Raw genomic sequence first — 56,756 nt, 5'->3', positions numbered from 1 at the left:
CGCGCGCTTGGCCCTGTGGGGGTGCGAGGCAGTGCTCCGGCTGCGCGACTTCGGAGGCTCCCGCCCTGCGCCGCGCCTCGATTCTCCGTAGGCTGGCATTCAGGTCATGAATGGACCTATATGGCTCCTAACGTGGTCTCTGTCGACGGAAGAAGACAACGAAAGAGGGAGATCATGGCGGTCAACAAGCTGTTCAGCAACGACGCGGCCGAGGCGGCGGTCACGGGCGAGCGCGCCGATCTGCTGGCGATGCTGGCGCAGCAGCGGCACTTCCTGCGCCTCACCACCAAGGATCTCTCCGATGAACAGGCTCGACGGCGTCCCACGGCCAGCGAGCTCTGTCTGGGCGGTCTGATCAAGCACGTCACATCGGTGGAGCGGCACTGGACCGGCTTCATCCTGGAAGGCCCCTCGGCCATGGGTGACGTCACGGACATGACCGAGGAAGACCTGGCCAAGCGGGCCGACGAGTTCCGGCTGCTCCCCGACGAGACGTTGGCGGGTGTCCTGGCCGACTACGCCGAGGTGGCCCGCCGCACCGACGAACTGGTGGCCACCGTGCCCGACCTGAACGCGAGCCAGCCGCTGCCGGAGGCGCCGTGGTTCGAGCCCGGCGCGCGGTGGTCGGTCCGCCGGGTGGTGATGCACATCTGCACGGAGACCGCGCAGCACGCCGGCCACGCCGACATCATCCGCGAGACCATGGACGGGGCCAAGAGCATGGGCTGAGCGGTGGCATGGAGGGCGGGGTGCTGCCATGCGCCCCGCCCTTCGGGCCGTCGCTGAGGGTATGCGGTTGGGAGATGCGGCTCGGATGAATTTTCGTCCCGGCCCTGCACCGTCCTCCAACGGTGCCGCTGAGGACTGTGGGCTCACCTCGTGCGCTTGGCGCGTTCCTGCTCTGTGTTGCTGATGACGCTCTCTGCGCTCTTGATGTGGTGTAGAAGCCTGTTGAGTACGTCAGCACGTGCGGACTCGATGAGGTGGACCGTGGTGGGAGTACGGCCTGAGTGAGTTCCGGCGGGGACCCAGAAGGTCTTGTGGCTGTGGTCGCGAATGATCACCTGACAGGTGCGGATCACCCAGTTCATCGCCACCGTGATCTCATGGCGATGGAGTTGGTCCCACTCCGCAGCATCGTTCCGGTCAGGTTGGCGTGCCATCGATCAGTCCCCAGTCCGGGGAGAGTTCAGATGATCTGGGAAGTGCTTCGTCACGCACAGGCCCGGAAGTTGTGGGAGTCGCCATTCCTGGGAGCTTCCACCGGGTTTGGTGCGGCTCACAGCGCCTGACGGTGAGGAGGGCAGAGTGGTGAGCGCACCTCTGGGAACAGCGAATTCGGCCCAGCACCGCTTCCCGGTCGAGGTCGGCTCCACGGCGTATTGAGTGGCCATCGCCATGACGATGAGCAGTCCACGGCCGTTCTCATCGGCGGCCGTCGGGCATCTCCGCTTGGGGAGATCAGGGCTGGAGTCGCACACGTCGATCCGCACCGTGTCTCCCTGAAGCCGGACAGCGACTGAGACCGGCTCGGAGTGTGAGTGTTTGACGGCGTTGGTGATGAGCTCGCTCGCTGCCAGTTCGATCGTGTGGAGCAAGTCGCTGCCCGGTTCCAGACCCCATTGGCATAAGCCGGCGAGGACCTGTCGCCGAGCGCTTGCGACGGCGCGAGCTGTACTGGGGAGCGTGAAGGTGAGGTGATGCGATTCCATGTGTGCCTCCAAGGCGAAGAGGGGCCACTACACGAAACGGCTTCCGGCTGCTGCGCGGTCGACACTTGCCGAGCCTGGGCATGAGTTATGCAGGATCTGCATCGTGCCGAATCCTGGCTGCCCTACGCTCCGTTGAACAGGCAATATGGGTGGCGGCAGGAGGGCCGTGGCAAGCATGGTGGCAGTGCATGACCAAGGGAGATGGCTCGGTGACCTCATCCGTGGGGCCCGCGTTCTCCAGAAGCGCTCGCAGGCGAATGTTGCCGCAGCTATCGGCTATCACCAGTCCAAGGTGAGCCGGTTGGAGAATGGGCGAGGGACTGAGGACGCCCGGTTGCTGCGCGCTGTAGCAGCGGAACTCGGCATCCCGCTGTGCCGTCTCGGCCTTCTCCCCACGCCTGATCGTGACGCCCACCACAAGGCGGAGGGCATACACCGCCGCACTTTCCTGGCTGGGAGCATCGCTTCTGTCGCTGGACCCTCGGAGCCCGTCGTGGGCCGTCAGGATTTGGTCCGTGCCTTGTTGCCCGGACCGTCACCTGATCCCATGGGCGAGGATCCAAGCGTGCAGGAGTTGAGCAAGCGAGTAGCCGCTGCACGCCGCTTGTTCTGTACCTGTGGCTACGCTGAGCTGGGATACGCGTTGCCTCCGCTCATCGCAGACCTGAGGGCAGCAGCAAGCTCGCGCGACACAGACATGGTCACTGGGTTGCTGGCCACCGTGTACCAGACCTCGGCCAGTCTCCTGCTCAAGCTCGGCGACAGTGGCAGCGCGTGGATGGCTGTGGGTCGGTCCATGGCAGAGGCTGAGCGGTGCGGCGATCCTGTTGTCCTGGCCTCCAGCGTGCGCGTGCAGGCCCACGCTCTCGCCCGGGAGAAGCACACTGGCCAGGCCGTCACGCTCGTCCGGCACACCGCTGACCAGCTCAGTGGCTCTTACGACCGCCGAACCCCTCAGTACCTGGCAGCCGTCGGGCTCATGCTGCTGCGCGGGGTCACGGCCGCGAGCAGTGGAGGGGACCGCGCGGCCACCCACGATTTCCTGGATGAAGCGAAGCATATTGCTCGCTACGTGGCGCTCGACCACTCCGATGTCTGGGCCAACTTCAGTCCTACCAACGTTGCGCTGCACGCGGTCAGTGCCTCCGTCGTCCTGGGGGACGCGGGCCTCGCCTTGGAGACTGCCCGGCCGCTCATGCGGCAGCGGATCCCGGTCCCGGAACGCCGCGCGGCACTATGGATCGAGGCAGCCCGTGCCTACAGTCAGCAGGGCAGGCTGGCTGATGGCTACCGGGCGCTGCGCATGGCTGGGACCTGCGCCGCCCAGGACATCCGACGTCCGGCTGTACGCCAACTGGTCGCGGACATGGCTGCCCGTGACCATCGCCGAACCCTGCCCGAACTCCACCAATTCAGCAGACAACTGGGAGTGCCCGCTTGAGCGAGGGCAAGCGTCCGTTCCTGTACGTCGTCGTCTGCGCCGCGGGGATCGCGGACGACGTCGGCAAGCTGATCACGAGAGCCCAGGTGCAGGGGTGGGAGGTCGGCGTGATCGCCACGCCCCGCGGTCTGAACTTCATCGATGCAGAGGCCATCGAGGCGCAGTCCGGCTATCCGATCCGTTCCGCCTGGCGCTCGCCAGGCGACGCGCGGCCCCTTCCTCCTCCGAGTGCAATCGCCGTGGCGCCCGCGACCTTCAACACGATCAACAAGTGGGCCGCCGGTATCTCGGACACTCTGGCCCTGGGCATCCTGTGCGAGGCGTACGGCTTGGGCATCCCGACAGTCGCCCTGCCCTACCTGAACGCGGCCCAAGCCGCACACCCCGCCTACCCCCGGAGCCTGGAACGGCTGCGCGCCATGGGGGTCCTCGTCGGCAGCTACGAACCGCACCAGCCGAAGGCCGGCGGGGGACGCGAGACGTTCCGGTGGGAACAGGCCGTCGAGCTTCTGGAGCCCCTGGTGGGGTGAGCGGCAGGGGCGAGCACCTTGCCCCGGGCGGTCGTTGACGGGCTTCAGGAGCGGAAGCGGGCCTTGTCGCCTTCGACGTGAGCAGGAACTCGTGGATCGGATCGGAGGGGGGAACCGGGACGAGGGACAGCCGCAGTGCGTCGACCGCTTCCAGCGCCGCGGTGAGCTCGTGATCGTCGCCGTGGCCGTGCTCGACCGCCCTGGTCCACGCCTCCACCGCGGGGCGCACGGGTTCCCAGGCGGGCGTCGGTGAGAAGCGGCAGTGAAACCACGGCTGGTCGAGGCGGTCGAGCACGAGGCTGCCCAGCAGGGTGTCCCCCTGCATCAATCGCCATGATCGACCAGACACGGTTCTCCTGTCGACGGCCCAGGCGCCGTACGCCGGTGTCGGCGACCCCGTCACCGTACCGTGGCGCCGACCGGCTCGTGGGTCCGTCGCACGGCCCCCGGTCGGCCGGTCTCGCCACCCGACTGCCGGACTGTGGGTCGGAGATTCGTGAGCGTCGGCGGTTATGTTCTCTTCGTGAGCAACCAGCAGACAGCGGCCGGTGCGGGCCCGGGAGGTGGTGACCATGAACCGCTTGCTGCGATTCCTGCGGCGGCCGGTGGTCCTCACGGTGCTGGCCGTGCTCGCCGCGGCTGTGGTGTTCGGTCTGTTCTGGTTCCAGCCGTGGAAGCTCTGGGTGGACGAGGAGGTCGACGAGGATCTGCCGTCCGGAGTGGCCTCGCCGACGGCCACGGGGTCGCCGGGGCCGTCGCAGCCGGGGACCCTCGCCACCGGGAAGCTGATCAGCCAGGAGCATCCCACCAGTGGCACGGTGAGGATTCTTCAGGGCGCCGACGGGAAGCGCGTGCTGCGGCTGGAGGACCTCGACACCAGCAACGGCCCCGACCTGCACGTCTGGATCACCGACGCCCCGGTGAAGGACGACGAGTCCGGGTGGCACCTCTTCGACGACGGGTCGCATGTGAGCCTCGGTGAGCTCAAGGGCAACCAGGGCAACCAGAACTATCCGCTGCCGGCCGGCCTCGATCTGGACCGGTACACCAGCGTGTCGATCTGGTGCGACCGCTTCGACGTCTCCTTCGGTGCCGCGCCGCTCACCCGCACCTGAGTGAGCGGGAACGGCCGGTCCGCGACGACCGGTGCACAACGAACCCGCACGTGGGCATCGCACCCGGAGGGCAGGCCGGCGCGGGCCGGGACGGGCGCGGGCAGCCAACAGGTGGGGAGCCGAAGGGCGATGGTGCCGCCTCACTGCCGTACGGGACTGCGCTGAGGGACGGCCCCGGCCCAGTGCGGCCCCGATGCGGGGCCGTACCTGACGAAGCCGCTCCGGGCACGGTATGCGGGGCCGTTCGGGTGATGATCGGCTGCCGCGGCCGGTGGGCGGGTGTCGCCGGGTGCCGCTCGGCCGTTGGCTTTCGTATGACGCCCTCGCCCGTTCGCCTGTGGTTCCTCCCGGCCAGCCTCGCGGCCCTGCTGGTGACACCGCAGACCCAGACGCAGACCGGGGCGGAGGCCCTGACGCCGGGCGGGGTGACGGACGGTGCGCCCTCCTCCCTGGGCGGACCCGGCTCTGCGCGCGACAGGAATCCGGGGGACGCCGCTCCGCAGGACCGGAACCGTCCGGCCGGGAGGCCGGCGGACGGGTGTCAGGGGAGCGTCACCCCGTGGGACAGCTCCCCGGAGAGCAGGGATCCGGAGGCTGCCGAGGACGCCCCTGCGGTCACCGACGAGCGCGAAAATGGCTGATGGGAGCGGTGCCCGGAACTCGCTGTGACGTTCGGCTCACCATATGTGGCGGGCGGTTGGTATCGGTCATAGCTTCGTGGCATGACAAAACACCACGTAATGCACCTCGGGCTGATAACAGCCGTTGTCGCCACCGGATTCGTCGCTGCTCCGTCGGCCCACGCCGATTCCCGGCTCGTCGTGCGCCCAGGGGAGTCCATCCAGGCAGCCGTGGACTCCGCCGAACCGGGCGACACCATCTACATCGCGCCCGGCACGTACCGGGAGAGCGTCCAGATCTCGACCCCGGGTCTGACCCTGCGCGGGGCCGGTGACCGGACCGTCATCAAGCCGGCGGCCACCCCGTCCAGCAAGTCGAGCAAGAGCAAGGCGAGCAAGTCCGCCAAGTCGGCCAAGGCAGGCAAGTCCACCAAGGCCGCCAAGCGTTCCGAGAACGCCTGCGCCAAGGCCGGAAACGGTATCTGCGTCACGGGAACCGAGGGCAACCGGCTGGAGGGCGTGACCATCCGCTCGCTGACCGTCTCCGGATTCAAGAAGAACGGCATCTGGGCGTCGGACACCGACGGGCTGGAGGTCCGCTGGGTGACCGCCCGGAAGAGCGGCACCTGGGGCATCGCCCAGCAGAAGTCCGTTCGTGGGGAGTTCCGTTACAACACGATCTCCGACAGCGGGGACTCGGGGCTCTTCATCGCCAACACCGTCGACCGCGAGGGCGGCTCGCTCGACACCGAGGGTGCCGTGGTCCGCGGGAACTTCCTCACCGGCAACCGGATCGGTGTGACGGTCCGGCGCACCAGGAACCTGGTGATCCGCAGCAACATCCTCACCGGCAACTGCGGAGGGGTGTTCGTGGTCGGGGACGAGTCGAAGCCCCGGGCCGGTGACCTCACCATCCGCGACAACAACATCTCCAGGAACAACAAGTACTGCCCCGGCAACAGCCGTCTCCCCTACATCCAGGGATCCGGCATCGTCCTGACCGGCGCCGAGGACACGGTGATCCGGGGGAACCTGATCCGGGACAACGTCGGCGCGTCCCCGCTGTCCGGTGGCGTCGTGCTGTTCCGCAGCTTCGTGGGGGCCGTCAACAACCGCAACGTCGTCAAGTACAACGTGGCTCTCCACAACGAGCCGGCGGACCTGGTGGACGGCGACAAGGGGGAGGGGAACACGTTCGTCCGCAACCTGTGCGGAGTGTCGAAACCTGCGGGTTCGTGCTGACCGGTGCGGATCCGACCAGTGGGAATGGAGTCGGTATGACCACGGTACGTTCCACCCCCCAACCGGCCATGCAACTGCGCGAACTGGTCTTCGGAGCCGCCTGTGCCGCGGCGCTGCGGGCCGCCGCGCGCCTGGGCGTCGCGGACGCCCTGGGGGAGGAGCCCGCCACGGCTGACGAACTGGCGGCGGCGGTGCGGGCCGAGCCGCTGCCGCTGCGCCGTCTGCTGCGTGCCCTCTCCTGTTACGGCGTCTTCGCCGAGACCGACGACGGGCGGTACGTCCACACCGAGATGTCCCGGCTGCTCAAGGACGACGCCCCCAACAGCCTCAAGTACATCTGCCTCTGGTGCACCGAGCCGTGGACCTGGGACGCCTGGCCGGTGCTCGAGGACGCGGTGCGCAGCGGCCGGACCGTCTTCCGCGACCTGTACGGCAAGGACTTCTTCCAGTACCTGCACGAGGACGCGGCCGAGTCCGCGCAGGTGTTCAACCGGGCCATGACCACCTCCAGCCGGCAGTCGGCCCAGGACGTCGCGGAACTCCTCGACCTCACCGGGATCACCACGGTCGCCGACATCGGCGGCGGGCAGGGCCATGTGCTGGCGGGTCTGCTGGAGAAGCACCCCTCCCTCAAGGGCACGCTGCTCGACCTGCCGGGCGTGGTGTCCAACGCCGACCCCCGGCTGCGGGACGGCGGGGAGCTGGCCGGACGGATGTGCATCATCCCCGGCGACTGCCGCCGCGAAGTGCCGGTCCAGGCCGACCTGTACATCATCAAGAACATCCTCGAATGGGACGACGAGAGCACCCGCAGGACGCTCCGCAATGTCGTCGCAGCCGCCCAGCCGGGTGCGCGGGTCGTGGTCATCGAGAACCTCGTCGACGACAGCCCGTCCATGAAGTTCACCACCGCCATGGACCTGCTGCTGCTCCTCAACGTCGGCGGGGCCAAGCACACCAAGGAAAGCATGATCAGCCGGATGACGGAGGCAGGGCTTCGGGTGGGGGAGATCCGCCCGGTCAACGCCTACCTCCACGCCTTCGACAGCACGGTGCCGGAGTAGGGACGACGAGCAGGAGCGCGCGTGTGCCGGAGTAGCGGCCGGCACCCGAGGGCCGAGCGCGGTCCGGTTGGGACGGCCGGTGAGGGGCCGGACCCGCCGCAACGCGCCGGACGGCGGAGGAGTCCGTCCGGCGCACCGCACGCATCGGTCCGACGGCAGGGCCCCGGGAGTCGGGCTGACTCCCGGGGCCCTGCCGTTCGCGGATCGCGCTCGCGGATCGTAGGAGGAGGGGGGAAGGGCTGGTCGTTGGTGGAGCGCGGTGCCCGGCGTCGAGCCGCGCGCACCCTGCGCGACCGCGTCCCTCACCAGCTAGGTGTCGAGCATCTTCGCCACCAGCCCCGTCGTGTGCTCCGCGGCCCGGAACTCCGGTCTCACCAGGGTCCGCCGCAGGAAGTCGATCGTGGTGCTGACGCCCTCCCCGGACACCCGGAACTCGCCCAGCGCGCGGTCCATCCGGGCCAGTGCCTGATCCCGGTCCGGGGCCCAGACGACCGTCTTGGCCAGCAGCGAGTCGTAGTCCGGGCCCACCTGCCAGCCGGGCAGGGCGTGGGTGTCGACCCGGACGAACGGGCCCGACGGAGGTACGAATTCGGTGAGCCGGCCGGGGGCGGGGGCGAAGTCCCGTGCCGGGTCCTCGGCGTTGACGCGGCACTCCAGCGCCACACCGCGCGGCACCACGTCACCCGGACGCAGGCTCAGCGGCAGCCCGGCGGCGATGAGGATCTGCTCGCGGACGATGTCGACCCCGGTGACCATCTCCGTCACCGGATGCTCCACCTGGAGCCGACAGTTGATCTCCATCAGATAGAACTCGTGCGACTGCGTGAGGACGAACTCGAAGGTGCCCGCCCCGACATAACCGACGGCCCGCGCTCCGCGCACCGCGGCCTCGCAGATCGAGGTGCGCAGCTCCTCGGAGAGCCCGGGGGCCGGGGCCTCCTCGACCAGCTTCTGGTGCCGCCGCTGTACGGAGCAGTCGCGCTCGCCGAGATGGATCGCCGAGCCGTGCCGGTCGCACAGCACCTGGACCTCCACATGCCGGGCGTCGTCGATGTACCGCTCCAGATAGAGCCGGTCGTCACCGAAGACGGCGTAGGCGTGTGCCCGGGTCTCCTGGAACGCGGCGGAGAGGTCGTCCGGGTCCCGCACGATGGCCATGCCGCGTCCGCCGCCCCCGGCCGCGGCCTTGAGGATCACGGGGAACCCGGTCTGCTGCGCGGTCTCCTTGGCCTCCGCCGGTCCGGACAGCGCGGTGGTGCTGCCGGGCAGGACGGGCAGCCCGGCCTCGGCCATCGCGGCGCGCGCCGCCGCCTTGTCGCCGAGCTGCTGCATCACCCGGGCCGAGGGGCCGATGAAGAAGATGCCGTTCGCCTCGCAGACCTCGGCGAAGTCCGGGTCCTCGGACAGGAATCCGTAGCCGGGGTGGATGGCCTGGGCGCCGGAGAGCAGGGCGGCCTCCAGGACCGCCGGGATGTTGAGATAGCTGGCCTTGGAAGGGGCCGGGCCGATGTGGACGGCCTCGTCGGCGAAGCGCACCACGGCGGAGTCGCGGTCCGGGGTGGAGTACACCGCGACCGTCCGCATGCCCAGTTCGCGGCACGCACGGGCGATCCGGAGCGCGATCTCCCCCCGGTTGGCGATGAGAACCGTGCTGAACATGGGGCTCAGCCCTCCCCGTCGGAGAGAGGCTCCAGTGCGATGAGGCGCTGCTGGAACTCCACCGGGTGCGCGTCCGGAGTCAGGAACTCCACCACCCGGCCCGCCGCGTCCGCCTCGACGGTGCTCATCATCTTCATCACTTCGAGGATGCCGACGGGCTGCCCCGGCCGGACCACGTCGCCGACCGAGACGAACGGCGCGGCCCCCGGTTCCGGAGCGTGGTAGAAGGTGCCGACCGTCGGGGCGAGGAGATACCGCAGGGCGTTCTCCGGCGGGGCCGCCGCCGGCGCGGTGGCCGGGTCCGGCGGCAGCGCCGCCGCCGCGGCGGCCAGGGCCGCCGCCTCGCCCGGGAGGGGGCCGGCCGGGTGCCCGGCTTCCCCGGGCCGGGCCGCCGCGCCGGCAGCGAAGTCCGCCCACTCCATCTCGACCGTCATCTGCCCGTGCTGCAGCCGGATGCGCAGCGGCGGACGCGGTGCCGTTCTGGCCAGCTCCAGTGCACTGCGGCAGACCGTGTCCAGGTCCGTGCGGCCGATCGGGGCGAGATCGGGTCCGGTGAAGCCGTTCCCGGTGAAGGCCCGGGTGCGGCCGTTCTCACGGTGGTGGTTCGTGGATATGTCCGGGGTCACGATGTACCTCTTCCGGTTGCGGTGGGAAGGACGGCTCGGTCACTCTCGACGGCCGCGGCGGTCTGCCCGGCCGCGGCGGTCCCGGGGGCTCCGGCCGCCGGAGCGGTCCCGAGGGCCGGTGCGGTCCCGTCGGCATCGGCGGTGCCGTCGGCCGGGGCGGCTCCCTCGGCGGGGGCGGCTCCGTCGCCGAAGCGCTGGAAGCGGCGCCGGCGGTCGCGGAGCAGCCGTCCGGGCGCCCGGCGGACGAGGTCGTCGACCGCCGCGTCCACGGCGTCGCGCAGCAGGGCCGCCGCGCCGGCGTGGTCCCGGTGGGCGCCGCCGGGCGGTTCGGGCACCACCCCGTCGACGACACCCAGCCGGAGGAGTTCGCGCGCGTCCAGCCGCAGGGCCGCCGCTGCGGCGGGGGCCGCCTCCGGCCGCTTCCACAGAATCGCGGCGCAGCCCTCGGGGCTGATGACCGAGTACACGCCGTTCTCGCTCACCAGGACCCGGTCGGCGACGGCCAGGGCCAGCGCGCCGCCGCTGCCGCCCTCGCCGGTCAGGACGGCGACGACCGGCACCCGCAGCCGGGACATCAGGCGGAGGTTCTCCGCGATGGCGACCGCCTGCCCGCTCTCCTCCGACGCGGGGCCCGGGTCCGCCCCGGGGGTGTCGATCAGGGTGATCACCGGCATGCCGGTCTTCTCGGCCAGCCGCATCAGCCGGGCGGCCTTCCGGTAGCCCGCGGGCGTCGACATGCCGAAGTTGCGCCGGCGCCGCTCCGTCAGGCCGGGGCCGCCCTTGTGGTGGCCGATCAGCATCACGGGCAGCCCGTTCAGCCGCCCCGGACCGCCCACGACGGCGGCGCAGTCCGCGCCCAGCCGGTCGCCGTGCAGCTCGTGGAAGTCGTCGAGCAGCAGGTCCGCGTAGTGGAGTGCGCCCGGGCGGTCGGGGTGCCTTGCCAGCCGCACCGCCTCCCAGGCGTCCCGCTCGGGCAGTTCGCCGGGCTCGCACAGCACCCGTCCGCGGCGGGACGGAGCGGGCGCCCGGCGCGCCGCCGGTGAGCCGAGGGACAGCAGCCGGCCGAGCGTGGCCCGCAGCGCGCTCCGCGGGACGACGTTGTCCACCATGCCGTGTTCCAGGAGGAATTCGGCCGTCTGGAAGCCCTCCGGCAGCTGCTGGTGCGTCGTCTGCTCGATCACCCGCGGCCCGGCGAACCCCAGCCGCGCCCCCGGCTCGGCGAGGATCACATCGGTGAGCGTGGCGAAGGAGGCGGCCACCCCGCCGTACGTGGGGTCGGTGATCAGCGACAGGGTGAGGACGCCCGCCTCGTCGAGTTCCGTGAGGGCCTGCGCGGTCTTCGCCATCTGCATGAGGGACAGCACGCCCTCCTGCATCCGGGCGCCGCCCGACGCGGTGACCAGCAGCAACGGGGTGCGCTGCCGCAGGCTCGTCCGGGCGGCCTCCGTGATCAGCGCGCCGACCCCGCAGCCCAGACTGCCGCCGAGGAAGCGGAAGTCCATGACGGCCACCACGACCGGCTGGTCCTGGATGCGCCCGCGCGCGCAGACGACCGCCTCCCCGAGTCCGGTGGCCGCACGGGCGTCGGCCAGCCGCTCCCGGTAGGGCCGGGTGTCGGTGAATGCCAGCGGATCGTGCACCGCCGGGACGGGGTCGAGCTGCCGCGCCGTGCCCGGGTCGAGCAGCTGGTCCAACCGCTGGTGTGCCGTCAGGTGCGCGTGCCGGCCGCACTCGGGGCAGACGCGCAACGAGCGGTCGAACCGTTTGCCGTAGACCAGCGCGGCACAGTTCTCGCAGCGCACCCACGCCGGGGCACGGCCCGCCGGGCGGTCGTCGCACTGGACCATGGTCGGGTTCCTTCCGGATCGAGCGCCGGGGGCGCTCCTCGTGCGAGGACCCCTCAGCCCACCGGGCCGCGGTCCCAGCGGTAGAACTCGTGAGCCATCGCGTCCTTGGGGCTCTTCCAGGTCTTCGGGTCGTACGGGTCGACGTACGCCTGGAGCCGGTCGCTGATGTCCCGGAACGCCGGGTGGTCCGCGTGCCGGGCCACCTGGGGGCCGGGCGGCTGGTCGGACTCGATGAGATGGATGTAGACATCGCCGAACTGGAAGAGGCTGCGGCCGGTGACGCCGATCAGGCCCGGCAGTTCGCCCCGGTCCGAGTCGGCGAAGACACCGGCGATGTCCGGGGCCGAGCCCGGTGCCATCCGGGCGACGATCAGAGCGCGGTGCTGCATGGCAGATCCCTTCGTCGGGCTCCGGGCGGAGCGGTGCCGCCGGCGGGGGCGCGGGAGGCCCCCGTCGGCCGGAGCCGGCCGGACCGGCCGGCGGGAGCCCGGCCGGGCACGGTCCCGGCCGGGCACCGGTGGCCGGCTGGCCACCGGTGTTCGTGCGGCGGACGGCCGGTGCTCGGGCACGCACCGGCCGGTTGTGCACCGGCCGTCAGTCGGGCACCGGCGGTCAGTTGGGCACCGCGGGAGCGGAGTCGCGTCCGCCCTCCCGGGCCCGCTGCTCGATCTTGTCCCGGATGAGTTCCAGCTGGATCCGGGAGTTGCGGTTGATGAGCTCGGTCATCCCGGCGTCGTCGACCGGCGCCTCCGGCTTCATCGCGAAGTCCTGGAACCACTGCATCCGGGTGCCGCCGGGGATCTCCTCGTACTCCCAGCGGATGTTCATGTGCCGGAACGGGCCGGGCTCGATCCGGCGCGCCCGGACGTTCAGCCCGAGCCGGTCGGTCACCCGCTCCGAGACCCAGCTCCAGACCTTGCCGTTCTCGTCCGGGTGCATGGTCAGCCGGAACGTCGTCTTGTTGCCCTCCCGGGAGAGCACGTCGACGGCGGCGTACTCGCTGAACAGCTGCGGCCAGTTCTCCAGGTCGTTGGTCATGTCCCAGACGAGGTCCAGCGGGGCCGCGATGGTGATCTCGTTCTCCGTGTGTGCGGGCATGTCACGCTCCAGCCGTGAGGGAGGTGTTGACGCGGTCGATGAAGTCGTGCGGGGTCTTGCACAGCTCGGAGTCCGGCGGCATCGGCCGGCCGAGCCGGTTCTCCAGCTCTCCCACGATGCCGAGGAGGCCGAGGGAGTCGAGGCCGTAGTCGGCGAAGGTGGTGCCGGGCCGGCTCTCCATCTCCCGGGGGTCCACCGTGATGCCGGCGCCGTTCTTCATCAGCGCGGCCAGCTCGTCGAAGGTCAGTTGAGCGGTCATCTGCGGGTTCTCCTCACTCGCGGGGTCCTCGCCTGAGAGGTGTCAGTCGGTTCCGTCGCCGCCGCGCCGGAGCACCAGCGCCGCGTTCGAGCCCATCAGGCCCCGGCTCAGCACCAGCGCGGTGCGCAGGTCCGCCGGGCGGGCCACACCGGTCACCAGGTCGAGGTCGTGGCAGACGTCGACGACATTGGGGGTGGGCGGCACGACGCCGTGCTCCATCGCCAGCACCGCTGCCGCGGCGTCCAGCACCGGAGCGCCGCAGTACGCCCGGCCGATACCGGTCTTGGGCGCGGTCACGGGCACGTGCCGGGCGCGGTGTCCCAGCGCGTCGCCGAGCGCGAGCGCCTCGGCCCGGTCGGCCGCGGGGACGCCGAGCGCGTCGGCGAACACCACGTCGACCTCCTCCGGGGCGCACCCGGCCTCGGCCAGCGCGCCGCAGATCGCCTGCGCCAGCCCCTCGCGGGACTTCTCCCACTGGGCCGCGCCGGTGAAGGTGGCGGCGTGACCGGCCACTTCGGCCCGGATCCGGGCGCCGCGCGCGAGCGCCTCCCGCTCCGCCTCGACCACCAGCATCGCCCCGCCCTCGGCGGGCACGAAGCCGCAGGCCCGCGCGGTGAAGGGGAGATAGGCGCGGGTCGGGTGGGACGCGCGACTGAGGTCGGCGTAACCGAGCTGGCAGACGATGGAGTACGGAGCCAGCGGGGCCTCCGCCGCTCCGACGACGACCGCGTCGGTGCCCCGCCGGATGTTCCGGGCGGCGTGGGCGAGCGCGTCCAGGCCGCCCGCCTCGTCACTGGCCACCACACCGCAGGGGCCCTTGAAGCCGCCGCGGATGGAGATCTGGCCGGTGCTGGCCGCGTAGAACCAGGCGATGGACTGGTAGGGGCCGACGTAGCGCGACCCCTTGCCCCACAGCCGCTGCAGTTCCCGCTGCCCGAACTCACCGCCGCCGGAGCCGGCCGCCGTGACCACGCCCACCCCGAACGGCGAACCGCCGGGGTCCAGCCGGGCGTCGTCCAGCGCCAGACCGGCCGCGGCCATGGCGAAGTGGGTGAACCGGTCGGTCTGGACGAGGTACCGCTCCTCGATCACGGCGCCCGGGTCGAAGCCGCGGACCTCTCCGGCGACCCGGAGCGGCAGCTCCTCGCACCCCTCACGGGTCACCAGGTCCAGAACGCTGACCCCTTCCTTCGTCGCTTTCCAGAAGGCGTCGGTGCCGGTCGCGTTGGGGGCGACCACGCCGATGCCGGTGACGACCGAACGGCGTTCTTCCTGGGGGCTCATCGTGTCCTCCCGCGTGCTGTGCTCATGACCACCGCGGACTGGAATCCGCCGAACCCGCTGCCGACCGAGAGCACCGTCCGCAGCGGCATGGGGCGGGCGGTCCGGGGCACGTAGTCGAGATCGCACTCCGGGTCCGGTGTCTCGTAGTTCGCCGTCGGCGGCACCACGCCGTGCGCCATGGCGAGGGTGCACGCCACGATCTCGATCGCCCCGATCGCGCCCAGCGAGTGCCCCACCATGGACTTGATCGAGCTCATCGGGATCTCGTACGCGTGGGCGCCCAGCGAGCGCTTCACCGCGGCGGTCTCGTGCCGGTCGTTCTGCTGGGTGCCGGAACCGTGCGCGTTGACGTAGTCGATCTCCGAACTGTCGATCCGGGCGTGGGCGAGGGCGCGGTCGATGGCCTCGGCCATCTCCAGGCCCTCCTTGGTCAGCCCGGTCATGTGGTGGGCGTTGCCGAACGTGGCGTAGCCCCGGATCTCGCAGTAGACGCGGGCGCCGCGGGCCCGGGCGTGCTCCAGCTCCTCCAGGACGAGGACGGCGCCGCCCTCGCCCATGACGAAGCCGTCGCGGTGCGCGTCGAACGGCCGTGAGGCGTGGGCCGGGTCGTCGTTGTTGGGTGAGGTCGCCTTGATGGCGTCGAAGCAGGCGACGGTGATGGGGGAGATCGGCGAGTCCGAGGCGCCCGTGACGCAGACGTCGACCCGGCCCTCCTCGATGGCGTGGAAGGCGTAGCCGATCGCGTCCAGGCCGGAGGTGCACCCGGTGGAGACCGTCTGCACCGGGCCGAACGCGCTGATCTGCTCGGCCACTTCCGAGGCGAGCGCGCTGGGCGAGAACGCCCGGTGCAGATGCGGCCCGGCCGGCCGGTGGTCCACGTCCCAGCGTTCGCCGGAGGCGCTGACCTTCACGTAGTCGTGCTCCAGGCGGGTGGTGCCGCCGACCGCGGTGCCCAGCGACACCCCGATCCGCCACGGGTTCTCCGCCTCCAGCTCCAGACCGGAGTCCCGCACCGCCTCCTCGGCGGCGACCATCGCGAACTGGACGTACCGGTCCGCGCGCGCCACCTCCTCCTCGTCCAGGCCGTGCGCGGCCGGGTCGAAGTCGCACTCGGCGGCGATCCGCGAGCGGAACCCCTCCGGGTTGAAGAGGGTGATGCCCCGGGTCGCCGTGCGGCCGGAGGACAGGAGGTCCCAGAAGGCCGGTACGCCCACCCCGCCGGGGGCGACGATGCCGACTCCGGTGACCGCGACACGCCGGGTCACGAGACGGACCCCGCGCGGTCCGGGGGCTCCGCCTGCGCGGTGGCCTCCGTTCCCTCGGTGTCGACGTGGCCGAGCTCCGGGCGCGGGGCCAGCGGGCCGAGATGGAAGACCATCCGGGCCTCGGTGTTCCCGACATTGCGGAACCGGTGCCGCATGTGCTGCGGGATCATCAGACCCTGGTCGGGCCGGAGCGGATGGGGCTCCCCGTCGAGGTCCACCTCGAGCGTCCCCGCCACCACGTACACGAACTCCTCGGAGTACGGGTGGTAGTGCTCCCCGATGCGCTCGCCGGGCTGCACGATGGCCAGGCCCATGAAGCCGCTCGTGGCGCCTACCGCGGTGGGGGTGAGCATGGCGCGCAGGTCTCCGCCGCGCCGGCGGTTGGGCTGGGTCTCGGAGAGATCCACGATGCGGGGTGCGTGCGTGGTCATGATGCCTACCTCCAGGTGGCGTTGCGACGACGGGGATGTGCCAGGCCGCGCCGGACGGGACCGGCGGTGCGGCTCTCCGGTCAGGAGTCGGTGGCGCGGCGGTCGGTGAGGGGGGACATGTCGGCGTGCGCGAGGAAGCGCAGCAGTCCCCGGTGGTCCGTCAGGGTGTGGCCCTCCGGGAGGTCCAGCAGCCGGGAGAGCACCGCCGCCGTGCGCTTGCCGGTGACCCCCACCACCGGGACCGGCGTACGCTCCACCGGACCGCGCAGGTCGACCATCCGGACGACGATGTCGTCGCGCTGGAAGATGGTGCTGCCCACGACGGGGTTGTCCGGGTCGTTCGCCCCCTGCTCCTCCTGGAGGGCGAGCAGCCGGGCCACCGCCATGCCGCAGCCGGGCTTGACCGGGTAGAGCAGGGCGTGCCGCTCGACGTCGGCCGGCTCGGCGGGGCCGGAGGCCACCCGGTGCACGGCCGGCAGGGCGGCCCGGGTGAAGAAGACCCGCGCGGAATCCGGGTCGGCGAGGTCCCGGTCCTGTTCGAGGTACGGGTTGATCGCCTCCTCCACGGCCCGGACCTCGGGCTGCTGTGCCACGTGCCGCAGCGCCGCGATCAGGTCGCCCTGCACCTCGACGGCCCGGACGACCCGGTTGCCGTGCAGGAACAGCGACGTCCGCCGCAGGCTCGTGGTGTCGTCGACCCGGGCCGCGGGGGAGCGGTAGCCGGACAGGATCTCGGCGACCTTGCTCTCGCTGCCGGGCTTCACGGTGAAGGTGAGGGCGTGCCGGACCACCCCGTCGCCGATCCGCGGAGTGGACTGGAGCCTGCTCCGCGGCGATTCGGGGGTGTGCACTCCTATCCCCGGCGTCTCGCGCAGGATGCTGAACCGCAGCGAGCGCGTGTCGCGCACGCAGCTGTGCAGCGGCTGCACCATCTCGACGTGCGCCTCGCTGTTCACCCAGGCCAGGAACGGCGGGGCGCTCTCCCACTCGCTGGTGATGAGCCATTGCGAGGGGTTCTCGATGGACTGGCAGAGCTGGTCGCTGATGTGGCCCGGGACGGAGGCCACCCCGCTGCGAAGGTGCTCGTACGCCTCGAGAAAGCGCTGCTGGGCGCCCTCGTGGATGTCCAGCAGCAGAATCACCCGAAGTCGGGAGCCGTCGAAGGCGGACTGCGAGACCTTCTCCGACACCTTCTCTGACAGCGTTGTCATATTCCACATCTCCTTCGCGCCGGGTTCAGCCCCTGAGGTTCTGCGGTCACGTGCCGTGGGAGGGATGCGGGTGTGCGACCGGGCGCTGCGCCTGGTCGTCGGTACCCGCCCCATGGCCGGGCGGTGTCCCGGGAGCGTCGTCGCACCCGGGGACGCCGGCGCGATGCGGCCGGTCTCGGTGCCCGCAATCGATCGTCGGCCGGTCCCACGGATGGCGCGAGATGTGTGAGCCATACGAGTGAAAGCCCGAACGGAGCTTCGCTCGTCGGGCATGGACAGATGTGTACCCCGTTCGGGCGCCATGGCTTGGTGCAGGTCGGCAGGAGCTGGTGCAGATGAAGAATGCGAAGATCGACGACCGGGTGCCCGTGCTCATCGTGGGCGGCTCCCTGGTGGGTCTGTCCGCCTCCCTGTTCCTGGGACGGCTGGGCGTACCGCACCTGCTGGTCGAGAAGCACGCCGGAACCTCGCACCACCCCCGCGGGCGCGGGAACAACGTCCGCACCATGGAGCTGTTCCGGACGGCCGGTGCGGAGCAGGCGATCCGCGACGCCGCCTCCGTCCTGGCCGGCAACCACGGCATCCTGCAGGCCGGATCGCTCACCGGCGACGACCAGGAGTGGCTGTTCAAGGAGATCGACCCGGGCGGGGCCCTGGCCCGCTTCAGCCCGAGCGCCTGGTGCCTGTGCAGCCAGAACGACCTGGAGCCGGTGCTCGTCCGGCACGCCCGGTCGAACGGCGGCGAGCTGCGCTTCGGCACCGAACTCCGCTCCTTCGAGCAGGACGCGGACGGGGTGCGGGCGGTGCTGCGCAACCGGGAGACCGGCGAGGAGCGCACCGTCCACGCCGACTACCTCGTCGCCGCCGACGGGCCCCGCAGCCCCGTCAGGGAACGCCTCGGCATCGGGCAGACCGGCCACGGCGACCTGTTCCACAACGTGAGCATCACCTTCCGCGCCCCCCGGCTCGCCGACGTGGTGGGCGACCGTCTCTTCATCGCCTGCTACCTGACCAACCCCGAGGCCGACGGCGCCCTGCTCCCGGTCGACAACCGGGAGCAGTGGGTCTTCCACGCGCCCTGGCACCCCGAGCACGGGGAGCCCCTGGAGGACTTCACCGACGAGCGCTGCGTGGCCCACATCCGCACCGCCACCGGCGTGCCCGACCTGGAGGTCGAGATCACCGGCAAGGCTCCCTGGCACGCCGCGGAACGGGTCGCCGAGCGCTACCACTCGGGGCGGGTGTTCCTCGCCGGGGACTCCGCCCACGAGATGTCCCCGACCGGCGCGTTCGGCTCGAACACCGGCATCCAGGACGCCCACAACCTCGCCTGGAAGCTCGCCGCCGTCCTGTGCGGCTGGGCCGGCCCCGGGCTGCTCGACACCTACGGCGAGGAGCGGCAGCCGGTGGCGCGCGCCACGAGCGCCCGCGCCTCGGCCCGCTCCGCCGAGCACAGCCACCCCGGCTACGCCGCCGCGCCCGGCGCGGGCGGCGGCCGGCAGAGCGGCGTCCTGACCGTGGCCCTGGGCTACCGCTACCCCCGGGGCGCCGTCCTCGGCGTCGACCCCGACCTGCCGGTCGTCCCCGACCGGATGCAGCTGACGGGCGACCCGGGCACCCGCGCCCCGCACCTGTGGCTGCAGCGCTTCGGCACCCGGCTCTCCACCCTGGACCTCTACGAGCGGTCGTTCGTCCTGCTCAGCGGCGTCGAGAGCACCGCGTGGCACTCCGCCGCCAAGCGGGTCGCCGACGAGCTGGGCGTGCCCCTGGAGTCGCACCGCATCGGCAGCACCCAGGCCGGCGACCTGGCCACCGAGGACGGCGCCGACTGGACGGAGCCGCACGGCATGACACCGGGCGGTGCGGTCCTCGTCCGGCCGGACGGCTTCGTCGCCTGGCGGGCGACGGGCCCGGTCCCGGAGCCGGACCGGACCCTGCGCGACGTCATGACGGAGTTGCTGCGGCGGGACTGATCCGTAGAGATCTGCAAGGACCCCTAACGCAGGGTCACGCCCTGGCGCTCCGCGAGGTGGAGCGGTGCCTCGATGTCCCCGGCGAGGGCTGGATCTGCCTGGAGCTCGCCCCAGTGTGTGCGAAGGGGGAGTACGCCGGCCCACAGCCCGAGTTCGGCGTCGGGGGTGTCGCCGTCGTCCGGGGCGCCGGTGCGGATTTTCACGGATGCCTCGTCGAGGGAGAGAGCGAGCAAAGAGGTGGCCGCGAGCTCCTTGGGGGTGGGCTGTCGGGCGTAGTCCCACTGGCCGGGAGTCGCCTGTTCGGTGAGGCAGCGCAGGCCCGCCCACTTCTCGTCGGGGTCGGTGACCGGGCGAGGTGTACCGAAGATCATGGCGCTGCGGTAGTTGACGCCGTGCTCGAAGACGGACCGGGCAAGGACGAGGCCATCGATGTGGGTAACGGTGACGCACACGGTCGCTGCCGGCGAGGCGACCAGACTCCGGCTGGCCACTGAGCCGTGGACATAGAGGGTGTTGCCGTCGGAGCCGTAGACGGTCGGCACGACCATCGGGTTGTCGTCGACGGTCACCCCGAGATGGCAGACGAAACCCGCCGCCAGAATGGCGTCGAGGTCTGCCCGGTCGAGGCTCCCTTGCTCGCGAAGCCGGTGGTGGCGGGTGCGGTCCGTCGGGGACAGGGGACGACTGGGGTCGAGCCGACTCATGGCGGGGCCTTCCGTCGGTGTGGGCGAAGTGTGCGGAGGAGGTCTGTGAGGTGGCCGACGCAGCGTCACGGAGCAACGCACGCAAGCGGAAGGCGCATTGAACGGCTCGGCGAGGGGTGTGGCGCGGTCCCGGTGGTGCAGGGTCGCTTACGACGCCCCCCCCGAAGGCGGTCGCCGATGGGTGTCGGTGACCGCGCACTGCAGTCTACAGATTCCATCGCTGAGTGACTATGGATCAACGAAATCCGTTGCATTTGGGCTTTGCGTCAACCGATTCCTTGCCTTGAGTGCGTCGTCGCGGCCTGGAGTCGTGACCCCTCGCGAGACTGCTGACTTCGGTGGTCGGCCCGCTTCTTCGTGCCCGGTGGGCTACGCTGAACAGCGGGCCCGCACCGGCCCGTACGGCGCTCAGAGGAGGACGCCCGAGGCCCTGGGTGAGCTCAACCGGGCCCTGGACGCCGCGAAGGTCGACTACACCTCCGAGATCTACCCCGGCACCGTCCACGGGTTCACCATGTCCGACACCGACGCCTTCGACCCCGCCGGACTACAGCGTCACTGGGACCGCCTGCTCCCCCTCCTCGAACGCACCCGGGCCAACAGTTGAGGCGCCGGCTCGGAAACCGAACCTGAATACGGTCCTGGCGGAGGGCGGCGACCGGTTGTCGGGGCGTCACCGCCCTGCCCCGGCCCCCGCCCACTCCACAGGACTCTCGGGCCTTCCTGCAGGGGCAGGGACAGGGGCAGGGGCAGGACTTCAGTGCCGGCCCCCGGCGTCCCCGCCCTCCTCGCGCGGCGTTCCGCATCCATGAGAGGCTGACCTTCCGGGTCCACCCCGGACGAGCCGGACCGTCCCCGCCCCTGCGGTGGCCGGGCCGCATCAGCCGTCCGGACGCCCGCGTTCCCGGTGTTCCGGCGTGCCGTCCCCCCGCCGGTTTCCTCCCCGGCTGCTCCGGTCCGCCCGGTGGCCGTCTTCTCCGTCACGGCACCTCGCCCCCGCCCTCCGGGGGCGTTCCGAGGTGCGCACCCTCCCCTCCGCACGGTTCCTTGCGGTGCCCCGCCCGACGCGCGGGCGCCGTCCGTGACGTGCCGCCCCCCCCGGGCGGCGGGAGAGGTGTGACCGATGACGGTGCCGAGCAGTCGTGCGCTGCGGCGGCGGGCGTTCGCCGCGGTGTCCCTGGGGGTGTTCGCCGTCCAGCTGGACGCGTTCGCCCTCAATCCGGCCCTGCCCCGGATCGGCCGGGACTTCGGCATCCGGGGCGACGGGCTGTCCTGGGTGGTCGGCGCCTATCTGCTGGCGGCCGGTGCGCTGATGCCCCTCGCGGGCGGACTGGCGGACCGGTTCGGCCGGCGGCGGATGCTGGTGGCCGGGCTGACGCTCTTCGCGGCCGCGTCGGCCGGGGGCGGGCTCGCCCCGTCCCCGGCGGCGCTGATCACGGCCCGGGTGCTGCAGGGCGCGGGCGCGGCGCTGCTGATGACGGCGGGCCTGGCGCTGCTGACCACCGTCCACCCGCCGAGGCTCCGGCCGCGCGCCACGGGAGGGGCGCTGGGCATCGCGGGCGTCGCCACGGCCTGCGGCCCGGCGGCCGGCGGGGTACTCACCGAAGTGCTGTCCTGGCGGGCGGTGTTCTGGGCCGCCGTCCTGCCCGCGGCTGCCGCGGCGCTGCTCGCCCGCGGCCTGCCGGAGCCCGGAGAGTCCCGTGGCCTGCCGGAGTCCTGCTCTCTGCTGACGTCCCGCGGCCTGCCGGAGTCCCGCGACCGCCGACCGTCCGGGGACGGCCGCCGCCGGCCGGTGGACCGGCTGGGCCCGGTCGCCGGTACGGCCGCGGTGGCGGCGCTTGCCGGAGGCCTCGACCGCGGACGGGCCCGGGGCTGGATGTCCTGGGACACCGTCGCCCTGCTGGCCGTGGCCGTCACCCTGTCGGTCGTCCTGGTGCGCCGGGAGCGCAGCGCGGCCCACCCGTGGGTGGACCCCGTGCTGTTCCGGAACCGGCCCTACCTGGTGCTCACCGTGGCGGGTGCCGCCGCCAACACCGCGACCTGCGCCTTCCTGTTCGTGGTGCCCCAGCTCCTCCAGGAGGTCCAGGAGCTGTCCCCGACGGCCGCCGGAGCGGCGTTCCTGGCCCCGTCCGCGGCCATGGCCCTCGCGGGACCGGTCGCCGGCCGGATCCCTCCGGCGCGGGCCGTCGCGGCGATGGCCGGGTGCCTGGCCACCGCGGCCGCCGGCCTGGTCCTGCTGCGCCCGGCCGACGCGTTGCCGGGTTTCCTCGCTGCCGCCACGGTCTGCGGCGCGGCACTCGGGGTCGCCAACGCCTTGACCCTGACGGCCACTCAGGCCCTCGTCCCGCCGGAACGGGCGGGAGCGGCCTCCGGGGTGACGAAGAGCGCCGTCACGCTGGCCGCCGGGCTCGGTCTGCCGTCCGGTCCGGCCACGGACCCGGTGGCCGCCGGGACGGCACCGGCCTGGGCGCTCCTCGGCTGCCTGCTCTGCGCCGCAGCGCTCGTCCGGCCGGCGGTCAGAGCCAGCCGTTGCGGCGGAACCCGCGGTGCATGGCGAAGCAGGCGACCGCGATGACCGCGAGCGCCAGCGGGTAGCCGAAGGTCCAGTGCTTCTCCGGCATGTGGTCGAAGTTCATGCCGTAGACCCCGCACACCATGGTGGGCACCGCGATGATCGCGGCCCAGGAGGTGATCTTGCGCATGTCCTCGTTCTGCGTCACCGTCACCTGGGCCAGATGGGCCTGCAGGATCGAGTTGAGCAGGTCGTCGAAGGACGAGATCTGCTCGTTCACCCGGGCCAAGTGATCGCTGACGTCCCGGAAGTAGGTCTGGATGTCCGCGTCGACCAACGGCCCCGGCCGGGTGGACAGGCTCTCCAGCGGGCGTCCCAGCGGGGCCACCGCCCGCTTGATCTCCAGGAGTTCCCGCTTGAGCTGATAGATCCGCCCCGCGTCGGTCCCGCTGGTGCGCTCCGCGGAGAACACCTCGGTCTCCACTGTGTCGATGTCGTCCTGCACGGCCGCCGTGACCTCGAGGTAGTCGTCGACCACATGGTCGGCGACGGCGTGCAGCACCGCCGAGGGGCCCTTGACGAGCTGGTCGGGCGCGGCCTCCAGCCCCTCGCGGAGCGGCCCGAGCGAGCCGTGGCGGCCGTGCCGGACGGTGACGACGAAGTCGGGGCCGGTGAACACCATGATCTCGCCGGTCTCCACCACCTCGCTGGTCGCGGTCAGCTCGGCGTGGTCGACGTAACAGAGGGTCTTGAAGACGGCGAACAGCGTGTCGTCGTAGTGCACCACCTTGGGCCGCTGATGGGCGTGGACCGCGTCCTCGACGGCCAGCGGGTGCAGCCCGAACAGCTCGGCGATCCCGGCGAACTGCTCCTCGGTGGGTTCGTGCAGGCCCAGCCAGACGAAACCGTTCCCGGCCTTGCGCACCCGCTCGACGGCCTCCTCGGCCGGGCAGTCGCCCACCTGCCGCACCCCGTCCAGGTACACCACACAGTTCACGACCGCACTGCCGAGCGGCGAGCGGACCGGGTGGCTCAGGTCCACCTTCCGCCGGGCTGCGGGAAGGCGCACGGCCTTCCGTAGGGTGCGGATCATCGACATGCTCTGTGCTCCTCGTGCTCCTTCGGCCGGGCAGGGCATGGTCCGGCTCCGGCGGACCCTACCCACGAAGGCGGTGCTCACGACAGCCGGGCCGGACCGCCCGCCCCGTACACCGCCCCGGTACGCCGTCCCGCCCGGGCGTGCCCTCCCACCCGGAGCCGCCGTCCTGCCGGAGGCCTCGTTCCCGCCGGGGAGCGGAGCGGGAATCCCTGGTCCGCGGGCCCGCCGACGGTACGAACTACACTGCACGATCATGAATTTGGGGGATTCGCTGGCCACCGGTCAGCGCTCACTGGGAGATCCGTCCGTCAGTTACCCGCTGTGGCCGCCGTTGACCAGCGGTTGTCCGCGGACCAGCACCGACGAGGTCGCCCACCCGGTCGAGGTGGACTACGCCTACGGCCGGGTGCCGCGGAACCTCTTCGACCGCGCGGCCGCGCAGTGCGTCCCCGCGGGCAGCGGTCTGGACCGCTGGGCGCCGCTGCTGCCGCCGCTGGCCGCACCCGGCCTCGCCGAGGGCGGCACTCCGCTGGTGGACCTGGGCGACGGCGTCTACATCAAGGACGAGTCGCGCAATCCCACCTGGAGCCACAAGGACCGGCTGAACCGCTGCACCGCGAGCGCCGCGGTCGGGACCGGGGCAGAGGGCATCGTGGTGGCCTCCTCCGGCAACCACGGTGCGTCCGCGGCGGCCTACGCGGCCCGCGCGGGTCTGCGCTGTGTGGTGCTGTGCTCCGCGGACGCGCCCCCGGCGGTGCGCTCCTTCCTGCAGGCCTACGGCGCCGTCGTGCTGCCCGTGCCGACGGAGGCCCGCTGGCCGCTGCTGCGGCGGATCGTCGACCGGCTCGGCTTCCACCCGGTCAGCAATCTGACACCGCAGTCCCACACCGGACACGCCTTCGGCCCCGAGGGCTACAAGACCGTCGCCTACGAGATCTTCACCGAACTCGGCGTACCGGAAGCCGTGTTCGTGCCGACCGGGTACGGCGAGCTGCTGTTCGGCGTCTGGAAGGGCTTCGCGGAGCTGGTACGGCTCGGCCTGGCCGACCGGACCCCGCGGGTGTACAGCTGCGAGCCCGCCGCCGGGGGACCGCTGCACGCCGCCCTCCGCGCGGGCCGCCCCGCCCTCACCGTCCCGTCCGGCCCGACCGGCGCCTACGCGATCGACTGCACCGTCGGCGGCGTCCGCGGCACCGTGGCCGTCCGGGAGAGCGGCGGCGAAGCGCTGCTGGTCGACGACGCGGCCCTGGCCGCCGCCCAGGCCGAGCTGTCCCGGTCGGGGCTGTGGCCGGAGCTGTCCGCCGCGGCCGGTCTCGCCGGGCTGCGCGGCCTGGGCGACCGGAGCGGCCCGGTGGTGTGCGTCTCCACCTCCAGCGGATTCAAGGACCGCGGGGTGGGCGAGGCAGCCGCCGAGCCCGTCGCCCCGGACTGGGACGCGGTGGCGGCGCGGCTGCGGAAGGCCGGCCTGCCGGTGTGAGCCCGGCCCCGGACGGGGACGCGGCGCGAGCGGTCCGTTGCCGGGGTGGCGTCCGGCCGGGGGCCCGGGGCCCAGCGCCGGGGGCCACGCCCGGCACGGGCGGTCGCTCGTGCCTCCCGGCGGCCCCGCGCGAGCCGTAGCTCCCGGCGGCGGCCGGCGTGCCTGCCGGGGCCGCGCGCCCGTCGCCGCAGGACGGCCGTGCGGCAGGACGGCCCCCGCTCCGGCCACTATCGTCGGCTGTACGAGGTCCCGAACACCGGACGCCGCGCAGCGGTGAGGTGCACCGACATGACCATCCGAACGGACGCCATCCGGAAGAGCGGCCCGCTCCACTGGGAGCCCAGTGAGCGCTGGGTGCGCGGTACCAAGGGCGGGACCACGGTCGTCGACAGCCGCCGTCCCGTCCTGGTCTGGCAGCCCGACCTTCCGGTGCCGTGCTACACCTTCCCCGAGAGCGAGGTCCGCACCGACCTGCTGCGCGCCGCCCGGCGGCCCGACACCGGTGCCCACTGCGGGGCGACGGTCTTCTACGACCTCGACCTCGACGGCGCGGTGACCGGGAACGCCGCCTGGACCTTCCCCGGGGAGGAGCTGGCCGGGCACATCTCCTTCGAGTGGTTCGGCCGCGAGGTCCTGGACCACTGGTACGAGGAGGACGAGGAGATCTTCGTCCACCCCCGGGATCCGCACGCCCGGGTCGACCCGCTGCCCAGCAGCCGCCACGTCCGGGTGGAGATCGACGGGGTCCCCGTCGCCGAGACCCGCAGGCCGGTGCTCCTCTTCGAGACCGGCCTCCCGGTCCGCTACTACATCCCCCGCGAGGACGTCCGCTTCGACCTGCTCACGCCCACCGACCACCGCACCCGCTGCCCGTACAAGGGCATCGCGCGGTACTGGTCCTGGTCCCGGGGCGGCCCAGGGCTGACCGATGTGGCCTGGACCTATCCGGAGCCCGTCGTCGCCGCCGGAGCGGTCCGGGACCTGGTGTGCTTCTACAACGAGGCCGTGGACCTCGTCGTGGACGGGGAGCGGCTGGAACGCCCGGTCACCGTCTTCAGCGCCCAGCGCCCCTGAACCGGCCACCGCCCCGCGGGGCCCCGCGGACCACCGTCCTCACGCGGCCTCCCGGAGCAGCCGGTCCGCCGAGGGCAGCAGCTGTTCCGTCCAGATGGTCTTCCCGGACGGGGTGTAGCGGGTGCCCCACCGGTGCACGAGCTGCGCGACGATGAAGAGCCCCGGCCGCCTTCGTCATCACTCGCGCTGCGGCGGAGGTTGGGCGAGCTGTGTCCGCCGTCCGAGACCTCGCAGATCAGGGTCCGGTCCCGGACGAGCCGCAGCCGGACCGGCCCGCCGGCGTGCCGGATGGCGTTGGTGACCAGCTCGCTCACGACCAGCTCCGTGGTGAACGCCAGCTCCTCCAGCCCCCACTCCCTGAGCTTGGCCGTGGTCCGGTCGCGCGCCTGCGCGACCGGACCAGCTCCCGCTCGGCGACCTGGCCGCTGCCCAGTGCGCGGGTGCGGACCAGGAGGAGGGCCGCGTCGTCCGCCGTCGGCCCGTCCGGGAGGAGCGTCTCCAGCGTCCGGTCGCACAGGGCGTCCAGTGAGCTCTCCCGTTCGGACAGCCCTCGAGCCGGTCCAGCCCGTCGTCCACATCACGGCCGTACGTCCGGACCAGGCCGTCGGTGAACAGCGCGATGAGGCTGCCCTCGGGGAGTTCGGTCTCCAGGCTCTCGAAGGGCAGGCCGCCCAGGCCCAGCGGCGGCCCGGCCGGGACGTCCGGCAGATGGAAGCCCCCCGTCGCGGTCGACGACGGCGGGTGGCAGGTGCCCCGCGCGGGCCATCGTGCACCGCCGGGACACCGGGGCGTAGACGGCGTACAGGCAGGTCACCCCGGTGTCCCTGCCCCGTCCGACGTCCCTGCCCCGTCCGTCGTCGCGGTCCCGGCCGCGGTACGGGCCTCCTCCGCCGTCCCGGTCCCCTTCACGGCACCGGCGCCGTTCTCCAGAACGGTCCGCCCCGAGGTGAGGCCGCGGGCCTGCGGGGACGCGGCGGGGTAGCGGACGGGACGCGTCACCGGCTCCCCAACCCCGTTCTCCCCAACCCCGTTCTCCCCGGCCCCGCTCGCCCCGTCACCGGTCACCCCGCTCCCACCGGCCGCCTCCCCACCCGCCGCGTACCGACCCCCTGCGCTCCCGCTCTCCCCGCCCCGCGGCGCGGACCGCTCCGCGACGCGGACCAGGGTCCGTACGGGCCCGTCCCCCGGGTGCGGCTCCTCGCCCTCCAGGACGCCTGCCACGAGGTCGACCGCGACGGAGTCGGCGAACTGCGGCACGGCCACCTCGGTGATCTCCCGGGCCGTGGCCGTCATGTCCAGCGTCGTACCGATCCGGCTCCCGGCCCGGACCATCAGGTCCAGCCGTTCCTGGTCGCGGTAGCGGTCGGTGATGTCGACCCCGTCCTCGCACACCCCCAGCGGCTGGTCGTGCGCGTCCTGCAGCCGGTAGTAGGAGCACGACCAGACGTGGCGGTGGTCCGGGTCGTTGGGCGGGCGGCCCCGGAAGAGGAGGTTGAGGACCGGCTCGCCGGTGGCCAGGACGTAGCGCATCACCAGCTCGAGCGTGGGCGGGTACTCCTCGGACAGCACCTCACCGCCCGGGTACAGCTCGCCCGCGTGCATCCCCACGCAGTCCCCGAAGGGCACCCCGAGCTCCCGGCCGGAGGCGGCGTTCGCCCACTCCAGCCGCAGATCGGTGTCGTAGATGGCCAGTCCGATGGGCGACCGGGTGGCCAGACCGTGCAGCATCGCCTGGCGGGCGTCCCAGTGGCGCAGCGAGCCCAGCTCGGTGGCGACCAGGATCTGTGCGGGGCCGGCTCCCGCGTCGGCGAGTGCGCAGAGGGTGGTGGCGACCGTCAGGACGTGGCCGTCGTGGTGGCGGGCGACGCGGCCCTCGGTGCGGCACATCGGGCCGACGCGTCCGCCGGGTGCCGGTTCCAGGGCCAGCCGTCCCACCAGCACGGTGTCGAGCGGCTGTCCCAGGATCTCATGGGGCGGGTAGCCGAGCAGTTCCTCGGCCGCGGGGCTCCACCCGATGACCGTGTCCTGGCTGTCCAGCACCGCCGTGGCCGCCCTCGTGACATCGAGGGGGCCGCGGAAATCGATGCTTTCGGCCGCATTCCATGCACTCATGGCACCAGCTCAGCCCGGGTTCGTTACTAACAGAAATCGATCCGGACGGAGAGGGACACAAGCGGTGACGATAATCCGACTGTGATACTGGGGGCAGTACGTCTGTGCGTGTCCCTGGGGGGGAACGAGTTTGAAGGTCAGGATTGCCCACCGCCCGGTGGCTGTGGCCATGGCGGGGGGCGTGGTCGCGCTTGCGCTGGTCATGGCGTCGTCCGGTGCTGACAGCCCGTCGGATGACAACTCCGAGCCCGTGGCGGGCTCCGCTTCCCGTGCTCCCGGGCCCGGCGGGGCGGAGGCCCGACGGAGCGCCGGATCGCAGCACGCGAAGGAGAAGCGGGCCCGGGAGTGGGACGGGAAGGTGAAGGTCCTGGGCGACGGCTCGACCTCGTACACCGGCCCGCAGCCGCGCCAGCCGAAGCCGAAGCGCCTGAAACCGGGACAGAAACCGCCGCAGTTCGTCGTCTTCTCCTGGGACGGCGCCCTGCAGGGTGAGGACCGGCTGTTCTCCCACTTCCGTGAGGTGGCCAAGGAGAACAACGCCAGCATGACGTTCTTCCTCACCAGCATGTATCTGCTGCCGAAGTCGCAGCGGACGCTGTACCGGCCGCCCCGGCACGACCCCGGCTCGGCGGCCATCTCGTTCGCCACCGACGATCACATCAGGACCACCCTGGACCAGGTGGGCCGGGCCTGGCGGGACGGCAACGAGATCGGCACCCACTTCAACGGCCATTTCTGCGGCCCCAAGGGCGGCGGTGACTGGACCCCCGCCGAGTGGAAGAGCGAGATCCGCCAGTCCTACTCCTTCGTGGAGAACTGGAAGACGAACACCGGCTTCAAGGACCTCCCGCCGCTCCCCTTCGACTTCGAGGAGGAACTCGCCGGCGGCCGGGCCCCGTGCCTGGAGGGCCAGAAGAACCTGATCGAGGCGGCCCGCTCGTTCGGCTGGCGGTACGACGCGAGCTCCTCCGGCGACTTCCAGATATGGCCCTCCAAGACCGACGGAATCTGGAACTTCCCGCTCCAGCTGCTGCCGTACCCGGACAAGGAAGTCCAGGTGCTGTCCATGGACTTCAACTTCCTCTTCAACCAGTCCGGTGACAGCACCGAGGGCGACCCGGCCAAGTACGACCAGTGGGAGAGGGAGACCCGGCAGGGCTACCTGAACGGGTTCGAGCGCGTCTACCACGGCAGCCGCGCGCCGCTGTTCATCGGCAACCACTTCGAGGACTGGAACGGCGGCATCTACATGCGGGCCGTCGAGGACGTGATGAAGGACGTGTGCAACCGCGACGGTGTGCGGTGTGTGTCCTTCCGCCAGCTCGCGGACTGGCTGGACGCCCAGGACCCCAAGGTCCTGGACCAGCTGCGCGCCCTGGATCCGGCCCAGGAACCGGACTGGAAGCGGTTCGCCCGCTGACCCGGACGGCGTCCGTCCGCCGCCCAGGAACGGACGCCGCCCCGGAACGGACGCCGCCCCGGAACGGACGCCGCCCCGGAACGGACGCCGCCCCGGAATGGATACCGCCCCGGGACGGACGCCACCCCGGAACGGATACCGCTCCGACGGCGGACGCGTGAGGGGGCCACGGCCCGTCCGCAGGGCGGCCGGTCGCCCGTGCCCGCCGCCTACGGCCCGCGCCCGGGCCCGGAACCTGCCGCCGCGCCGCCCCGGCGGGCCGCGCGGCAGCAGGCGTTGAGCGGTCAGGACCGGGCAGCCGCCTGGCGCGGGGCCGACGCCTTCATGTAGTCGGTCCAGATCTCGTCCGGGTAGCTGCTGCCGGGGGTGGCCTTCGGCGCGCCGCCCAGACCGTCCAGCGGCAGCAGTTGCAGCGTCCGGGGCTCCAGCCGGAACACCGACACCGCCGTCGACACCTTGCTGTCGTACCCCACGAACCAGGCGGAGTCGTTCTCCTCGGAGGTCCCGGTCTTGCCCGCGATCTCCGGACCGAGCGCCTTGGCCCGCTGCGCCGTGCCCTCCTGGACGGAACCCCGGAGCGCGTCGGTGACCTGCGCCGCCACGCCGCTGTCCAGCACCCGCCGGGCCCGCGGCCGGGGCATCGGCACGGTGTCGCCGTTACGGGTGACCCGCCGCACCGAGTACGGCTCGGTGTGCCGGCCGTTCGACGCGAACGTCCCGTACGCACTGGCCATCCGGATCGCGCTGGGCGTGGAGTTGCCGAGCGAGAAGTCCGGCACCTGCGGGCCGAAACTGCCCGGCAGCAGCCCCGCCGCGGTCGCGGTCCGGCGCACCCGGTCCAGGCCGACGTCCATGCCGAGCTGGATGAGCGGGGTGTTCACCGAATGCACCATCGCCTTGCGCAGCGGGATCCGGCCCCAGGACCGTTCCCCCTCGTTGCGGCCCTTCACGATCTTCCCGCTGCGGTCCCAGTAGGGGCCCTCGGGGGTGCGGACGGAGATCTTGTCGTCGCCGTTGTAGACGGTCTCCGGGGAGACCGGCGTCCTGCTGCCCTCCCGCTCGCGGCGGACACCGTCCTCCAGGGCCGCCGCGTACACGAACGGCGTGAACGACGTGCCGGCCGGCACGGTCACCGCGTTGGCGTCGTTGAGCCCCTGCTTGAGGTAGTCCGGCCCGCCGTGCACGGCCAGGATCCGGCCGTCGGGGGCGACCGAGGCGGCGCCCACCCGGACGTGCTCGTCGACGGACCGGCGGTCCGGGTCGAGCTTCTTCCGCACCTTCTTCACGGCCTCGGTCAGCGCGTCCACCCGCGGCTTCTCGAAGGTCGTGTAGATCTGGTAGCCGCCCAGGTCGAACTCGGCGTCGGAGACCGTGGTGTTCTTGCTGACGTAGGCCTTGGCCATCTCGATGAGATAGCCGCTCTGCCCACTGGAGTCGGTGGCCCGCGGCCGTGCCCGTGGCTCCGGGAAGGTGGTGTACTCGGCCCGTTCCGCGGCGGACAGCTTGCCGATGTCGACCATCCGGTCGAGCACCCAGCTCCACCGCTCCTCGGCCCGCCGGTGGTTCGCCTTGCTGATCGCCGGGTCGTACAGCGCGGCGCCCTTGAGCAGCGAGGCCAGGAAGGCGCCCTCGCTCGCGTTCAGCTCGGAGACCTCCTTGCCGTAGTACGCCTGGGCGGCGCGCTGCAGGCCGTAGGTGCCGCGGCCGAACCAGCTGGTGTTGAGGTAGCCCTCCAGGATGTCCTTCTTGCTCATCCTCTGGTCCAGCTTGATGGCGATGAGCATCTCGTTGAGCTTGCGCGAGAAGTTCTGGTCCTGGTCCAGATAGACGTTCTTCACGTACTGCTGGGTGATGGTGGAGCCGCCCTGGGTGTCGCCCCCGGTACCCATCCGCAGCACGGCGCGCATGATGCCCGAGGGGGAGACCCCGGAGTCGGTGTAGAACGTCTTGTTCTCGGCGGCCAGCACCGCCCACTGGACGTCCTCGGGCACCTTCTCCAGCGGCATCTCCTGCCGGCTGACCCAGCCGGTCCGGGCCATCTTCGTTCCGTCGGCCCAGTAGTAGATGTTGTCCTGCTGGGTGGCGAACGAGTTGAGGTTCTCCGGTATGCGCGCCTGCGAGTACGCGTAGCCGATGAAGAGCGTCAGCGCGCCGGTGCCCGTCCCCACCACGGCCAGCACCTGCCGCCACGACGGCACCCAGCGGCGGAAGCCCTTCCGGCCCGGCCGCGGATACTCCCAGCGCATCCGCCGGGCCAGCCGGGCGACCGCCGGGAACCGGTCGTCGACCGCTGCGACGCCGCTCCGCAGCCGGCGCACAGCCTCCCCGCGCACCCCGGTGGACGGTTGCTTACGCCGATGCTTGCTCATGCCCGACCACCGTCACCCGCAGTGATCCCTGTTCCGACCTGCACGATCCCCCCACTGTCCGGATGCGACCCACCCGGTCGCCCCCTGCCCCCCACGGCGGTGTCAGCCTATGCGGCCGTCCCGGCGGACCCGCCCCGGACCCCCGATTCGGTTCGGACGAACGAGCGACGCATGAGCGAGACTGTTCGCAGCCGAGCGACCAGGAGCAGCAACGTGGCGACGTACCAGGACACTTATCGCAGCAGTCTGACCGACCCCGAAGGGTTCTGGCTGGGGGCGGCGGGGGTGATCGACTGGGAGCGGGCACCCGCCCGTGCGCTGGACGGCGAGCGGGCTCCCCTGTACCGCTGGTTCCCCGACGGACGCCTGAACACCTGCCACAACGCCCTCGACCGCCACGTCGAGGCCGGCCACGGCGACCGCACCGCCCTGATCCACGACTCGGCGTACACCGGGGAGCAGCGCTCGTACACCTACGCCGAGCTGCGCGACCTGGTGGCCCGTTTCGCCGGTGTGCTGCGCGAGCAGGGCGTCGGAGCCGGCGACCGGGTGGTCATCTACCTGCCGATGGTGCCGGAGGCGGCCGTCGCGATGCTCGCCTGCGCGCGGCTCGGCGCCGTGCACTCCGTCGTCTTCGGCGGCTTCGCCCCCCGGGAGCTGGCCGCCCGGGTGGACGACGCCCGGCCGAAGGTGCTGGTCACCGCCTCCTGCGGGATCGAGCCCGGCCGGGTCGTGGCGTACCGGCCCATGGTCGACGAGGCGCTGCGGCTGGCCGGCCACCGGCCCGACCGCGTCATCGTCCTCCAGCGGGAACAGCTGCGCGCCGACCCGGTCGACGGCGATCTCGACTGGGACGAGGCGATGGCCGCCGCCGAGCCCGCGCCCTGCGTCCCGGTCGACGCCACCGACCCGCTCTACATCCTCTACACCTCGGGGACCACCGGACGGCCCAAGGGCGTGGTGCGGGACAACGGCGGCCACGCCGTCGCCCTGGCCTGGTCGATGGCCAACGTCTACGACATCGGCGCCGGCGACGTGTGGTGGACGGCCTCCGACGTCGGCTGGGTCGTCGGCCACTCCTACATCGTCTACGCACCGCTGCTGGTGGGCGCGACCACGGTGCTCTACGAGGGCAAGCCGGTCGGCACCCCGGACGCCGGGGCGTTCTGGCGGGTGATCGCCCAGCACGGGGTGAAGGCGCTCTTCACCGCCCCCACCGCGCTCCGCGCCATCAAGAAGGTCGACCCGCAGGGCGAACTGCTCGCCGGTCACGACCTGTCCGGCTTCCGGACCCTCTTCCTGGCCGGCGAACGGCTCGACCCCGAGACCTACCACTGGTCCGCGGACATCCTCGGCGTCCCGGTCATCGACCACTGGTGGCAGACCGAGACCGGCTGGGCGGTGGCCGCCAACCTCCGGGGCCTGGACCCGATGCCGGTCAAGCCGGGCTCGCCGACCGTCCCGGTGCCGGGCTACGACGTACGGATCCTGGACGAGCAGGGCGCCGAGGTGCCACCCGGCACCGAAGGGGCGATCTGCATCCGGCTCCCGCTGCCGCCGGGGACGCTGCCGACACTCTGGGGCGACGACGACCGGTACGTCAGCTCCTATCTGTCACGCTTCGAGGGCCACTACCTCACCGGGGACGGCGGATACCGGGACGAGGACGGCTACCTGTACGTCATGGGCCGGATCGACGACGTGATCAACGTGGCCGGCCACCGGCTGTCCACCGGGTCGATGGAAGCCGTCCTGGCCGCCCACCCCGCGGTGGCCGAGTGCGCGGTGATCGGCGTCGCGGACTCCCTGAAGGGCCAGGTGCCGCGCGGTCTGGTGGTGCTCAAGGCGGGCGCCGCGTACGACCCGGACGAACTGCGTGCCGAACTGGTCGCGGCGGTGCGCTCCGAGATCGGCCCGGTGGCGGCGTTCAAGGAGGTGGACGTGGTCGCCGGGCTGCCGAAGACCAGGTCGGGCAAGATCCTGCGGAAGTCCATGCGGTCCCTCGCGGAGGGCCGGGACGAGCCGGTGCCGTCGACGATCGAGGACCCGGCGGTACTCGACGCCCTGCGGGAGGTGCTCCGGCCGGGCGCGGGTGAGGGGCCTGCCCGTCCGGGGCCACAGGACTGACCGGCGACTCATCGCGGGGCGTACCCGTCATCCCTCGGCGGGTGTGGGTACGCCCCGCGAGTACCGGAGCAGCCGGTGAATCGGGGCCCGCTCCGGTCACTTGTGGGGCGTCACCGATCGGCTCAGCGGTCGACGGCCTGGATCTTGGTGTACGCGTCCTGTTGGCGATGGCCGTGTGGCTCTGGTGCGCTGACATGTGATGATCATCTCGACGTGTTTCATGGTGGGAGGCAAGAGGTGGCGATACCGCTGCCCGATGGGCTGGCTACGCCGGCGCTCGTGGTCGATCCGGATGTGCTGGACAGAAACATCGCGCGGATGGCTGAGGCTTCGCGGTCCCAAGGGTTCGCGCTGCGTCCGCACGCCAAGAGTCACAAGTGCGCACAGATCGCCGACCGCCAGCTTCGGTCCGGCGCGCGCGGGTTGTCGGTGGCCACGATCGGCGAGGCCGAGGCATTCGCCCGGGCCGGCGTGGACGACCTGTTCATCGCCTACCCCGTGTGGCTCGATGCCGACAAGGCGCCGCGGCTGCGCCGGTTGGCGGACGGAGTTGCCCTGAGAGTCGGCGTGGAGTCGATCGCAGGCGCGCAGCGGCTGGGGAATGCAGTGCGTGGCAGCGCCCGGCCGGTCGAGGTGCTCGTCGAGGTCGACAGCGGGAGCCATCGGACGGGAGTGCAGCCTCACGCTGCTGGTGAGGTCGGGAAGGCTGCCTCCGACGCGGGACTGGATGTTGTCGGCGTTTTCACGTTCCCGGGACACGGCTACGGTCATGATGCGCGGGCACGCGAGCGTGCAGCACGGGACGAGGAGCGCATGCTGGGCGAGGCCGCACAGGTGCTGCGGGACCTTGGGCTCGACATCCGGGTGATCAGTGGCGGGTCGACACCGACGGTGGGGCAGTGGCAGCCGGGCGCGGTGAACGAGTTGCGGCCCGGCGTCTACGTCTTCAATGACGCCACCCAGCTGGCCATCGGCACCTGCGGGGTGGGGGATCTCGCGCTGGTCGCCGCGTCGACTGTGATCAGCGTTCCCGCCCCGGATCGCTTTGTGCTTGATGTCGGTAGCAAGGTTCTCGGCTCCGACCGGTCGTCCTGGGTAACGGGCCACGGCTACCTGCCCCAGTTCCCACAGGGAACCATCACCGGGCTGTGGGAGCACCACGCCGTGGTCCGGCTTCCAGAAGGCGTGCAAGGGCCACGCCTCGGTTCGTTGGTCGCTGTCGTCCCCAACCACATATGCACGCCGGTGAATCTTGCCGATGAGCTGCTGGTCGTCCGAGACCGCGAGGTGATCGACCGCTGGCAGGTCACAGCACGAGGTGCCAATACCTGAGCATCATCTCAGGCGAGACCGGCGGCGGTAGCGGATCAGAGTTGCGGCGATGCCGGCGGAGGCAAGGAAATATGCGCCTCGACCGGAACGAAGAGCCCCGGGCCAGGTGCTGACGGCCTGGCCCGGGGGTGTGTTGTGGGCTTTCAGTGAGGGCGCCTCTACGCGTTGCGGACGGTGATGCCGCAGTTGGCTGTACCGCCTACTTGTAGCCGAAGTCCTGCGTCCAGTAAGCCCGGAGCTTGCCGCCGATCGCGACGCCCACGCCGCTCGCCTTGGACGAGCAGCTGAGGATGTTCTTCCGGTGGCCCGGGCTCTCCATCCAGGCCCGGAAGGCGCCCTCGGGTGTGCGCTCCCAGGCGTCGATGTTCTCCGCGTGGGCGTCCTCGTAGCCCTGCGCCTCCATCCGCTCCTTCGGGTCCGGGCCGCCGCCCGGAGGGGTGTGGGCGTAGAAGTTGTGAGCCTTCATGTCCTCGCTGTGCAGCCGGGCGGCCTTCGCCAGCCGCTTGTCGTTGTGCAGCGGCTCGCAGCCGTGCTGCTTGCGTGCCTTGTTGACGAGCCGGAGTATCTCCGCCTCGTAACGCGCCGCGCGGCTGCGCTGCTTCGTCGCGGACGGCTCCGCGGTGGGCTCCTCCGCCGGGGGCGCGGTGTCCGCCGGGGCGGCGGTGCGCGGGGCGGTGGACCGGTCGTCGGCCCGGCCGTACTCGGTGGAGGCGTTCGCGCCGTCGTCCGAGGACAGCACGGTCACCGTTCCGGCGATGGTTCCGGCCGCGACGGCGAGGGCGATCGGCACGATCCGGACCCGGCGCCGGTGGGCGCCACGGGAACGGGATCCGGTGGAGGAACCAGGCTGTGGTGCAGTCATGCGACATGACTCCATGGGGTGGGGGATGGGATTTCCGCGCGGGCCGGCATGGTGAACCCGAGAAGCACAGGTCCCGCAATGGGCAGGGGCGTGTCCGGGGTGCAACAGCCCCTCGCGGGGACCGGATGACCGTATCAAGAGGAACGCGGTACTCCGCCACCCCGGGAGGGCGAAGTCTGCGTTCACAGCCGAAATGGCGGGGGAGGGCGGGGAATTCCGCAGAGGCCCCCGGGGTGCGGAATCCGGCGCCGCGCGGCTTCCCCTTCCGCCTGTCCGCCCCTGTCCTTCCGGTCTCTGCCCGGCTCGACGCCTGCATCCCGTCCCACCAGGGGAAATGGTGCACCAGGGCAACCTATTAGACCGCCGGAACGTGATCGTTCACGCCCTCTGAACGATGGGCGCGTGCCGGATTCCTCCCTCCCGTCCGGGAGTCGGTGTGAATTCAGGCGTATTTCATCCGTGATCCGCGGGAGTTGTTCTCGTAGTGTTGCACGCTGTTGAGATCAGGTGCTCCGCGGGTGTGGTGTTGCGTTCCGGTCCATGGGCGTACTTCCTTCTTACGGGCCAGGCATCTCGGCGCATATTCCGTTGTCCGTGGGGTGCCGAAGCGGTCCGTGCTTGCCGCGGAATTCCCCGTCGCCGGTCGATGTGCGTCCACGGTCGACGACTGGTCCGACCGCCGCCCCCGGGCCGCCGGCTGTCCGAGCCGCGTCCGTACGAACCGGCAGCCCACGGACCACGGACCACGGGCCACAGACCTCGGCACGCCCCTCAGCAGCCCGCCTCTCCCGCGTCCGCCGCCGCGGCCTCCGTCAGCGCCAGGGCCGTCGCCATGATGGTGAGCTGCGGATTCACCTCGGGGCAGCTCGGCAGCGCGGAACCGTCCGCGATCAGGACGCCCCGCACCCCGCGCAGCCACCCCTGCGGGTCCGCGGGAGCGGTCTCCGGGTCGGCGCCGAGGGCCACCGTCCCCGTGGGGTGGAAGGCGGACAGGTGCAGCTGCCGTGCCGTCACCCCGCGCAGCAGCTCGGCCAGGTGCTCGCGGGACCGGGCCCGGGGCGCGGCCGGGATACCGGTCAGTACCTCCTCGGCCCCGGCGGCGAAGAGCAGTTCACCCATCGCGTCCACCGCGCGCAGCAGCCGGGCGCCGTCCCCCGGGTCGAGGTCGTAGCGGACGAGGCCGCGCCGGCGGCCCAGCACCCGGCCCGACGGACGGTCGGCGATCATCGCGCCGAGGGTGGCGAGTGAGCCGGTTCCCTCCAGCTCGCGGCGCAGGGCGCGGCCCACGCCGGGCAGCACGAACGAGCCCATACCCGGCGGCCCGGCGGTCGCTTCGATGAGGATGCCGTCGTGGTGCAGCTCCTCCACACCGACGCTCTGCAGCACCCCCTGCCACGCCGTGACCGGCTCCGGGAAGCGCCCCGCGACGCTCGCCGCCGGGTGGACCGCGAGGTTGCGCCCCAGCTCCGGATGGCCGCCCAGGCCCGAGCGGCGCAGCAGCGGCGGGGTCTGGAGGGCGCCCGCCGCGACGACGACGAGCGGGCCGAGGATCTCGAACCGCGTGCCGTCCGGCCGCCGCGCGGCGACACCGGCGGCGCGCGGCCCGCCCGGCCGGTCGGGGTCGGTGAGCACCCGCTGAACGGTCGCCGAGGTGACGATCCGGGCGCCCGCCGCGCACGCGTCGGGCAGCACCGACAGCTGGACGCTCTGCTTGGCCCCGGTCGGACAGCCCACCACGCACTGGCAGGAGCCCCGGCAGCCCGGGGCGTTGCGGCGCAGCGGTCCGGCCGCCCAGCCCAGCCGTTCCGCGCCGCGGAGCGCGGTGCGGCCGTTGCCGCCCAGGACGTCCAGGGGCTGGGTGGCGACGCGGAGGGTCCGCTCCACGGCATCGAGGCGGGCGGCGAATGCCGACGCGTCGGCCAGCGGAAGCCCGTACCGCTCGCGCCAGCGGGCCAGCACCCGGTCCGGAGTGCGGTAGCAGGTACCGGAGTTGACCACCGTGGTGCCGCCCACCGCACGGCCCACCGGCAGCAGGACCGGCGGGTTGCCCAGTGCGGCGGTGGCGCCGCCGTCCCGGTAGAGCTCCGCGAACCGGTCCAGCGGTGCCCGCCGTCCGAAGTCCGCCGTGGTGTGGTGCCGGCCCTCCTCCAGGACGACGACCCGCATACCGGCGCGGGCGAACGTACGGGCCGCGACGGCGCCGCCCGCGCCCGAGCCGATGACCACGACATCGGCGGTCGACCGGTCCGGCCACCGCGCCGACGGGACGCAGTCCAGCGGCGGGTCGGCGGGCGGCGGCACGGCGGGAACGGCGCTTCCGCTGCTGCCGCCGTACACGGGGCCGGTGCCGGTCTCGTGGAGCATCCGCTCGGTCCCCGCGGCGAGCATCACCGGGACTTTGAGCGCGTCCAGCAGCGGCAGCAGGGCCGGCCGGTCCGCCACCCGGCCGATCAGCGCTTCCCGCTCCGCCGGGGTGAGGCCGGACAGCCGCCGGCCGGTGCGCACCGCGGCGTACGCGTCCAGGGCCGCCGCCGCGCCGGACACCCCCACCCGGGCGGGCCCGGGCATCGCGCCGAGCAGGCCACCGAGCCGGCCGGGCACCCGCCCTGCCCACGGCGTCCCGCCGTCGTCGGCGAGCAGGGCGGCGACGAGACCGTCGAGTGCGCGGCTCACCGGTCGCCCACCTCCGCGTGCGCCGCGCCGACCAGGGACCCGGCCTCTCCGGCACGCGGGAAGCGGAAGCTCGCGAGGAACGGCAGCAGCGCCGTGGCCAGGGGAAAGCGCACGGTGCCCCGCCCCGCCGGCGCAGCGTCCGTCAGCAGGGTGAACGGCAGCACGGTCAGCGACGTCAGCGGCCGCAGCGGCGACACCGACTTCCAGCCGTCGACGTGGTGGCGGCGGCCGTCCGCGGTGAAGTCGATCCGGTACCGGATCCGGCGGCGGGCCAGCGGGGAGATCTCCAGGGTGCCCCGGGCCGCGGGGTCGTCGGCCCATCCCGCGATCCGCACCCGGCCCGTCAGCCGTCCTTCGGTGGTCCGGTGCGGCAGCAGCAGCGTGTCCGTCCGCACGGCGAGGTCCAGGCGCGCGGGCCGGTCCCGGTCCTCGCCCGGCAGGCGGACCGAGCCGGTCATGGTCTCGGTGAACTCCGTTCCGCGGGCGGCCATCAGGCGGCGCCCAGCGCATCGAGCATGATGCGCTCGGTGGCCGTCAGATACGCGTCGGCCGCGGTCCGCGCCGCGTCGGCGTCGCCCCCCGCGACGGCCTCGACGACCGGGGCCAGCCGGGCGTGCGCCGCCCCCGGGTCCCGGAACGGCTCCACGAGATGCGCCCGCACCGGCAGGTAGGCGTTGAACAGGGTGTTGGTCAGCAGCGTGTAGACCCGGTTGCCGGTCGCCCGGGCCAGCGCCCGGTGCACCTCGGAGTCCGCCAGCTGCGCCGGGTCCCCGCCCTCGGCGCCGGCCACCGCGGCCAGCAGGCCGCGCAGTTCGGCGAGCTGGGCCGGGGTGCGCTGCGAGGCGGCGCGGGCCGCGATCAGGGCACCGATGGAACGGCGTACCTCGAAGATCTCGCCCAGCCAGTCGGGGCTGTGCCGGACCAGCATCGGCAGCAGGTCCGCCCCGCCCAGCCGCGCGTAGTCCCGCACCCGGGTGCCGACGCCGTGCCGGGTCTCCAGCAGTCCGGCGTGGACCAGCCGGCCGAAGGCGTGTTTGAGGGTGGTGCGGGTGACCCCGTAGCCGGTCGCGAGTTCCCGCTCGGGCGGCAGATAGCTGCCGGTGGGGTGCCGGCCGGTGAGGATGTCCTCGCGCAGCCGGTTCTCCAGGACGTCGACGACGGTCTCGCGCGGCAGGGTCTCCACGGTTCTCCTCGGTGGCCGAGAGCGGATGGTTCAGTGGCTCAGTGGATGAGCCACTGAACCACCAACTCCCGCGCCCGGCAAGGGGTGCGCCGTGTCCAGCGGGTGGATCGGGGCCGGAGGGTGGCGGGCCGGGTCGGCGGGTGGATCCGCCCCACGGGTGGTCCGGGCCTCGCACCTCCTGCTACTGACAGGTAACCTGGCGGTTCGCCAGCAGCCGGTGCGGGCACGGCGCCTCCTCCGGCAGGTCGTACGCGGGGAGGATTCAGCCATGGCAGCACCGTCCGACGCTCCGGACGCCTTCTTCGAGCCGCTCGCCGAGGGCCGTTACGCACCGACGGAGTGCACCCGGGGGCCGTGGGACCCGGACTCCCAGCACGCGGGGCCGCCCGCCGCGCTCCTCGCCCGGGCGGCCGAACGCCGGACCGGTGCGCGCGAGGACATGAGGCTGGTCCGGATCAGCTACGAGATCATCCGCCCCGTGCCGATCGTGCCGCTCGCCGTCGACGTCCGGGTGGCCCGCGCCGGCCGGAGCGTGGAGCTGCTGGAGCTCTCCCTGACGCCCGAGGGCGGTGACCCGGTGATGCGCGCCACCGCGGTGCGGATCCGGACGGCCGAGGACTGCGTACCGGCCGTGGTTCCCGGGCCGCAGGTGCCCGCCCCCGAGAAGTCCGGGACCAGGACGTTCTTCGAGGTCCCGTGGGACACCGGCTACCACACGGCGATGGAATTCCGGTTCGCCGCCGGGGAGTTCGTCGAGAACGGCCCGGCCACCTGCTGGATGCGGCCGCGGGTGCCGCTGGTCGCGGGCGAGCGGACCGGGGGCCTGGAGCGGGTCCTGCTGGCGGCGGACTCCGGCAACGGCATCAGCAACGTCCTCGACTTCCGGTCGCAGCTCTTCGTCAACCCCGACCTGACCGTCCATCTGCACCGCCACCCGGTGGGGGAGTGGGTGTGCGTGGACGCCCGGACGAGCGTGGACGCGGCCGGCATCGGCCTGGCCGAGGCGGCGCTGCACGACGAGAACGGGCCCATCGGCCGGAGTGCGCAGAGCCTGTTCGTGGGTCCGCGCGGCTGAGGGGGCCTCGACCCCTGAGCCCCCGGGGGCACCCGTCACCGGCGGCACCGCCTCTTTGCGGGCCGCCGGTGGGGCTACTTCTGCCGGTGGGGCCACTTGGTCACGGGTCCCCGGGCCCGGCGACGCTCACGGCCAGGCGGCGCTGAAGTCGATCTCTTCCGCCCACTGCGGGTTGTCTATCAGCGGGTTCCGGTTGCCCTGGATCTCGAAGATCGCCGCATTGCGGTGCCGTTCGTAGTCGCTCACCGGGTCCTCGGCGTGCCAGGACAGCAGCAGGTCCAGGCGCTCCTGCGGGAACTCGCCCTCGGCGTCGCCGATGAGCTTCGGGTAGCGCAGCAGGAAGTAGAGGGTGGCCCGGGCCACCGTGCCCTTCCCCGCCGACGGCTCGAACTTCTTCGTCTCCCGGCGCCCGCAGTCGTTCCGGACGGCTTCCTCCCGGTCGGGGAAGTCGAAGTAGGGGATGTTGCCGCGGAAGCTGTTGCACCCCGACTCGCAGGCGAACAGATGGTGCAGGTCGCCGCGCATCGGCTCGTCCTTGCCGAACCAGGACTGCGGGACCACGTGCTCGCAGTTGAACGGCAGGGCCGCCTCCAGGGCGTCGAGCTCGGCACCGAGGGCGGACGGATCCGGGGCGCTCTCGCGCCGCAGGAACTCCTCCCAGCGCCCGATCCGGGCGTCCTCCGCGGCGGCGTCCGCCCGGATGAACTCCTCCGGCGAGAAGTTCTTCCCGGAGTAGATGCTGCGCAGTTGCAGATCCGGGTGGAGATCCACCCACGGGTAGACCATCCGCATCGGCTTGTACGCGGGCCGGCGCTCGTGGGTGGACTCCAGCAGCCGGGCCAGGGCGCGGAGCAGCCCGGAAGCGGAGGTGGTCCGGATGTCCGCGTAGTAGGCCTCGCGCGCGGCCCGGTCCTCCTCGGCCTCGTAGTACGGGCGGGTCCGGCCGGCCTCCAGATTGACCAGCGCGGCATGGACGTCCTGGTCGGCGGGCCGATGCCCGTTCAGCTCCACCGGGGGAGCCGCAGGCGTGGCGCCGCCGGCCGGTCCGGCGGCCGGGGCCGCCGCGGCCACGGGCGGAACGGGCCCGGGAGCGACGGAGATCCCGGGGGCCGACAGGCCGACGCCCACGCTGACCCGCAGCGGAACCGTCCACTGCATGACGCCGCCGGCGGTGCCGGGTGCGGTCGCCGGGGCCGCGCCGGTGGCGGCCGCCTGGGGTATCGACGGGGCCTTCCCGTTGCCGGCCGAGCCGTTCGTGCCGTGCGCCGCGGATGCCGGCCCCGCCCCCGGGGAGAGCGTCGCCGGGGATGCTGTCGCCGGGGAGGGAGTGCCCTCGTCCGGAAGCGGTCCGCCGTCCGCCGCGAACACCTGCTCCCGCAGCTCGGCGGCGGTGGTGCTCAGCGGGAACTGCCGCAGCGCGTCCAGCACCCGGCTGATCCGTACGCCCTCGTTGGCCTTCCACGCCAGCCGCTGTTCGCCCATCTCCGGGCTCCAGCGGGTGCCGTCGACGGCGAGCAGATCCCCCGCGGCGTCGGTCCGCGGAACGCCCGAGTGGTGCAGGGCGACGACCTCCCACTGGTCGTTGAAGACCGGCGAGCCCGACGAACCCGGTGCGGTGTCGGTGTCGTAGTGCACGAACATCTCGAGCAGGTCCACGACCTGGTTCTCCCGCAGCGCCAACTGCTTGGGCTCACCGTTGGGGTGCTGGATGATGTTGACCAGCTCTCCCAGGATGACCATGCCCTGCGCCTCGCTCAGCCGCAGATGGCCGAAGGAATCGAGCGGAACGCCGTCCGGCCCGCGCCCGGCCACCGCGACCAGCGAGAAGTCGAGGGCGTGGTCGGTGACGAAGAACCGCTCCGGCTGCAGGTCGAAGGTCACCGGGGCGAGCGGCCGGCCGGTCACCCCGGCCTCGAAGTTGAACGCGATGATCCCGCGGCTCGCCTCCTCCGCGGTGCGCAGCACATGGTTGTTGGTCATCAGCAGGGACGGGGACACCATGAAACCGGTGCCGTGGTGGGCCTCGCGTCCGCGGACCGTCACCCGCCCGATCGACCGTCCCGCCAGATAGCCGGCCTGCAGGAACCGGACCTCGATCAGATCGTTCCGGCCCATGAGGCGTTCCAGGCCGAGGACGTCGGCGCCGAAGCTCTCCGGTTCCAGGGGCAGACTGCTGCCCGTGGTGGCCCGGGCGGGAGTCCGGTCGAGTGCGCTGGCCAGCGACCAGTCCACACCCAGCCGCGCCAGACGTTTGTTGACCCGCTCCGGAGTGTCCGCGTACAGGACGCCGCGGCGGTCCAGTGCCTCGCGGCCCTGCTCCCGCTCTGTGGCGCGGTCGTCGTAGCGGCGGAGGGTCTCCTCCATGCGGGAGAGGTAGTCGGGTTGCGCCTGCGCCGGGCGCTGCGCGGTAATCACAGCCGCCTCCTGGTCTCATTCTTGTGCGTGCTGAGGGGTGGTGTGTGCGGCCGCTTCCTCCATTGTGGACCCGAAAGGCATGTCCCGCTCACTCGAACGGCGTAATCCGTGCCATGAATGCGGATGTCTTCCGCACTTGTTTCCCTTTCAATTCTCGACCGCTCAACAAGCGATGGGGCAGGCCTTTCTCCTATGCTCGGTCAGGGGGAACAAATCGATTCTCGGCTGAGGAGCGGCCATGTGCCAGCACCGCACCTACAAGGCAGTCGCCGAGCTCTCCAGGGCACGTGAACTGGCTGCCACGACATCACCGTTCACCATCGAGGTGCAATTCGTCGGAGGGCTCACCAGCGGTCAGGAGCAGGCATTCGTGCAGGCCGCGGACCGGTGGGCCCGCGTCATCGTCGGTGATCTGCCGACCGTCGTGCTCGGCGGCGACGTCATCGACGACATCCTGATCCTCGCTCAGGGCGTTCCCATCGACGGCACCGGAAAGATTCTGGGGCAGGCCGGTCCGACGCATCTGCGGCCACCGGGCGCGGATCCCTCGGCCCTTCTCCCGGTGCGCGGCATCATGTCGTTCGACACCTCGGATCTGGCCCGGATGGAATCCGAGGAGACGCTCAACGATGTCATCACCCATGAAATGGGGCATGTGTTGGGCATCGGCACCCTCTGGGAGCCCAAGGGCCTCCTCAAGGATCCCCGGACGGCCAATCCGAATTTCATCGGCGACGGGGCCATGGACGAGCACGGACAACTCCTCGGTGGTACACCGGCACCGGTTCCGGTGGAGAACACCGGTGGGCCCGGAACCGCCGACGGCCACTGGCGGGAGACGGTGTTCCGCAACGAGCTGATGTCCGGGTTCATCGCCACCCCCGGGAACCCGCTGAGCCGGCTGACGGCGGCGAGCCTGGGCGACCTCGGGTACCAGGTCGACCTCGCGGCCGCGGAGCCCTACGAGCTGCCCGACCTCCTCGAACTGGCCCGGGCCGGCGAACTGGTGGCGCACACCGCGCCGACCGACGCGGGCATGGTGCTGCCGGTCATCCCCATGGTGCTCCCCGCGGCCTGAGGCGGGGGCTCCGGCCGGACGGGCCGCCTTCCGAAGGGTGCTTCGATGTCCGTGTCCCTCGCCCCCGAAGCCGTTGTCCTCGACACCGTCGAGCGGTACTTCGACCTCCTCCAGGCGCACGCTTCGCTACGCGAGATGTACGACGCCGTGCTCACCGGGGACTTCGAGACCGGCTTCGCGGGAGGCCGGATGTGGCAGGGGGAGTCGGGGCTGGGCGACTTCCTCGAGGCGCGGTCGGTCTTCTTCGACGAATCCCACGAGATCCTGCAGATCCTGGGCGCCCGGGAGAGCCCGCGCGGGTCCCTGCACGCCCGGACCCGCCTCCGCTTCTTCCTCCGCAGCCGCGAACCCGGGGCCGCCAGGAGCGACGAGTACACCGGGCAGGCCATCCACGCCTGGCGGATGCGCCGGGACCCGCGGAGCGGCGACTGGCGGGTGGCGGCCCAGATCGTGCAGGGCTTCGCCCTGCTCGACGCCAATGCGAGCAGGCTGTTCTCGGCGACCGACATCGGCCTGGAGGCCTGAGGGCGTGCCCGTGAGGCGCGGGTGGGTTCTGCGTCGTTGCCGGACGGGATGAACGGACCGGCAGCGGGCGGTGGTTCAGGGCCGGGCGCCGGTGGCTCTCCTTCGAGAGGTCACGCCCGGGTCCGGGTGAGGTGCGGATCGGGCCCGGCCCGGAGCAGCCGCCCGGCCCCGTCCCCGGCTCAGCCGAACCGCTCGGCCAGCCCCCCGCCGAGCAGCCCGAACGCGCGGTCGGCATCCGCGACGGCCTCCGGGTGGACCTCGTCGGCCGTCCGTCCCTCCGACAGCTTCCGCCAGTTCTCCCGGGCCAGGACCTGGAGCACGTTGACGATCTGAGTGGCGGCCAGCCGCGGCGCCGGATCGGAGGGTTCGGCGGACACCGCCTCGCCCAGGGCTCCGGCCAGCGCCTCCTCGTTGCGCGAGCCGTACCGCACCAGGCGGGCCAGCAGGCTCGGAGTGGCGTACAGCAGGGCGTGAAAGGCCAGCACCTGAGGGTGGTCGTTGAGGCCGCTGACCGGATCGCGCGCCCGCAGCCGCTCGTGCAGATGCCGGTGCAGCGCGGTCAGGGGTGACTGGCCGGGGGCGCGGTCGCGCACCACCCGTGCCGCCTCGTCCTGATGATCGGCGATCCGGTGCAGGACCAGGTCCTCCTTGGCCGGGAAGTACCGGAACAGGGTCGGCTTGGAGACCTCGGCCGCCGCCGCGACCTCCGCCACCGACACTCCGTCGTACCCGCGCTCCAGGAACAGCGTGATCGCCGCGTCCGAGATGGCCTGGTGCGTCCGTGCCTTCTTGCGTGCCCGGAGGCCCGACTGCTCGCTCACGGCGTCACGGTAGCACCTTGCGTGACCGGGAATCGATCGTTACTGGGTTGCGTTTTTAACCGAGTTGCGTTTTGCTTCGGGGGCCGGAGCACGACATGACTCCGGCGCGACCGGCGATCAGCCGGGACCGACCCCCGGGCACGCCGCCGGCCCCACCGGCGAGCGGAACCGGGCCCGCCCACCGGAGTACGACACACCGGGGACAAGGAGCTACGCATGACCACCGTGCTGATCGTGGGGGCGGGGCCGACCGGCCTGACCCTCGCCTGCGACCTCGCCCGGCGCGGCGTCGCGCTGCGCGTCATCGACCGTGCCCCGCGGCATGTCCGCACCTCGCGCGCCAAGGGCCCCAACCCCCGGACCCTGGAGGTCCTGGAGAACCTCGGCGTCCTCGACGCCGTGCTGGCCACCGGCTCCGCCCCTCTGGCGCTGCGCAAGTACCGCGACGGCCGGTGGATCGCCGACAGCGATCCGTTCGAGAACTCCCGCCCCACCCCCGGCGCCCCCTACGACCGGGGCCGGCTCATGGCCCAGTGGCAGCTGGAGCAGGTCCTCCGGGACCGGCTCGCCGAGTACGGCGTGCGCGTCGAACCGGGCGCCGAACTCACCGGCCTCGCCCAGGACGACACCGGGGTGACGGCGGAGCTCGCCGACGGCAGCCGCATCACGGCGCGCTACCTGGTGGGCTGCGACGGCGGCCACAGCACCACCCGCAAACTCCTCGGCGTCCCGCTGGAGGGGGAGACCGCACCGGAACAGTCGATGGTCTGCGGCGACGTCGTGGCCGAGGGGCCCGAGCGCGACCGCTGGCACCAGTGGTTCGACGAGGACGGCGCCGTCATGCTGTGCCCGATCCCCGGCACCCGGTCCGGCTGGTGGTTCCAGGCCGCGCCCGAACGCGACGCCGACGGGACTCCCGTCGCCCCGTCGCTGGAGAGCTTCCAGCGGCTGTGCGACCGGCACACCGGCACCGCCGTCCGGCTGACCGAGGCCACCCTGCTGTCGACCTACCGGGTCAACGTACGGATGGTCGACCGGTACCGGGTGGGCAGGGTCTTCCTCGCCGGAGACGCCGCGCACGTCCACTCCATCGCCGGCGGACTGGGCATGAACACCGGCATCCAGGACGCCCACAACCTCGGCTGGAAGCTCGCCCTGGTCACATCCGGCCTGGCGGGACCGGGACTCCTCGACACCTACCAGGAGGAACGCCTGCCGATCGCCGCCTGGACGCTGGAAACCTCCTCCGCGGGGATGCGCGCCGTCCTGGAGGCGATCAAGAAGCCGGGCGGCGGGCTGGAAGCGGGGATCACACCCGAGACGTCCGCGCTGGGCCTGGGCTACCGGTGGAGCTCCCTCAGCCAGGACCGGTCCGGCCGGCACGACACGTCCGGAGCTCCGGCCGGGGCCCCCGGGGCGCCGTCCCGTGCCCCGGGTTCTCCGGCACACGCCTCCGCCGGGGACGACGGGGACACCCGCCTGCGGGCCGGCGACCGGGCGCCCGACGCACCCTGCCGGGACACCGCCACCGGTACGCCCCGCCGCCTCTTCGAGGTCTTCGCCGGGCCGCACTTCACCCTGCTCGGCTTCGGCGCGGGCAGCACCGCCGCCCTGCGGGAGATCGCCGCGGAACGGGGCGACACGGTACGGGTGTGCGCGGTGGACGCCGGGCCGCAGGCAGCGGCCGGAGGGCAGGTTCCCGGCCTGGACGATCACGGCGGGCACGCCCGGTCCGCGTACGGAACGGACGGGGACGCCCTGGTGCTGGTCCGCCCCGACAACCATGTGGGCCTGCTGGCCCCGGCCGACGGCACCCGCGCGGTCCGGGACTACCTGGACGGGCTCGGCCGCTGACACCGCCGGGCCCGGCCGGGGCCGGCGGTGTCAAGGGAGCCGCGGCCACCGCCGGGCCCGGCCGGGGCCGCCACTCCCGCGGGAGCCGCGGAGGAACGGGCCGGAGGCACGGTCCGCTCCTCCGCGGCCGTCGCCCCCGAGCAGCCGGACCCCGGCCCGACCGGGCCGGTACCTCGCGGGGGAGTCGCGAGCGGGAGGGCCGGTCAGGCACCGCGGCCGTCGCCCTGAGCCGTCGCGCCCGGCCCGGCCCCGGGCGGGCCCGCTGCGCTGCGTGACCGGCCCTCGCGGGCGACAGTGGAGGGGCAGCCCCGCGAAGGGAGGGACGAGGCGATGGCCCCGACACCTGCCGGGCCCGGCAGAGCGCCCCAGGAGCGGCGCGGGGCCGCACCGGAGCACCCCGGCGCGGCGCCCGCCGAGCCCCGTGCGAACCTCCGCGCGCCCCACCCCGGGAGGTCGCACGGCACCGCGCCCGGGCGGGCCGCGGCACCGGAGTCCCCGTCCGGCGGCGCGTCCGAAGAAGCCCCGGGGCCGTCGCACCGGGGTGCTCACCACGGCCACGCCCCACCAGCCGGAACGGAACGCGCCGCACCGCGCGACGCGTACCCGCCGGTGCTGCCGCCCCTGCGTGCCGTGGTGTTCGACACCGACGGGGTGATCACCGACTCGGCCGGGCTGCACGCCGCGGCCTGGAAGGTCGCGTTCGACGCCTGTCTGCGGGCCGCGCCGGCGGACGACCGGTCACCCTCGGACGGGCCGGCGGACGACCGGTCACCCTCGGACGGGCCGGCGGACGACCGGTCACCCTCGGACGGGCCGGCGGACGACCGGTCACCCTCGGACGCGCCGCCGGACGACCGGTCACGCGGCGACCGGCTGACGGACGACCGGCCCAGCGGCACGGAGGACCGGCGCACCGCTGCCGCCCCCACCCGCGCCCCGCCCACCGGGGCCCACCGCACCGTCGACCGGAGGCCGTTCGACCTCCGTGAGGACTACCGGCGGTACGTGGACGGCAAGTCCCGGCTGGACGGCGCCGCGGCCTTCCTCACCGCCCGCGGGCTCGCCCTCCCCGACGGCCGCCCCGACGACCCGCCCGGCACCGCCACCGTCCGGGCCGTGGCCGCCCGCAAGGAGCAGGTGTTCACCGACCGGCTGCGGGAGCACGGCATCGCCCCCTACCCCGGCACGGTCCGGCTGCTGACCGTGCTCGCCCGGCACGGGGTGCCCTGCGCCGCCGTGTCGGCCTCCCGGCACGCCACCGAGCTGCTCACCCGGGCCGGCGTCCGGGAACGGTTCGCGGCCGTGGTGGACGGCAACGAGGCCGCCCGGCTGGAACTTCCGGGCAAGCCGCACCCCGCGCTCTTCCTGGAGGCGGCCCGCCGGCTGGGCGTCCCCGCCGCGGACGCAGCCGTGATCGAGGACGCCCTCGCCGGTGTCGAAGCGGGCCGCCGCGGAGGGTTCGCCCTGGTCGTCGGAGTGGACCGGACCGCCGGTCCGACCAGCGCCGATGATCTGCGCGAGCACGGTGCGGACCTCGTGGTCCGGGACCTGGCCGACCTGCTGGCGCGTCCGGGCCCGGCGGCCGCGGGGGAGTGACCATGGCGGAGTGGACCTGGGAGTACACCGGATACCACCCGCCGGAGGAACGCCTGCGGGAATCCCTGTGCACCCTCGGCAACGGCTACTTCGCCACCCGCGGGGCCACGCCCGAGAGCGTCGCCGACGACGTGCACTACCCGGGCACCTACGCCGCGGGCTGCTACAACCGCCTGGATTCGATCGTCGGGGACCGCCGCATCGAGAACGAGGACATGGTCAACCTGCCCAACTGGCTGCCACTGCGCTTCCACGTCCGGACCGAGGACGGCTCGGAGCCGTGGTTCTCGCCGGACGGGGCCGAACTCCTGGAGTACCGGCAGGGCCTGGACCTGCGCGGCGGCACCCTCGTCCGCCACATCCGGTACGAGGAGCCGGACGGGCGCCGGCTGCGCGTCGAACAGATCCGCCTCGTCCACATGGGGGACCCGCATCTCGCCGCGCTGCGCACCGAGTTCACCCCCGAGGGCTGGACCGGCGAGATCGTGGTCGAGTCGGCCCTCGACGGCGAGGTGACCAACGGCGGGGTCCACCGCTACCGGGACCTCAACGGCAGCCATCTCACGCGACTGCACACCGGCGCCCTGGAGCCGGACGCCGTCTGGCTGACCTGCCGCACCAACAGCTCCGACATCGGAATCGGCATGGCCGCCCGCACCACCGTCACCGGCCCGGACCCCACCGCGGCCCGGCTGCACATCACCCCTGCGAGGGCCGCCCATCTGCTCACCCTCCCGATCTCGCCCCAGCACCCGGTCACCGTCGACAAGGTCGTCGCCCTGCACACCTCCCACGACCCGGCGATCAGCGACCCCCTCCAGGCGGCCCTCGACAACCTGGCCGACGCCCCCGGATTCGCCGGGCTCCTGGAGTCCCAGGCAGCCGCCTGGGAGCAGCTGTGGCGGCGCGCGGAGCTCGACGTCTCCGGCGAGGCGGGCCTCATCCTGCGGCTGCACCTCTTCCACGTCCTGCAGACGCTGTCGCCGCACACCGCGGAACTGGACGTCGGCGTGCCGGCCCGCGGGCTGCACGGCGAGGCCTACCGGGGCCATGTGTTCTGGGACGAGCTGTTCGTGCTGCCGTATCTGAACCTGCACTTCCCGGAGGTGTCCCGGGCCCTGCTGAACTACCGTCACCGCCGGCTGCCCCAGGCCTGCCGGATGGCCGGCGAGGAGGGGCGGGCCGGGGCACGCTACCCGTGGCAGAGCGGCAGCGACGGACGCGAGGAGACCCAGCAGCTGCATCTCAACCCCCGCTCGGGGCGCTGGCTCCCGGACCACTCCCGGCTCCAGTACCACGTCGGCTCGGCCGTGGCCTACAACGTCTGGCAGTACTGCCAGGCCACCGGCGACACCGAGTACCTGCAGACCAAGGGCGCCGAAATGCTGCTGCAGATCGCGCGCTTCTGGGCGGACTGCGCCGTGCTCGACCCCGCCCACGACCGGTACTGCATCCGTGGCGTGGTCGGACCGGACGAGTACCACGACGCCTACCCGGACGCCACCGGTCCCGGGCTCGACGACAACGCGTACACCAACGTCACGGCCGCCTGGGTGCTCGCCCGCGCCCTGGACGTGATCCGCGACCTGCCCGAGCCCCGGCGGCAGGAGCTGTTCGGGCACGTGGGGCTGACGGACGGCGACCCCGAGAGCTGGGAGGACATCTCGCGGCGGCTGCGGGTGCCCTTCCACCGGGGCGTCATCAGCCAGTTCGACGGCTTCGGCGACCTCGCCGAGCTGGACTGGGGCGGATACCGCGAACGGTACGGCGACATCCGGCGGCTGGACCGGATCCTGGAGGCCGAGGGCGACACGGTCAACAACTACCAGGCCTCCAAACAGGCCGATGTGCTGATGCTGGGCTATCTGTTCTCCCCGTCCGAACTGGCCGGCCTCTTCCACCGCCTCGGATACCGGCTGGACGCCGAGACGTGGCACCGCACGGTCGACTACTACCTCCACCGCACCTGCCACGGATCCACCCTCAGCGGCCTCGTCCACGGCTGGCTGCTGGCCCGCCAACGGCGCGCCGAGGCCTGGTCGTTCGTCCGTGAGGCACTCGAAGGGGACGTCGCCGACCTGCAGGGCGGCACCACCGGCGAGGGCATCCACCTCGGCGCCATGGCGGGCACGCTCGACCTGGTGCAGCGCGGCCTGACCGGGCTGGAGACCCGTCAGGACGCGCTGCTGCTGGATCCGGTGCCCCTGCCCGAGCTGTCCCACTACGGGCTGTCGGTCCGCTACCGCAACCACTGGGGGGTGACCCTGGGGCTGAGCCCCGGCGAGCTGCGGATCGGCGTGCCGCCCTCGGCGGAGCCGCCGATCACGGTGGTGCTGGCGGACACGACGTTCCAGGTCGCGCCGGGGGAGACCCGCCGCCTGACGCTGCCCCACGGCTGACCGCACTGCTGCGACGGCCGCCCGGGCGACGATCCGCCGGGCCCCGTGGCAGGACCGGGCCATGCGCTCGGCCCGTTCCGTCGTCGGCCCCGGCGCGGCCCGCCCACCGGCGGCACCGGCCGACTCGGCCCGTCCACCGCCCGGTTCAGCCCGTCCACCGCCCGGTGAGAAAGCTGATGGCGAAGACGGTCATCAGCGGCGGTGCGACGCAGAGGCAGACGGTCCCGAACCGGGGCCTGCGCAGACTCCACCCGGCCAGCGCGATCCACAGCGGCCACCACAGGAGCGTGGCCCGGGGGACGGACGTGTACCAGTAGGAGGTGCCCAGCGCCCACAGGCTGAGCGCGATGTACACCGCTTCGGGCCATCGGCGCTGCCGCACCAGCAGGCCGAGCAGCAGGAGTCCGACGAGTCCGGCCAGCAGCTCGGCCTGGAACATGAAGGCGTACCCGGTGGCCTGAGTGTGGGCGAACGCGGCGTCCCAGGTGTTCCGCCAGGCATCCCAGGGGGCGTGGAAGTCCCGGTACCAGCCGCGCTCCTGCGCGTGTTTCCAGGCCATCCAGTCGCCGGTGTGCGCGTGGAGGTACCAGGTGTGGAGGGCCGCCGGCACGGCGGGCAGGGCCACCCAGGGCAGGGCGGACCGGTCCCGTCGGCCGCGGAGGGCGAGCGCGAACCGGACGGCGACGGCCGCGGCGAGGAAGAGACCGCTGATCCGGACGGTGGTGGCCAGTGCCGTCAGGACGGCGGCGAGCGGCCAGGCACGCCGCTGTGCCGCGAGCCAGGCGGGCAGGGCGAACGCGAGGAACAGCGCTTCGGTGTACCCGGCGGCGAGGAATATCGCGCAGGGGGAGAACAGGAAGAGCAGGACGGTGCGCCGGCCCCCGTCCGTGCCGGGCAGGTGCAGCCGGGCGATCCGGGCCAGCGCCACGACTGCGACGGCGCCGGCGACGAGGGAGATCAGCAGGCCGGCCGCGGCCCAGTCCGGGACCACGACGTGGACGGCCCGCAGCAGGAGCGGAAAGCCGGGGAAGAAGGCCTCCCGGTTGTCCCAGCCCGTCAGCCACGGGCCCGCCCCGTCGGGGAAGTACCCCTCGCGGGCGATGTCCCGGTAGTGGTGCCAGTCCCACTGCTGAAAGGGCGCCAGCACGGGCGCGCTGTCACGGGCCTTCCGGTCGGCGGGGAACAGCCACCGGGTGCAGTGGGCAGTGATCCACACCCCGGCCCGGGTCAGCAGGTACAGCAGCAGCACCTCGCGGTCGGCGGGACCGAGGACCGGGAGCCGGCGGCCCCGGACGGCCGTCCGGACACGGCCGCCACCGGAGCCACCGGCCCGCGTGAGCCGCGCCGGAGCGCCGTCCGGTCCGCCGCCCGGCGCGGTGGGCGGGTGCGGACGCTCCTGGCGAACGCGGGTGGTCGTCACGGGCATTCGGGACACTCCTTGTCGGACGCGGGCATGCGGGCCCGCCCGACGGCAGTCGTCGGTTCACGGGCGGCGGAGCCCGGGGCGAACGGGACTCCCGGGCGGGATCCCCGCGGCGGGGGCCGGGCTGAGGCCGGAGGGGCAGGCCCCTCGAGGCCCCGCGGCTCAGGGGCCGGACGCCGTCGAGGTGGGCGCCGCCGAAGTGGTCGGCGCTCCCGGCGAGGTCATCAGGGGCGGGGTGCTGGGCCCCTCCGTCCGGGGGCCGCCCGGCGGCGAGGTCTGTGTGGACGACGCGGAGGCGGAGGGCCGGGAGGCCGGCCCGGAGGAGGGTGTCGCGGAGGGCCCGGGAGGGGACGGCAGCGAGGACGTCTCCGGTACCGGCGGGGTGCCGGCCGGTCCGCTGGTACCCGTACGGCCGGGGCCGGGCAGGAACCCGGCGACCGCCGCGCCCGTCCCGCCGAGGAGCAGGCAGGCGCAGGCCGCGCAGGCGGCGATCCGGCGGCGGCGCGCCAGCCGTCCCCGCTCGGCGATGAGCGAGACGGGCGCCGAGTCGGCCCGGGCCTGCCCGGTGGCGGCGGCCTCCCGGAACAGGAGCCGGAGGGGGTCGTGGAGCTCAGGCACCGGGGGCCTCCTCAAGGCGCGGGTCCTGCAGTCGGTGGGAGAGCGCGGCCCGGCCTCGGGCCAGATGCGTCTTGACGGTGCTGGCGGACAGACCGGTCTCCCCGGCGATCTGCTCGACGGTGAGGTCGCACACGTAGTGCAGCGTCATCGTCCGGCGCTGCTGGGCCGGGAGCAGGCGCAGCGCCTCCACCAGCGCCACTGACTCCGGCCCCGGCCCCTCGACGTGCGGGGGCGCCCCGCTGGAGTGCCAGGCCTCGGCCGTCCGGCGCCGGAAGCGCCACCGGCTCACCGCCAGCCGCCAGGCGACCGTGCGGATCCACGCCTCGGGTCGGCCGTCGCGGTCGAGCTGCCGCCGGCGGCTCCAGCCCTTGACGAAGGCCTCCTGCACCACGTCCTGCGCCTCGTGCAGGTCGCCCAGCATCACGTACAACTGCCCCGTCAGCCGTGCGACCGTCAGCGCGTAGAACTCTTCGAACTCCTCGACGGTCAACGGCCACTCCCCCGGATCTCTCTGTCTCACCCGGCATACGCCCGGCGGACCGCGTCCGGTCTACACGGGACGCGAAGAAACGGAGTGATGCCCGTCACACGCCTTCCGGGGCTCGCGCTCTCCGCCCACGGCCGGCGCGCATCCCCGCCGCGCCCCGACCTCCGCACGCTCCCTGTCGCTCAGGCCCGGTGCGCTCACGCCCGGTGTCGCTCACGCCCGGTGTCGCTCAGGGGCGGTGTCCTCAGGGGCGGTGGCGCCGGCGCCGCGCCCGCCGCTGCGCCGACCGCGCGGCCCGGCGCATCCGGTGCACCGGGCTCGACCGGACGGGATCCTGCCGGTGCCGGTCGAGCTCCTCCGCCAGCCACTGGGAGCGCCGTTCGACGTCCAGCTCATTGAGCAGCCGGTCGACGTTGGCCAGCAGCGCGCCGTGCAGCTCCCACCGGTCCGGCTCCCGGGCGGACTCGGTGAACAGCAGATCCGCGATCCGCTGCCGGTCCTCCCGCCCTTCCGTCAGGGCCCTGGCCAGCTCTCCCTCCGCCACCTCGGCGTTGGAGCTGACCTGAGCCGTGATCAGGCGGCCGAAGCTGTCGACGGCGTCCGCGATGTGCAGGAACAGCTCGCTCAGCACGGCGGCCACCTGCCCCTCGTACACCGGTTCGCTCCGCCGCCGGTGCGACAGGTCCGTCAGCGACCGGCACAGGGTGCGCAGCACCACCGCGCAGATCTCCAGGGTGTCCAGACCGCTGCGCAGCACCAGCCGGGCGAGCAGCCCCTCCCGCACCCGCGGATTGAACTTCATGCTCTCGTCGGCCCGGTTGAGTGCCGCGTCGACCTGGGCGATCTCGTTGTCCAGCACCCGCGCCCCGTGGAGCCAGCGGACCGCGTCCTCCCGGGTCGCCCCGCGCTCCAGCTCCCGGGAGATCTGCATCAGCAGCGTCCGCATCCGCCGGCCGAGACCGGCGATGGCCTCACCGGCGGGCTCCACCAGCACCGGCGGCGCGACCAGGGCGTTCAGCAGAATGCCGGTCGCCGCACCGATCAGGGTCTCGGCGACCCGGCTCCACGCCGCCTGGGCCACATGGCTGACGCCCAGCACGAGCATCGCGCTGATCGCCACCTCCGGCACGAACTCGTCGACGCGCACCATGTGCCCGACCACCAGGGAGGCGAGGATCAGCAGCCCCAGGCTCCACCAGCTCAGTCCCACCAGGGCGCTGAAGGCCGAGGAGATCAGCACGCCCGCCACCACGCTGTTCACCCGGCGCATCCCGCTGGTGAGCGTCGCGTAGAGACTGACCTGGACGACCAGCAGCGCCGTCAGCGGTGCGAGCAGCGGCGGCGGCCCGCCGGAGATGAGCCACTCCGCGGCGGCGAAGGCGAGCGTCGCGGCCACGGTGCAGCGCACCGTCTGCACGACGATCGGCTCGTTGCGCCGCCGGATCAGGCCGACGACGGTCTCCCGGACTGCAGGCACAGTTCACATGATCGCGTCAGGTCGGGCGGGAGCGTCACCTGCGCCGGTCCATCCGGGGTGGGTCGGCGGGCGAACGGATGCGGCGGATGGCACAGTGGCGGACATGTCCTCCACGCGCGCGGTGCACGGAGTGCCTTGCTGGGTGAGTCTGATGACGCGGGAACTCGAGGCCGCCCAGAGTTTCTACGGAGCGGTGATGGGGTGGACGTTCCGCCCCGGCACCCTGGGCGACGAATTCTGCGTCGCCCTCGCGGACGGACGGCCGGTGGCCGGCATCGGCGCCCTGGCCCACACCATGGCGGTCCCCGTCTCCTGGACCGTCTACTTCGCGGCCGAGAGCGCCGACACCGTGGCCGCCCGGATCCGGGAGCGCAGCGCGACCGTGGCGGTCGGCCCGCTCACCTACGGCAAGGGCCGGGCCGCGCTGGCCGCCGACCCGGCCGGCGCGGTGTTCGGCTTCTGGGAGGGCGAGGTCCTCCCCGAATGGCGCGTCGGCGCCGGCTCCGCCCCGGCGTGGCTGGAACTGCGCACCCGCGACGCCTTCGCCGCGGCCATCTTCTACGCGGAGGTCTTCGACTGGGCCTCCGGACGGCCCGACGGCTGCGAGGTCGAGTACGAGCACGACGCCGTGGTGGTCCTGGCCCGCGGGCAGAAGGTGGCGCGGCTG

At 72.7% G+C, this 56,756-nt stretch carries 46 protein-coding genes and 3 pseudogenes (1 of these 49 running past the window's edge); 21 read left to right on the top strand and 28 right to left on the bottom strand.

Annotation, left to right across the window (positions count from 1 at the left end; all coding sequences use genetic code 11):
- The first annotated feature begins 174 nt into the window (after window positions 1-174).
- Window positions 175-729 (top strand): DinB family protein, encoded by a 555-nt coding sequence (locus ACFYYR_RS07155; RefSeq protein ID WP_388847823.1) that lies wholly within the window; start codon window positions 175-177, stop codon window positions 727-729.
- A 143-nt stretch (window positions 730-872) separates the two neighbouring features.
- Here ACFYYR_RS07155 and ACFYYR_RS07150 read toward each other — a convergent pair whose 3' ends face one another.
- Together ACFYYR_RS07150 and ACFYYR_RS07145 are read right to left on the bottom strand one after the other, a co-directional pair.
- Window positions 873-1,163, bottom strand: a complete 291-nt coding sequence (locus tag ACFYYR_RS07150) for a hypothetical protein (protein ID WP_388847821.1) — start codon at window positions 1,161-1,163, stop codon at window positions 873-875.
- Between the two features lie 3 nt (window positions 1,164-1,166).
- On the bottom strand, window positions 1,167-1,712 hold the full coding sequence (locus ACFYYR_RS07145; RefSeq protein WP_388847819.1) for an ATP-binding protein: 546 nt from the start codon (window positions 1,710-1,712) through the stop codon (window positions 1,167-1,169).
- 175 nt (window positions 1,713-1,887) lie between these two features.
- Between ACFYYR_RS07145 and ACFYYR_RS07140 the strand changes: the two genes are divergently transcribed.
- The 5 genes from ACFYYR_RS07140 to ACFYYR_RS07120 all read left to right on the top strand — a co-directional run bounded on the left by ACFYYR_RS07140 (window position 1,888) and on the right by ACFYYR_RS07120 (window position 7,724).
- Window positions 1,888-3,153 (top strand): helix-turn-helix domain-containing protein, encoded by a 1,266-nt coding sequence (locus ACFYYR_RS07140; protein WP_388848147.1) that lies wholly within the window; start codon window positions 1,888-1,890, stop codon window positions 3,151-3,153.
- The gene (locus ACFYYR_RS07135) at window positions 3,150-3,683 is read left to right on the top strand and encodes a flavoprotein (RefSeq protein ID WP_388847817.1); all 534 of its coding nucleotides are present in this window, start codon (window positions 3,150-3,152) and stop codon (window positions 3,681-3,683) included. The genes ACFYYR_RS07140 and ACFYYR_RS07135 overlap by 4 nt, the downstream gene beginning before the upstream one ends.
- Before the next feature lie 572 nt (window positions 3,684-4,255).
- Window positions 4,256-4,798, top strand: coding sequence for a DM13 domain-containing protein (locus tag ACFYYR_RS07130; RefSeq protein WP_388847815.1), 543 nt, complete (start codon window positions 4,256-4,258; stop codon window positions 4,796-4,798).
- Window positions 4,799-5,520: 722 nt separating this feature from the next.
- A complete protein-coding gene (locus ACFYYR_RS07125) occupies window positions 5,521-6,660 on the top strand; it encodes a nitrous oxide reductase family maturation protein NosD (protein WP_388847813.1) in 1,140 nt (379 codons plus the stop codon).
- Between the two features lie 35 nt (window positions 6,661-6,695).
- Window positions 6,696-7,724, top strand: a complete 1,029-nt coding sequence (locus ACFYYR_RS07120; RefSeq protein WP_388847812.1) for a methyltransferase — start codon at window positions 6,696-6,698, stop codon at window positions 7,722-7,724.
- Between the two features lie 309 nt (window positions 7,725-8,033).
- On the opposite strand, the gene ACFYYR_RS07115 is transcribed toward ACFYYR_RS07120, so the two are convergent.
- The 10 genes from ACFYYR_RS07115 to ACFYYR_RS07070 all read right to left on the bottom strand — a co-directional run bounded on the left by ACFYYR_RS07115 (window position 8,034) and on the right by ACFYYR_RS07070 (window position 17,404).
- The gene (locus tag ACFYYR_RS07115; protein WP_388847810.1) at window positions 8,034-9,383 is read right to left on the bottom strand and encodes an acetyl/propionyl/methylcrotonyl-CoA carboxylase subunit alpha; all 1,350 of its coding nucleotides are present in this window, start codon (window positions 9,381-9,383) and stop codon (window positions 8,034-8,036) included.
- Between the two features lie 5 nt (window positions 9,384-9,388).
- Window positions 9,389-10,009: an acetyl-CoA carboxylase biotin carboxyl carrier protein gene (locus ACFYYR_RS07110; RefSeq protein ID WP_388847808.1), complete on the bottom strand. Its 621-nt coding sequence runs from the start codon at window positions 10,007-10,009 to the stop codon at window positions 9,389-9,391.
- Window positions 10,006-11,856, bottom strand: a complete 1,851-nt coding sequence (gene accD, locus ACFYYR_RS07105) for an acetyl-CoA carboxylase, carboxyltransferase subunit beta (RefSeq protein ID WP_388847806.1) — start codon at window positions 11,854-11,856, stop codon at window positions 10,006-10,008. The genes ACFYYR_RS07110 and accD overlap by 4 nt, the downstream gene beginning before the upstream one ends.
- A gap of 53 nt (window positions 11,857-11,909) precedes the next feature.
- On the bottom strand, window positions 11,910-12,245 hold the full coding sequence (locus ACFYYR_RS07100) for a TcmI family type II polyketide cyclase (RefSeq protein WP_388847804.1): 336 nt from the start codon (window positions 12,243-12,245) through the stop codon (window positions 11,910-11,912).
- Window positions 12,246-12,468: 223 nt separating this feature from the next.
- Window positions 12,469-12,954, bottom strand: coding sequence for an SRPBCC family protein (locus tag ACFYYR_RS07095; RefSeq protein WP_388847802.1), 486 nt, complete (start codon window positions 12,952-12,954; stop codon window positions 12,469-12,471).
- Between the two features lies 1 nt (window position 12,955).
- A complete protein-coding gene (locus ACFYYR_RS07090; protein WP_388847800.1) occupies window positions 12,956-13,213 on the bottom strand; it encodes an acyl carrier protein in 258 nt (85 codons plus the stop codon).
- Between the two features lie 42 nt (window positions 13,214-13,255).
- The gene (locus tag ACFYYR_RS07085) at window positions 13,256-14,497 is read right to left on the bottom strand and encodes a beta-ketoacyl synthase N-terminal-like domain-containing protein (protein ID WP_388847799.1); all 1,242 of its coding nucleotides are present in this window, start codon (window positions 14,495-14,497) and stop codon (window positions 13,256-13,258) included.
- Window positions 14,494-15,762, bottom strand: coding sequence for a beta-ketoacyl-[acyl-carrier-protein] synthase family protein (locus ACFYYR_RS07080; RefSeq protein ID WP_388847798.1), 1,269 nt, complete (start codon window positions 15,760-15,762; stop codon window positions 14,494-14,496). The genes ACFYYR_RS07085 and ACFYYR_RS07080 overlap by 4 nt, the downstream gene beginning before the upstream one ends.
- Window positions 15,759-16,193: a cupin domain-containing protein gene (locus tag ACFYYR_RS07075; protein ID WP_388847797.1), complete on the bottom strand. Its 435-nt coding sequence runs from the start codon at window positions 16,191-16,193 to the stop codon at window positions 15,759-15,761. Before ACFYYR_RS07075 ends, ACFYYR_RS07080 begins: the two co-directional genes overlap by 4 nt.
- Window positions 16,194-16,273: 80 nt before the next feature.
- On the bottom strand, window positions 16,274-17,404 hold the full coding sequence (locus ACFYYR_RS07070) for a SchA/CurD-like domain-containing protein (RefSeq protein WP_388847796.1): 1,131 nt from the start codon (window positions 17,402-17,404) through the stop codon (window positions 16,274-16,276).
- Window positions 17,405-17,739: 335 nt separating this feature from the next.
- On the opposite strand from ACFYYR_RS07070, the gene ACFYYR_RS07065 reads away from it, so the two are divergent.
- Entirely contained in the window at window positions 17,740-19,377 is a 1,638-nt protein-coding gene (locus tag ACFYYR_RS07065; RefSeq protein WP_388847795.1) for an FAD-dependent oxidoreductase, read from the top strand.
- 23 nt (window positions 19,378-19,400) lie between these two features.
- Here ACFYYR_RS07065 and ACFYYR_RS07060 read toward each other — a convergent pair whose 3' ends face one another.
- On the bottom strand, window positions 19,401-20,081 hold the full coding sequence (locus ACFYYR_RS07060; RefSeq protein ID WP_388847793.1) for a pyridoxamine 5'-phosphate oxidase family protein: 681 nt from the start codon (window positions 20,079-20,081) through the stop codon (window positions 19,401-19,403).
- Between the two features lie 412 nt (window positions 20,082-20,493).
- On the opposite strand from ACFYYR_RS07060, the pseudogene ACFYYR_RS07055 reads away from it, so the two are divergent.
- Window positions 20,494-20,688, top strand: a pseudogene (locus ACFYYR_RS07055) (dienelactone hydrolase family protein); the annotation flags it as partial.
- Between the two features lie 516 nt (window positions 20,689-21,204).
- Complete coding sequence (locus ACFYYR_RS07050) at window positions 21,205-22,656, top strand: MFS transporter (RefSeq protein WP_388847791.1); 1,452 nt, start codon at window positions 21,205-21,207, stop codon at window positions 22,654-22,656.
- Here the strand turns inward: ACFYYR_RS07050 and ACFYYR_RS07045 are convergent.
- On the bottom strand, window positions 22,598-23,692 hold the full coding sequence (locus ACFYYR_RS07045; protein ID WP_388847789.1) for a magnesium and cobalt transport protein CorA: 1,095 nt from the start codon (window positions 23,690-23,692) through the stop codon (window positions 22,598-22,600). The two genes, ACFYYR_RS07050 and ACFYYR_RS07045, sit on opposite strands and share 59 nt — an antisense overlap.
- Window positions 23,693-23,945: 253 nt before the next feature.
- On the opposite strand from ACFYYR_RS07045, the gene ACFYYR_RS07040 reads away from it, so the two are divergent.
- Together ACFYYR_RS07040 and ACFYYR_RS07035 are read left to right on the top strand one after the other, a co-directional pair.
- Window positions 23,946-25,169 carry a pyridoxal-phosphate dependent enzyme gene (locus ACFYYR_RS07040; protein WP_388847787.1) on the top strand — a complete coding sequence of 408 codons (1,224 nt, stop codon included), beginning with the start codon at window positions 23,946-23,948 and terminating at the stop codon, window positions 25,167-25,169.
- 288 nt (window positions 25,170-25,457) lie between these two features.
- Entirely contained in the window at window positions 25,458-26,243 is a 786-nt protein-coding gene (locus ACFYYR_RS07035) for a DUF427 domain-containing protein (protein ID WP_388847785.1), read from the top strand.
- 218 nt (window positions 26,244-26,461) lie between these two features.
- Here ACFYYR_RS07035 and ACFYYR_RS07030 read toward each other — a convergent pair.
- From ACFYYR_RS07030 to ACFYYR_RS07020, 3 genes and pseudogenes are all read right to left on the bottom strand, one after another.
- Window positions 26,462-26,821: pseudogene (locus ACFYYR_RS07030) on the bottom strand (ATP-binding protein); the annotation flags it as partial.
- A 43-nt stretch (window positions 26,822-26,864) separates the two neighbouring features.
- Window positions 26,865-26,951: pseudogene (locus tag ACFYYR_RS07025) on the bottom strand (hypothetical protein); the annotation flags it as partial.
- Between the two features lie 102 nt (window positions 26,952-27,053).
- Window positions 27,054-28,355: a PAS domain-containing protein gene (locus tag ACFYYR_RS07020; protein ID WP_388847783.1), complete on the bottom strand. Its 1,302-nt coding sequence runs from the start codon at window positions 28,353-28,355 to the stop codon at window positions 27,054-27,056.
- Window positions 28,356-28,524: 169 nt separating this feature from the next.
- On the opposite strand from ACFYYR_RS07020, the gene ACFYYR_RS07015 reads away from it, so the two are divergent.
- A complete protein-coding gene (locus ACFYYR_RS07015; protein WP_388848144.1) occupies window positions 28,525-29,775 on the top strand; it encodes a hypothetical protein in 1,251 nt (416 codons plus the stop codon).
- A 284-nt stretch (window positions 29,776-30,059) separates the two neighbouring features.
- Here ACFYYR_RS07015 and ACFYYR_RS07010 read toward each other — a convergent pair whose 3' ends face one another.
- Window positions 30,060-32,144 carry a transglycosylase domain-containing protein gene (locus tag ACFYYR_RS07010; RefSeq protein WP_388847781.1) on the bottom strand — a complete coding sequence of 695 codons (2,085 nt, stop codon included), beginning with the start codon at window positions 32,142-32,144 and terminating at the stop codon, window positions 30,060-30,062.
- A 171-nt stretch (window positions 32,145-32,315) separates the two neighbouring features.
- On the opposite strand from ACFYYR_RS07010, the gene ACFYYR_RS07005 reads away from it, so the two are divergent.
- Window positions 32,316-34,271, top strand: a complete 1,956-nt coding sequence (locus tag ACFYYR_RS07005; protein WP_388847779.1) for a propionyl-CoA synthetase — start codon at window positions 32,316-32,318, stop codon at window positions 34,269-34,271.
- Between the two features lie 237 nt (window positions 34,272-34,508).
- Window positions 34,509-35,603: an alanine racemase gene (locus ACFYYR_RS07000; RefSeq protein WP_388847777.1), complete on the top strand. Its 1,095-nt coding sequence runs from the start codon at window positions 34,509-34,511 to the stop codon at window positions 35,601-35,603.
- Between the two features lie 199 nt (window positions 35,604-35,802).
- Here the strand turns inward: ACFYYR_RS07000 and ACFYYR_RS06995 are convergent, their stop codons facing one another.
- The 4 genes from ACFYYR_RS06995 to ACFYYR_RS06980 all read right to left on the bottom strand — a co-directional run bounded on the left by ACFYYR_RS06995 (window position 35,803) and on the right by ACFYYR_RS06980 (window position 40,321).
- A complete protein-coding gene (locus tag ACFYYR_RS06995; protein WP_388847775.1) occupies window positions 35,803-36,465 on the bottom strand; it encodes a CAP domain-containing protein in 663 nt (220 codons plus the stop codon).
- 771 nt (window positions 36,466-37,236) lie between these two features.
- Window positions 37,237-39,138 (bottom strand): GMC family oxidoreductase N-terminal domain-containing protein, encoded by a 1,902-nt coding sequence (locus ACFYYR_RS06990; protein ID WP_388847773.1) that lies wholly within the window; start codon window positions 39,136-39,138, stop codon window positions 37,237-37,239.
- Complete coding sequence (locus ACFYYR_RS06985) at window positions 39,135-39,629, bottom strand: hypothetical protein (RefSeq protein WP_388847771.1); 495 nt, start codon at window positions 39,627-39,629, stop codon at window positions 39,135-39,137. Before ACFYYR_RS06985 ends, ACFYYR_RS06990 begins: the two co-directional genes overlap by 4 nt.
- Window positions 39,629-40,321, bottom strand: coding sequence for a FadR/GntR family transcriptional regulator (locus tag ACFYYR_RS06980; protein WP_388847769.1), 693 nt, complete (start codon window positions 40,319-40,321; stop codon window positions 39,629-39,631). Before ACFYYR_RS06980 ends, ACFYYR_RS06985 begins: the two co-directional genes overlap by 1 nt.
- 268 nt (window positions 40,322-40,589) lie before the next feature.
- Between ACFYYR_RS06980 and ACFYYR_RS06975 the strand changes: the two genes are divergently transcribed.
- Window positions 40,590-41,396, top strand: a complete 807-nt coding sequence (locus ACFYYR_RS06975; protein WP_388847767.1) for a thioesterase family protein — start codon at window positions 40,590-40,592, stop codon at window positions 41,394-41,396.
- 126 nt (window positions 41,397-41,522) lie between these two features.
- On the opposite strand, the gene ACFYYR_RS06970 is transcribed toward ACFYYR_RS06975, so the two are convergent.
- Window positions 41,523-43,811, bottom strand: coding sequence for an endonuclease (locus ACFYYR_RS06970; protein ID WP_388847765.1), 2,289 nt, complete (start codon window positions 43,809-43,811; stop codon window positions 41,523-41,525).
- Between the two features lie 238 nt (window positions 43,812-44,049).
- Here ACFYYR_RS06970 and ACFYYR_RS06965 point away from each other — a divergent pair, with 238 nt between their 5' ends.
- On the top strand, window positions 44,050-44,889 hold the full coding sequence (locus ACFYYR_RS06965; protein WP_388847763.1) for a leishmanolysin-related zinc metalloendopeptidase: 840 nt from the start codon (window positions 44,050-44,052) through the stop codon (window positions 44,887-44,889).
- A 45-nt stretch (window positions 44,890-44,934) separates the two neighbouring features.
- On the top strand, window positions 44,935-45,414 hold the full coding sequence (locus tag ACFYYR_RS06960; protein WP_388847761.1) for a hypothetical protein: 480 nt from the start codon (window positions 44,935-44,937) through the stop codon (window positions 45,412-45,414).
- 179 nt (window positions 45,415-45,593) lie between these two features.
- On the opposite strand, the gene ACFYYR_RS06955 is transcribed toward ACFYYR_RS06960, so the two are convergent.
- Window positions 45,594-46,235, bottom strand: a complete 642-nt coding sequence (locus tag ACFYYR_RS06955) for a TetR/AcrR family transcriptional regulator (protein WP_388847759.1) — start codon at window positions 46,233-46,235, stop codon at window positions 45,594-45,596.
- A 216-nt stretch (window positions 46,236-46,451) separates the two neighbouring features.
- Here ACFYYR_RS06955 and ACFYYR_RS06950 point away from each other — a divergent pair, with 216 nt between their 5' ends.
- The 3 genes from ACFYYR_RS06950 to ACFYYR_RS06940 all read left to right on the top strand — a co-directional run bounded on the left by ACFYYR_RS06950 (window position 46,452) and on the right by ACFYYR_RS06940 (window position 52,084).
- Window positions 46,452-48,089, top strand: a complete 1,638-nt coding sequence (locus tag ACFYYR_RS06950; protein ID WP_388847757.1) for an FAD-dependent monooxygenase — start codon at window positions 46,452-46,454, stop codon at window positions 48,087-48,089.
- Window positions 48,090-48,698: 609 nt separating this feature from the next.
- The gene (locus ACFYYR_RS06945; protein WP_388848141.1) at window positions 48,699-49,685 is read left to right on the top strand and encodes an HAD-IA family hydrolase; all 987 of its coding nucleotides are present in this window, start codon (window positions 48,699-48,701) and stop codon (window positions 49,683-49,685) included.
- 2 nt (window positions 49,686-49,687) lie between these two features.
- Entirely contained in the window at window positions 49,688-52,084 is a 2,397-nt protein-coding gene (locus ACFYYR_RS06940; protein WP_388847755.1) for a glycoside hydrolase family 65 protein, read from the top strand.
- A 145-nt stretch (window positions 52,085-52,229) separates the two neighbouring features.
- Here the strand turns inward: ACFYYR_RS06940 and ACFYYR_RS06935 are convergent, their stop codons facing one another.
- From ACFYYR_RS06935 to ACFYYR_RS06920, 4 genes are all read right to left on the bottom strand, one after another.
- The gene (locus ACFYYR_RS06935; RefSeq protein WP_388847753.1) at window positions 52,230-53,510 is read right to left on the bottom strand and encodes a mannosyltransferase family protein; all 1,281 of its coding nucleotides are present in this window, start codon (window positions 53,508-53,510) and stop codon (window positions 52,230-52,232) included.
- A gap of 159 nt (window positions 53,511-53,669) precedes the next feature.
- Window positions 53,670-54,125, bottom strand: a complete 456-nt coding sequence (locus tag ACFYYR_RS06930; RefSeq protein ID WP_388847751.1) for a hypothetical protein — start codon at window positions 54,123-54,125, stop codon at window positions 53,670-53,672.
- Window positions 54,118-54,615, bottom strand: a complete 498-nt coding sequence (locus tag ACFYYR_RS06925; RefSeq protein WP_388847749.1) for a SigE family RNA polymerase sigma factor — start codon at window positions 54,613-54,615, stop codon at window positions 54,118-54,120. The genes ACFYYR_RS06930 and ACFYYR_RS06925 overlap by 8 nt, the downstream gene beginning before the upstream one ends.
- Before the next feature lie 241 nt (window positions 54,616-54,856).
- Window positions 54,857-56,089 (bottom strand): aromatic acid exporter family protein, encoded by a 1,233-nt coding sequence (locus ACFYYR_RS06920; RefSeq protein ID WP_388847747.1) that lies wholly within the window; start codon window positions 56,087-56,089, stop codon window positions 54,857-54,859.
- A gap of 151 nt (window positions 56,090-56,240) precedes the next feature.
- Here ACFYYR_RS06920 and ACFYYR_RS06915 point away from each other — a divergent pair, with 151 nt between their 5' ends.
- Window positions 56,241-56,756, top strand: the 5' portion of a protein-coding gene (locus ACFYYR_RS06915; protein WP_351503907.1) for a VOC family protein. The gene runs 222 nt beyond the window's last position; only the first 516 of its 738 coding nucleotides appear in the window; its start codon is at window positions 56,241-56,243; its stop codon lies off the right edge, out of view.

This window comes from Streptomyces sp. NPDC001922, assembly GCF_042891165.1.
Lineage (GTDB): Bacteria > Actinomycetota > Actinomycetes > Streptomycetales > Streptomycetaceae > Streptomyces.
The sequence above is the reverse complement of the archived record's forward strand: the minus strand, read 5'-3'. Positions and strand labels throughout refer to the sequence as shown.

Bases quoted from the DNA above. Each gene is read 5' to 3' on its own strand.
- ACFYYR_RS07155 (WP_388847823.1), top strand. From the start codon at position 175: ATGGCGGTCAACAAGCTGTTCAGCAACGACGCGGCCGAGGCGGCGGTC.
- ACFYYR_RS07150 (WP_388847821.1), bottom strand. From the start codon at position 1,163: ATGGCACGCCAACCTGACCGGAACGATGCTGCGGAGTGGGACCAACTC.
- ACFYYR_RS07145 (WP_388847819.1), bottom strand. From the start codon at position 1,712: ATGGAATCGCATCACCTCACCTTCACGCTCCCCAGTACAGCTCGCGCC.
- ACFYYR_RS07140 (WP_388848147.1), top strand. From the start codon at position 1,888: ATGGTGGCAGTGCATGACCAAGGGAGATGGCTCGGTGACCTCATCCGT.
- ACFYYR_RS07130 (WP_388847815.1), top strand. From the start codon at position 4,256: ATGAACCGCTTGCTGCGATTCCTGCGGCGGCCGGTGGTCCTCACGGTG.
- ACFYYR_RS07125 (WP_388847813.1), top strand. From the start codon at position 5,521: ATGACAAAACACCACGTAATGCACCTCGGGCTGATAACAGCCGTTGTC.
- ACFYYR_RS07120 (WP_388847812.1), top strand. From the start codon at position 6,696: ATGACCACGGTACGTTCCACCCCCCAACCGGCCATGCAACTGCGCGAA.
- ACFYYR_RS07115 (WP_388847810.1), bottom strand. From the start codon at position 9,383: ATGTTCAGCACGGTTCTCATCGCCAACCGGGGGGAGATCGCGCTCCGG.
- accD (WP_388847806.1), bottom strand. From the start codon at position 11,856: ATGGTCCAGTGCGACGACCGCCCGGCGGGCCGTGCCCCGGCGTGGGTG.
- ACFYYR_RS07100 (WP_388847804.1), bottom strand. From the start codon at position 12,245: ATGCAGCACCGCGCTCTGATCGTCGCCCGGATGGCACCGGGCTCGGCC.
- ACFYYR_RS07095 (WP_388847802.1), bottom strand. From the start codon at position 12,954: ATGCCCGCACACACGGAGAACGAGATCACCATCGCGGCCCCGCTGGAC.
- ACFYYR_RS07090 (WP_388847800.1), bottom strand. From the start codon at position 13,213: ATGACCGCTCAACTGACCTTCGACGAGCTGGCCGCGCTGATGAAGAAC.
- ACFYYR_RS07085 (WP_388847799.1), bottom strand. From the start codon at position 14,497: ATGAGCCCCCAGGAAGAACGCCGTTCGGTCGTCACCGGCATCGGCGTG.
- ACFYYR_RS07075 (WP_388847797.1), bottom strand. From the start codon at position 16,193: ATGACCACGCACGCACCCCGCATCGTGGATCTCTCCGAGACCCAGCCC.
- ACFYYR_RS07070 (WP_388847796.1), bottom strand. From the start codon at position 17,404: ATGACAACGCTGTCAGAGAAGGTGTCGGAGAAGGTCTCGCAGTCCGCC.
- ACFYYR_RS07065 (WP_388847795.1), top strand. From the start codon at position 17,740: ATGAAGAATGCGAAGATCGACGACCGGGTGCCCGTGCTCATCGTGGGC.
- ACFYYR_RS07060 (WP_388847793.1), bottom strand. From the start codon at position 20,081: ATGAGTCGGCTCGACCCCAGTCGTCCCCTGTCCCCGACGGACCGCACC.
- ACFYYR_RS07050 (WP_388847791.1), top strand. From the start codon at position 21,205: ATGACGGTGCCGAGCAGTCGTGCGCTGCGGCGGCGGGCGTTCGCCGCG.
- ACFYYR_RS07045 (WP_388847789.1), bottom strand. From the start codon at position 23,692: ATGTCGATGATCCGCACCCTACGGAAGGCCGTGCGCCTTCCCGCAGCC.
- ACFYYR_RS07040 (WP_388847787.1), top strand. From the start codon at position 23,946: ATGAATTTGGGGGATTCGCTGGCCACCGGTCAGCGCTCACTGGGAGAT.
- ACFYYR_RS07035 (WP_388847785.1), top strand. From the start codon at position 25,458: ATGACCATCCGAACGGACGCCATCCGGAAGAGCGGCCCGCTCCACTGG.
- ACFYYR_RS07020 (WP_388847783.1), bottom strand. From the start codon at position 28,355: ATGAGTGCATGGAATGCGGCCGAAAGCATCGATTTCCGCGGCCCCCTC.
- ACFYYR_RS07015 (WP_388848144.1), top strand. From the start codon at position 28,525: ATGGCGGGGGGCGTGGTCGCGCTTGCGCTGGTCATGGCGTCGTCCGGT.
- ACFYYR_RS07010 (WP_388847781.1), bottom strand. From the start codon at position 32,144: ATGAGCAAGCATCGGCGTAAGCAACCGTCCACCGGGGTGCGCGGGGAG.
- ACFYYR_RS07005 (WP_388847779.1), top strand. From the start codon at position 32,316: ATGAGCGAGACTGTTCGCAGCCGAGCGACCAGGAGCAGCAACGTGGCG.
- ACFYYR_RS06995 (WP_388847775.1), bottom strand. From the start codon at position 36,465: ATGACTGCACCACAGCCTGGTTCCTCCACCGGATCCCGTTCCCGTGGC.
- ACFYYR_RS06985 (WP_388847771.1), bottom strand. From the start codon at position 39,629: ATGGCCGCCCGCGGAACGGAGTTCACCGAGACCATGACCGGCTCGGTC.
- ACFYYR_RS06975 (WP_388847767.1), top strand. From the start codon at position 40,590: ATGGCAGCACCGTCCGACGCTCCGGACGCCTTCTTCGAGCCGCTCGCC.
- ACFYYR_RS06965 (WP_388847763.1), top strand. From the start codon at position 44,050: ATGTGCCAGCACCGCACCTACAAGGCAGTCGCCGAGCTCTCCAGGGCA.
- ACFYYR_RS06960 (WP_388847761.1), top strand. From the start codon at position 44,935: ATGTCCGTGTCCCTCGCCCCCGAAGCCGTTGTCCTCGACACCGTCGAG.
- ACFYYR_RS06950 (WP_388847757.1), top strand. From the start codon at position 46,452: ATGACCACCGTGCTGATCGTGGGGGCGGGGCCGACCGGCCTGACCCTC.
- ACFYYR_RS06940 (WP_388847755.1), top strand. From the start codon at position 49,688: ATGGCGGAGTGGACCTGGGAGTACACCGGATACCACCCGCCGGAGGAA.
- ACFYYR_RS06935 (WP_388847753.1), bottom strand. From the start codon at position 53,510: ATGCCCGTGACGACCACCCGCGTTCGCCAGGAGCGTCCGCACCCGCCC.